Here is a 51,589-nt window from a genome sequence, read left to right as displayed (position 1 = left end):
GCAGTTCCAGCTCTGCTCGAGCAGATTCCTCCTCCTGGTGCAGGGCTAGGCGCGCTGCGCCTAGCGTCGCGCAGCGGCAAGCCGCTGCCTCGGCGGACCGCTGCGCGGCCGCTGTAGGGATACGTTGAATCTATGAGGCAGCGCGATCGACAGGTTGAATTTCGTTTTGAGAAGGATGATGCTGCGCCGGCTGAATTTGCGGCGTTTGCGGCTTTGTATTGGGCATTCGATTCTGTCAATGCTTCTGAGCTTCCCGAGTGGAGATGGAAGGTTTCGGAGCTTCTCGTGCCTGAGTTCGGGGGAGCTCACGCATCAGTAGTGGCTGCTGCGGGAGGATCCCTCGAGGTGCATGGCTTTGCGTGCTTTGCCTGCGGGGCTGTTCCATACAGGCCAGTGAGCAGATCAGGGCTTGATAGTTTTCTCCGGACAGCCCCTTCGTATCTCGAGAATCCCCCGGCGCACTCGTTCCGGTTTGATAAGTGCTTGCGCTGCTCTGACTTGCTAGCTGGTCAGCTTGAGCGGGCACGGTATCCGCATTCGTGGAGGGCGCGAGCAAAGGCCCAAGCGCTCAGCCGGCACCAGGAGGAGGAATCTGCTCGAGCAGAGCTGGAACTGCGGCGACGTGCGGTAGTTCGGGAACGCTGTGGGTTGGACGAATGGACGAAGTACCCCTCTTCCGCTGAGGAGCTGTTGCAGTTAAGTGTGGTGCTCCGGCAGAGATCAGAGCTTGGTGTAGGTCCGTTCGATGCGGTGAGTACGCCGTTAGCTGCGGGCGTTGAAGGTTCACTCGGGGTATTGCAGGCTCTTCTTGCAGCGGACCTGTTGAGGATCTCCCCCGACACTCCTCTTGAATCGCTGGATTGGGCTGATGGGAGCAGTGACTTCCCTGCAACGTTCAGTCCGCTTCGGGCGGCGTTTCAGGTCCCCGGGCGCGGGCAAATTCACGAGCGGGTCGACGTGTGGCTCGATGAGTTGCCGTCTGTGGAGCTGCAGAGCTTGCCTCGGCGATACATCGAGCAGCTGCCTGAGCTGATTGTGCGAGTGATCTTGGGTGAGGTGCATCGGTACTTGGAGTTCAAACTGAGTGAAGTGTCCCTGCCTTCGCCGACGCAGGAGCAGTGGTCGTACTTCTCGACGTCGGTTTCCTCGAGGATCGGGCCGCTCAGCCTGGGGAGGTTGTATTCGGTGGTGTGGTCGTCAGTTCGCGCTGGCACGCATGCCAAGCAGCAGTATCGGCAGCGACCTGCGACAAGCACACAGACAGTGATCAATGCGATTACTCGAGGTATCGATGCGGCTTTAGAGCACGATCGCTACCTCGAACCGTTCCAGCTGGATCTCCGTGTGCCGTTGGGGCAGGTGTCGAGCCTGTTGCTACGCAAGGTTCTCGGAGTCGACCCTGCGTCGACGTCGATTGACGAGATGCTTGAGCTCCTAAACATCCAGCTCGAGCAGGTGCCGACACCGACTTGGGGTCGTGACTTTGCTTGGTTTGATGAGAATCGCGAGCTGTGGCAGCCCTTAGAAGTGCTGTCCGCGCTTTACACGGTCGCTGAGTCCGCAGACACTGCAGAGGTGGCGAGGACTGCGTCGATTGCGGCAAGTTTGGATCGACGCCTCAGTATGGCTGGACTGGATGATCAATCGCGTGCCATCGCAGTTATGCACGCGCTCGTGCTGGGTGATGTGGGAGCAATGCACGGGTCTGCGGTGCTTGCACGGGTTCGGGAGCTTGTTGGAGAAGAGGAACTGGGCGAGCCTGGAGCGGCCCTATTCTGACGGTCCGAGTGCCTACCCGCTTGGTTTCAGCGGTGCTCGTGGCGGGTAGTGAATTAGTCGCGGCCCCTCTGCTCTTCGGCCTGATGTGACGAAGGGCCGGAACCTTTAGAGTTGGTTCCGGCTCTCGCTGTGTTCTAGATGGTGGTCAGACGCACACCATGACTTCGCAATACTCCACCGTCTCAGTTGCTTCTGAGAGGGCATCGGGATCTACTGCCTCAGTTGTCCAGCGGTACTCTTCCTTAACTCCGTCTTGGCTGTCGATCTGCTGACCTGACTCGTCAAGCGCTATTGCCTTAGGAACGGAATCAACCCAAGCACCTTCGGGGAACTCTGAGGAGAACACTTGCGCGTACTCGGCATCCATTGTCTCCAGGGTTGAGTCAAAGCAGAACTGTTCGCCGGGCTCGGCAACTCGAACAGGCGTCATCTCGTCAGCGGTCTCATCGTAGGTGTAGACACGAATCTGTTCGTCGTGGCTAGTCATCTGCGGAGCCGATGCGGGACCAGCGAGGAGCGCGAATGCAGGCGCGTTCTCACTGGACGTAGAGGAGGCGTCTACCTCTGCAACTACCTGTGTGCAGTTGTCCGTCATCCACTGTTCGGGGGAGATCTCCTGCGGTGCGGAGTCGTCGGCTGGTGTTGATGCGTCCGGGTCACCTCCTCCGGAGCATGCGGAGAGAGCCACGAGCATCGAGGCTGCCGCGAGGATGGTGAACGATTTGAGGGCGGAACGGCGCATGGGGCCTCCTGTGCATTTGTGTGGCAACTGGTTGGACATTTGATTGCTACAGGCTAGCCGGGGCGGGCTGGAAGGACTCTGGTCGTTCCTGCTTAGACGAACCACGGTGATCGAATGAGGTGCATCACTGCAGCAGCCAAGGATCCAATGGTCCATTCATCGTCCAGTCTGGGTCACGTGTGAAGCGTCTGCAGGAGTCGCATCAGTCCCAGGGGGACTGATGCGACCTCGATCAGTTCTTCTGGATGAGAGCGACCGCTTCCTTAGGTTCGGCGATAAGTGTTGCCGAATACTCGGTGATGATGCGATGGCAGCCGCTCGAGGTGGCGGAGGTGATGGGGCCGGGAACTGCGCCGAGGGCACGCCCGAGGATGCTGGCATGGGCAGCTGTATTGATCGCTCCGCTGCGTTGGCCGGCCTCGGGGATGATTGTTCCGGTGCTGAGTGCTGCCAGGAGCCGATTGCGCTGCAGGAAGCGCCAGCGGTGGGGAGTGGTTCCGACTGGGCTTTCGGAGAGGATTACGCCATGTTCAGCGGCATTCTCGTAGAGGCCTTCGTGCGCTGCGGGGTACGAGCGATCGAGGCCGCCTGCGCTGATCGTTACGGTGTTTGCTCGAGTGCAGATGGCTGTACGGATTGCTTGTGCCTCGATGCCGAAGGATCCGCCGGTGACGATCGCGGCGGAGTCGTTGGCGAGAGCCTTCACGATCTCTGCTGTGGTCTCGGTGCCGTAGCTGGACGCAGCGCGTGCTCCGGCGATAGTGGCCGAGTGCTGGAGCGATTCCAGTATCGAGGCGTCTCCTCGTGCCCAGAGTCCTGCGGGTGTTGCTGGGCCGAGGTCATTGAGGCTTGACGGCCAGTGAGGATGTCCGGGGAAGATCAACTCGAAGCCCAGGGATTGCGACTGGTCGATGATCCTGGATACGTGGTCGTAGTCGTACTTGTGTTGCCAGTACTCGAGGCTGTTCTGTAGCTGTTCGGGCTGGTAGCCGAGTGCTGTTTCCCATGCGGAGACTGGGACGTGCTCGGCGATCATGTCGATCGTGCGTTCGGCGCCGAGCTCTTCGCGCAGGTGCCCGGCGAGCATGTCTCCGGGTTCGGTGATGCTCAGCCAAGTGGTGAGGGCGCGGGCATGGGCGGAGTGGCACTGTGTTGTGCTGGTTGCTGCAAGTGTCATGGTGTTCCTCCAATAGAAACGAATCGATCTGACATCTATAAACTAGCATAGTTGGGCCGGTAGTTTCAAGCATTGCCTTCCTGTTGTGTATTGATCTGGCCTCTATAAAGGAATAGGCTGTTTGGAACTTGTCAGAGTGTTTTAAGGAGGCTGGATCGTGGTTCAGTGGAGCAAGGATCTCGGCGATCTGCAGCCTGGGGATCTGCCGGAGCGGATGACGTATCGAGACATCGCAGAGCTATTGGGTGTGAAGGTGCAGACGCTGCATCAGTACCGGTACAAGGACTCTTCGTTCCCGAAGAAGATCGCGGAGGTTCGTTCTGGAATCTTCGACGGGGAGGATGTTCGAACCTGGTTGAAGGATCGAAGCCGGGGCCGGCCGCAGTACAGCTCGAGCGAGGAGGAGTTGCTGGTGCCAGGCAAGGAGCTCTTTACCTTCGATGATCTCGCGCAGTTGATTGGTGTGTCTGCGTCGTCGCTGCGAACGTACAAGTACGACTACGACCGGGATGTGTTCCCGAAGCCGGCAGTGAACGCTGATACCGGGCGCCCCTACAGTCCGCAGCAGTTCGATCGAGAAGATGTGCTGCAGTATGCGCGGTTTCAGCTTGAGCGTCTGGAGGGGCGTGGCAGGATTCCGAATGAGTTGTTGACCCGCTTTGTGAATCAGTAGGACTGATCATGGCTGCTGGTCACGTTCTTCGCGGCGATCGTTTGCGACGGCTGTTCATGCTGAGCATGGGTGAGCAATTGGGGAATCCGCGTACCTCGGCGATCGCGCGTGAGCTGGGCGTGAGTGCCGGCACGGTGCGGCGCTGGATCCGGGACGGGATCCCGAAGAAGCGTGAGTCGGATGTTGCCGTATTGGTGCGGCCGTCGACGGAGCTGCTGGCGCAGGAGCGCAAGGAGCTCGAGGATGCGCAGCGTGTTGCGAAGAGCCTGGATGCGCTGGACGCTGGCGCTGGTGTGCCGATGTGGGCGGCACGGTCGTGGCTCGTTCCTCATCGCTTGGTGCTGTTTCGGCACGATGCGTATGGGGTGATTGTGCCGAGGGTGTCTGTTGCAGAGTCGTCGGCGAAGGCCAGGAAGCACCAGCTGCAGGGGCTGGCGAGATCGGCGAACTATGCGCGGGTGGTGCGAGCTGAGTGGGTGTTCCCGTCGAAGTACCATGCTCAGGTTGCGAGGTTGCAGCTGCTCGAGGAGTTGCTGCCCTATCGTGTGCAGTTGCGCGAGGGGATCCTCGATCGAGGAGCAACGCAGGCGTGGCTGAGCGAGGCTCGTACGCCGAGGCTGCCATGGATGCGGTTCTATCGCGTCCCTCGAGCTGGTCGTGGAACGATCGGCGAACTTGCCAGATCGTCGTCGTCGTTGACGGCTGCGGAGAAGCGGGTGCTGCGCAACCATGACCGGCGAGCTGCTCGGGCGAGACAGCTCGAGCTGGACCCAGCTGTGGTGATGGTGGGCCGCTAAGCGGTGGCTAGTAGTCCAGCAGCGTTACTCGTGCTCTAGGTCACGGTCTTCGACGATGCGCCGAAACTGACGAGTCTGGCGGGCACGTGCGGCCTCCGCTTCGGCTGCGCGCTGATGCCGTTCCTGAGCCTGTGCGAATGCTCGCACGAGTCGCTGACGTTCGGGCAGATCCTTCGGTGGAAAGAACCGGCCGATGATGGGTGAAGCAGCAAACCATACGGCGAAGCCTGCCGCGATACCGATGAGCAGAGCGGGAATGAAGGGAATGATGATGGCCAGTCCCAAGCTGACGATGAGCACCGAAAGGAGTGCGCACATCAGCACGCTGACACCGTATGTGACTGTTTCTTCCTGGCGCATGGGCCAGGGGTAGCTACCTGGGCCTGTGCGGTCGTGGAGTGGCAGGCAGTCCTCCTCGTCGAAGAACTCGGCCGCGAGAGGACCGTACACTTCACCGATGAGTGGCAGCAGGCGCTCGTGTTCGGCAGCGCTTGGCTGCCGTTGGTAGAGGCGGACCTGGTGGGCAACGTGCAGCTGCCGTTCCCTTGCTGTGGGTGTGTTGCTCATGGTCGGTATCCTCTCTGCGACCAGTGACACTCGAGGCGCCTGGTTAGTACGGTGACGGATCCCCGAAGGAGAGATCGTCGATCGTGTCGAAGTTCCAGCCGTTGGTGTAGCGGCGGGCGAAGTGCGGTCGGAGGAACGCTTGGACACCCGATTCGCCATTTTCTGCGAAGGCGTCGAAGAGCTGCTGGTATTCCTCGCCGCTGAGCGGCACCGATGTGGTGCGTGAGCGCTTGTAGCTGCCGCCAGGGCCCTCAGGGGGTCCTTGGTAGCCGTGCACCTTGATTGTTGCGCCGGTGTTCGCGTAGGGGGCGTTGCGCTTGGGAGAGCGCTTCACAGCGGCTTTGCGGCCCTCTTTGGTGAGGGTGCGTTTTACAGATCGGCGAAGGCGTTTGTGGTTCGTGCCTTCGGGCATGCGACCGTTCTTGACCCATCGCTGTACGGTTCGCTGCGACACTCCGAACCATTGCGCGGCCTTTCGGGTATCGACGGCTTCTTTGCCTCGGTAGGTGTGGCTGAACTTGTAGGAGAGCATGTCGCGCACGTTGTCTGTGCCAGTTCGGTCGGGATGTGGGGCTGCTCGATCGGTGAATTGTTCGAACAGTATCCTGTTGCGTTCGCTCGACTCCTGTTGGATGTCGTCGTCATCGTCGTAGATGCTCACGGGTTAGTCCTTCTCGATTCCGAACTTGCCGTCGTAGGTGCCGCCGTGGAAGTAGGGCAGCTGCTCTGCCATCGGGGCGACGCCTTCGTGCTTGTACTTGCCGAGTCCTTTGCCGAGGTCGTCGATGGTGCCGGGCCATGCGGCCAGGGCATCGCTGTTGTTGCTGGTGTACAGCAGCGTGTCTTTGTGCACGGCGATGGGCCAGGTGTTGGTGGCGTTGCCGATCTTGACGATGCGGCGGATCATGTTTGCTCGTGCTCTGGCCTGGATGGCGTGGCGTCTCTCGGGGGCGAATCCTCGTCGACCGGAGTGGTAGTCGACGGAGCCGATCGACCCGATGGCGCGAACGTAGATGGACTTGATGATGCTGCGCGCGGCCTGGTCGTCGACGTCGGGGGTGTCGAGCTCGGTGCGGGCGGTATCGATGTACTTGGCCCAGGAGTCGAGGCTGCGGTGTGAGGTTTCCCAGATGTAGGCCTCGTGGACGATGAGGTCGAGGCCGATCTCGTTGGCGATCTCGAGTGTGGGTGCGCTGACCCAGGCGTCGCGGCCGAGGCGTTCGTCGTTGTGGTGTCCGAATGGACTGGGCATGCGTGGGTCGAGGTCCTCGCGCTGGGGCAGCTGCACGCGGTAGTAGCCCTGCTTGTTCTTGACGAACTCGTGGCCACTCGCGAAGTGGGTCGGCTCCCCCAGTCCGAAGTATGTGCCGGAGACGCCGGCAAGGTAGGAGCCGTTGCGATCGTAGGCGTGGACGAGCTCGTGGCGGGTTTCATCGTCGGTGGGCTTGCGGGTCCAGTTGAAGTCGTCCTCGAGGGCCGGCACGGTGGCGGGCAGCACGGGATCGGTCGTGGCGGTCATGAACGATTCGCGCAGATCTCGGTCCTTGACGTGCACGGTCGCTTCCATCAGCTGGAAGCCGGTCGTTTTCGCGGAGACCGCGAAGGGCACGTTTCGGTCGGCGAGCTTTTGGAACCTGGCTGCGACGGTCGCCGGGGAAGGGTTGTCAGCGAAGATTCCGTCGGTGTCGTCGCGGCGCAGCGCGATGAGGGCGAGTTTCACGCCGTAGTGCTTGGCTCCCTTGGCCCAGATGCGGGTCGTGGCGTGGATCCATGGCTCGTCGGTGCGGAACTCCCATCCGTCGCGCAGTGCATTCTTCAGCGTCCAGTGGTTCTCGGTTTCGGCCTTCAGGAACTCGTCTTGCTTCCGGGCGAGCTTGGGGAGCTGGTCGACAGGAATGTTGAGGCGTAGGGCTGCGTCGTCGGTGATGAAGATCGTCGGGGTTTCCGACTTCCAGGAGCCGCTGCGGGCGCCGAGGTTGAGATCCTGGGCGAGCTTGGCGATGGTGCCGAAGTGTTCCATGGCGGGAACGTCGACGCAGGTGCCGTTGGGCAGCCACAGACCGCGAGTATCGAGGACGGCGACTGCTGCCCGGTATTCGTGGTCGCGTCGCGGCCTGGCCGGCGGCTCGGCAGGCGCTTGGCTGGCACCAGCGACCGTGGCAGCGGGCGCCGGAGCCGCAGCTGTGTTGGTTCGGGCGGCTGGCTGCTCGTCGACGTCGGGGGCGCGCTGGATGCGCTCTTCGAACTCGAGCTGCGCCGGGGTGTCTGTGTCGGGGCTGTCGGGTGTGGTGAATGGATCCTCGTCGACCGGGGCTGCCGGCGGTGTGGGAGGTGTGGGTGTCGGTTCGATGGTGCCTGTGTCCTTGGGCTGGCCGGGCTCGTCGCCGATGAGCACGTCGATGTGGAGGTCCCACACGCGCTGCTGGACGCCGCCGATGCGGCGACGGCTGGTGGACTTGCCGCCATCGCGCTCGGTCCAGCCGTGGGCGACCAGGCTGGACCCGACGCTGGTCGTCGTCTCCGACAGCGTCTCGCCGGCACGGTTGGCGGCTTCGCTGGCAACGTCGAACGCTGTGGTCGGGAACAGATACAGGCGCTCTCCCTCGATGACACCGATACGGGTGCGGGCCTGCTGCTCCCAGTTGTCGTGCCCTTCGAACGTGCCGCGCAGTCGCCAGCCGAGGGCTCCTTGTGCGAACTCTGGTGCTTGGCCGTCACGGTCGGAGATGTAGGCGCGGCCATTGAGGAGCGCTTCACGCAGGTACTGCAGGAAGTTCGCGGCCGGGTCGCCGCCGGTGGATTCCTGCTGCCCGTATGCCTCGGTGAGGCCCTCGATAAACCAGGCCTCGAACTTGGTTGCTTCGTCACGGCTGATGGCGCCGGCACCGACGAGCATGCGCAGCATGAGTCGGATGCCGAAGTGCCGCTTCACTGCGTCGTTCATATAGCGGCCGATGGCGCCGCTGTCGGTGTTCAGCAGCTCGAGGCGCTGCAGCCACTCGGTGCGCATGGCCTGCTGTGCTGGGTTCTCGGGGTCTGCTTCTTCCTGCAGCGCGTCCCAGTGGCGGGCGAGGTACATGATCAGGTTGGCGCCGAGCTGGGCTCGTGCGTCACGTGCCTGCTTGGTTTCCAGCTTCGGGTAGAGATCTCCGATGTTGTCGATGTCTCCGGGGTTGAGTGGGATGACCAGCAGGCGTGAGAGGTTCGATCCGTCTGCGGAGAGCTCGCCGGTGGTGATGGGTGAGAACTCGATGCTGCCGTTCTCGTTCTGTGAGAATCCGCCTTCGCGCTTCATGCGCAGGCGGCCGCCGGCCTCGCCGGCTTCGAAGGCGCGGGCGAAGTCGCCGAGCTTCTTGCGGATCTTCTCGGGGACGCCGTCGGGGGCGAAGTCGTCGATGATTGCGGGCACGTTGCCGAACATGCTGCTGACCTGCATGAGGCCGTGGAAGGTGGATCCTGAGTCGGAGCCGGAGAGCATGGCTTTGCGGCGTCCGTGGAAGTGCGCCAGGGGTGCGAAGTACTGGCAGACGAGGCCGGCGGTTCCAGTCTTCGCAGCAGCTCGCGCACCCATGAGGTGCGTGGCGAGGGCGCTCTTGCCGAACGGCGAGTGCCACACCGTGCCCAGCAGCGGCGCGAGCACCTTCGCGGGCAGGTGCTGCTGCAGCGGCACGGTCCCCGCGAGCCACGCCTGGCGCAGCACCTTCGCGTCATCGACGGGGTCGGGCAGGTCGTAGACGGAGAACGGGCCAGAGGGTGTGAAGCGCACAGGCACGTCTAGGCGGCCGTTGGGACCGATCGCGCCGGAGCGGTGCACGAAGAATCGTCCGAGATCGTGCTCGCGCCACCCTGGGGCGACGTAGACCGTCTTAGCGGTGTCCGAGGAGACGGGCCTGGCGTTGAAGATCGCATCCCATGCCTGGGCAATCGCGGAGGGCTTGGAGCTGACGAGCATGCCCGACCATGGCAGCGACTGGGTCCAGGTCTTCTTCTGCACCATTTCCGCATCGATCGTCATCGTCGACTGCTCGAGCTCGTGGTTGCCGTGGCTGTTGACGATGGGACGGCCGCGGTCGTCGCGCTTCCACCGGAACCAGCGGATCACGTAGGAGTCGCGGGGGCGCGCCAGTTCGCTGTCCTGGCCGTCGTCGATCGTGCGCTCCTCGATCACGTGGGCCCAGCCGCGGATCACGGTTTGGTAGACGGTCTTGTCGTTGGATCGCGTCACGCGGACGGTTTCGCCCTTCCGCACTCGGTAGACCGGGGCGGTGTTCTCGACGTCGTCGTCGTCGCCCCAGCTGCCGTCGAAGTCATCGCCTCCGGAGCCATCGAAGCCGCCGTCGCTGCCGATGAGCTCCTTTGCCGGCACAGCGGCTGGTTCCTCGAGGTGCTCCTCGATCGCGGGCAGCCCCACGGCGACATGGGCAGCATTTCTGGCCTTCAGGGCTGTCGTTGCCAGCGCCACGGCTGCAGCAGCCGTCTGCTGGCCGGCCGAAGAGAGTTGCAGCTGCAAGATCTCCTGCTGCGCGGCCTGCACCTTCTCCCACAGCCGCTGCGTCTCCCCTGCCCACAAGTTCGCCTGCTCGACGTGCTGCTGCTCGAGCTGCGCCTCCGCCTCAGCTGCAGCATCGGCAAGCTGCGCACCCGCTACCTCTGCCGCTCCCACCGCGATCGCGGCTCGGAGATCCTCGGCAGTCACGGGCACCAGGTCGTCGGCGCCCATGCCGGCATCGAGGTGATCGGTCAGGTCAGCCTTGGCATCCTCGACTGCCGGCAACAGCAGCGCCACCTGCGCGGCAGGCTCGAGTGCCTGGAGCTGGTCGTGGATCGACAGTGCCCACTTCGCGCCTGAAGCGTCGCGGTCGACGACGACGCGGACGTCGGCGCCGGCGAAGACCTCGGTCAGGTGCTCCGGCCAGGAGCCGGCACCCTGCGCGTTCGTCGTCGCAACCAGGCCGGCGGCCTCTGCCGAATCGGCGTCCTTCTCGCCCTCGACGATCCAAACCGGCTGCCCTGCCGCGATCGCGCTCTTCACTGCCGGCTGGTTGTACAGCACAGGCGTGAATCCCTTGGGCTTGGTGCGCACGGGCCGTCCTGTCGCCGGGGATACGAACGACTGCACGAACCGCTTGCGCCGCTCCCCATCGATTACAGCCTCGAGGCGGATCACCTGCTGCACCACAGTGCCGGAGTCGTCGGTGTACTCGTACCGGGTGACTTCCTGCCAAGCGTTCTTAGGGATCTCGGGCTCGGCTTCGACCTTGGATACCAACCGCTCGGGCAGCTTCGCTCGAGGAGTCTTCTTGGTCCGCGTCTTTGCGGGCCGTTGCGTCTTCCAGTCGGTACGGTCGGTGCGCTCCAGCGGCTTGTCGAACATGGTGTCCACGGTCAGACCGAGCGCGTCCATCACATCCGCTGCGCTGATGGTGTTCTTGCAGGCCTGGCAGTGTACGAGCGTCTTCTCTTCGTGCGGCTTGTACGTGACGTGCAGAGAGGGCGTGCGGTCGTCATGGACCGGGCACAGCGCCATCACATCGTGCTCACGCAGCTTCTTCACCGGACCGCGCGCAGCAAGCGCATCCACGATCACATCAAAGGATCGAGGACGCGCAGAGAGCGAACTGGCGAGGGTCATTTCTCCGAGGCCTTTCGCGAACGCCACGGCGACACTCGCATGAATGCGAGAGCCTGAGTCAGGCTATGCGCTAGCATTAGGAGTGTCCTTTCGTAGGTACGTGTAGGGAGACCTTCACGGAATCCCGATTTGGCAACTGCTCGGCAGCAGATGAACTAAACACTTCAGCCAGAACTACTGGCACTTCAAAGCTCTTCGAGTTGGCGCTCGAGGAGCTTTGATCGTTTTCTACGACACCATCAAGTCGAGCTCCTCGTCTCCTCGTCCATCTGTGGCTTGTCGAGATCTTGCTTTGGCGACGTCGTCCATCACCCAGGCGGGCAGGTCGAGTCCTTCGACCTCGCCGAGTCTCTTGATGACCCAGGTGCCGATGTCCAAGCCCTCTGCGAGTGCGGCTTCCTTGATTGAGTCGTACATGTCCACAGGGAATCGCACCGTCTGAGGGTGACGTGCGCCCTTGGCCTGACGCCCTGGTTTCTTTGACATAGCTCCAAGGTAGAGCAGGCCTGAATCTGAATCTGGCAGCGACACGCAGAAAGTTGAGCTCGTTGCCGACGCCGTTCGTCGGCTCGTCCTCAGTTTGTGCAGCGAAGGTCTTCATATCTGTGTCAGTACCCCTGCGGGGTCGGTTTTGGGACAAATCGATCGAGAAGAAGTTTTGGGGCGCACTTCTCCAGCTGTGACACCTCTCGCGCACGTGTGCATACGCGTAGATGTTGCGTATTTAGGTGTCACGGTGTCACAGAGGGCCGACTGCCCAGTGTTTGTAAGGGAAGTGCTGTGACACCTGGGGGTGTCACAGCACTTTTGCCACGACATGCTCCTTCAGGTGCCTACTCCCCTGTGTTTGCAAGGGGTGTGAGGGTTTGGTGGGCAGGATTTTCGGTTTTGCTGTGACACCTGCCTTGGGTGTCACAGTCTGTTGTTGCCACTTTTGAGCACCCGCAATCAACATCTTTATACAATCCGCAGATCGAATCTTTACATATGTGAGGTCATGCGCCTTTTTTTGCCGATGCGGGCTTGGCGCCGCCGCCATGCTTTGGGTAGCGCAGCTCGCCTCGTTGCAACCCCTGGGTGGGCTGCGCTATCTCTTCCAGCTCCTGGAACTCCTCGGAGTCGAGGAGGGCGAGCACTGTGAACGCTGTGAGGAGGTTTGTCGAGCCGACTCCTCGTTCGAGGTTCCTGAGCGTTGTTTCGGAGATGTCGGCGAGCTCGGCCAGGTCCTTGCTCTTCATGGTGGGGTCGTTTTCCCGTGCAGTGAAGATCCATTGGCCGATCGCTTCGGCGATTCTCTTGGATCTGATCAGTGCCTCGTCGAGCTCCTCGGTGTTGTTCTCTGTGTTGTTCATGACGCCGAGTGTGCCGCACGCTTCCATCGAATGGAAGTTTTCTGCCATCCCGTGGAGGCGTGGCCGATACTTGCTCGACCTGCGCGTCAAGGCGCAGGGAATCGTGGCAAGGCGCTGCGTGATGAAAGGAAAAGGGTCATGAAGTACGCGATTGTGGAGCAGCAGGACATGGCGGGCCGGCCTCTCCTGGTGATTGGAAGGGTGAACCCAACGACGGGTGTGTTGCAGGATGAGCAGGTGATGACCGAGCCGGTGCTGCTGGCGGTGGCTCGCTTCGTCGCGAAGTTCTGCGACGGCATGTTGGAGCGGAGCACGCTATCGGCTGCGGGTCAGGCGCGGCTGGAGCTCGTGGTCCGGTCGGAGACAGTGCCTGTGGTGTTGGAGGACGAGTTGCCGGAGATGCCGTGGTCGGAGATCCAGGAGTGGGAGACCGAGCTGCGGGGGCATGGGGATGATGGCGAGCAGGTTGCTCGGCATCAGGTGGTGCGGGCTGAGTTGATACGTCGGTTGCGTGCGCAGCATCGCCGCAACCAGCGTTGAGCGGGAAGGCTCAGTCGGTCGTTGAGCCGCTGTGCAGGTCGGGGATGTCGATCGCGTTGAGTTCGTGCCAGGTGTCGACTCGGACAGGGGCGGCTGGGGTCTTGTCGGGTTCGCAGCGGTGGCAGGTGGCACCTTCGATGAAGGTGCCACACTCCCCGCACACCGTCGGCGGGATCAGGAAGTCGCTGAGGCTGTCTTCGATGTCCATGTCGCCGCCTTTCGGTGTTGCTGCAATGAGCAAGAAGGGTCTAGCAGAAATATTAGCTAGATGTTTCGGCTTTGCGCTTGTGGTCGGTGATCTGGTCGTACCGAATGCGGTGTGTGCCGAGTCCATTCTTTACCGTCACGGTGGTCTTGTTGGCGCGCACGACGTAGTACCAGGATCGGTGGCCGGTGCTGACGAGGTCATCGGGGGCGATGTTCTTGCGGTTGTAGTCGACGGCTTGCCCGGTGTCGATGAGGTGCTGGCGCTGCTGGGTCCAGTACTGGATACGGTCGCGTAGGCGTGCGATCTCTGCGGTGCTGCGCGGTGTTGCGCGCTCGCCAGCGTAGTTCGTCTCCCAGGCGCGCAGCGACTCGGAGAGGCGGTGGAGCCGGCGGCTGATGGCAGGGGCGCTATCGGGGGTCGTTTCGTTGGTGGCGCGCTTCGCGGCTTCGTCGGCCGCTTTCGCTTCGTCGAAGGTGGCGAACGCCTTGTCGTAGGTTCCGCTGATGCGGGCGCGAGTTCGGCGGTCGCGGCCTTCGCTGTGGTGTCCGACGAGGATGGGCTGGCCGAATGGGATGTGGCTGGAGGCTTCCTGTGCCTGTGCGTGGAGCTGCTCGGCCCGCGCGTGCAGCTGTTCGCTCTTGCCTGCAAGATGCTGGGCTCGCGTCTCAGCCCGCTCGAGTCGGTCCTGTTCGACGTCTGCGGTCGATCGCGGTGTGGTATCGAGCTCGACAGTCACCGTGAAGCCGGCCTGTTGCAGTGCCTCGACCGTGGTGTCGATGATGTGCGTTTTTGGGTACTGATCGCGACTGCGTGGGATGTACCAGGAGCTGATGCTCCTTCCCCAGCGCCAGCGGTTGCTCTTCAGGATCTCGGCGGTGCCGTCTCCGCGGCTGGTGCCGGCGATAAGCGTGCCTTCTTCGGATGTGTGTGTGATGGCGAGCGTGGACATGAATCCTCCAACTAGAATCGATCTGACATGTATAAAGATACAGGAATGGTGAGGCGAAGTCCACCGCGTTGGTGCTTGGTCTTGGTGTGCACGTCGGCGACAAGTTGTCAGCGGTTCTGGGTAGCCTCAAAGAGGAGGAAGGAAGCTGATGGTTGCAGGTTCGATGGTGGCGAGGGCACGCGCGCTCAGTGAACGAGCCCATGCTGGTCAGGTCGACAAGGCCGGCCGCCCGTATATTGCTCATCCGGCCAGGGTCGCCGCAGCTGTGGCTGCGCAGCGGGGCGAGAGGGACCCAGCGGTTGCCGTGGCCTGGCTGCACGATGTCGTTGAGGACACTGGTTGCACGCTCGAGGAGATTGAGCAGCAGTTCGGCGCTGGTGTTGCTGCAGCGGTCGGTGCGGTGACGCGTCGTGCCGGTGAGCTGCCGGAGGAGTACTACCACCGGGTGGCGAGCAACGAAGTGGCCCGCGTCGTGAAGCTGGCCGACATCGCCGATAACACCGACCCGCTGCGTTTGGCGCAGCTGTCTGTCGATGAAGCCACGCGGTTGCGGGGCAAGTACGCGTATGCGCGGGCGCAGCTCGATGTGCAGAGCGAGCACTGATCCGCGAGGGCCAAAGCGGTGCAATAACGCCGCTCACCTCAAAGCGCTGCCAATTGAGGCGCTGAAGCCTGAGGCGTGCCCGAACGTGCCGGATGTGGCGTGGTCTGAGCAGGATATGGATCTTGATGCGCTGTGGCGCGAGTATGCCGATCGGAAGGAGATCGTCGCCGCTGGCCTGGCTGTGTTGCAGGCGCATGCCGATGTCGAGCCTGAGGTCACGACTGCCATGCAGCAGGCGGTGGAAGGCACTGGGAACAAGCTTGCTGGACTGGAGTTTCGCTTGAAGTCGCCAGCTTCGCTGGTGCGGAAGATCTCGGCACGACTGACCGAGGCCGACCGCACACAGGTGGAGCCGTCCGCGGAGGCAGAGGCTGGTCGCCTTTCGGATGTCTTGCGTTTCACTGTGGAGACCCCGGACCAGGACTCGATCACCGGCGCGCTGCGTTCCACGGTGGAGCGGTTGCATGCCGCGGGCCTGAAGGTGACCGAGATTGACAACAAGTACGCGTCAGGAAATTCGTATAAAGCTGTGCACCTGAGCGTTCGCACGAACGAGGGTGTTTTGGCCGAGGTGCAGTTGCATTCGTCCGCGGGCTTGTTGATCAAGGAAGAGAGCCACATGCACTACGAGCTCGCGCGTGATGTCAATCGTTCACTGATGGAACGACAGGCCAGTAGCGTCAAGTCGAAGAGCTTGTATGAAAACCTCCCGGCACCTCGAGGGCTGAACTCAATCGAGGAAGTAGGCGGAGTGCCGGTCAGGAAATCTTAAACTTAAGACGTTCTAGCGTGTCAGGAAAAGTGGAGTTACAATAGGAGTGTAGACCGAGCGAGTGGAGGTGGATCGTGCAGTTCTTCAAGGTTACGTATGACTGGCATGTAGGCGTGGCGTTGGTCGCGGTCGACCTCGAGGCCGAGCAGTTCTTCCGCTATGTCGCGTCCACTGGTTTGTGGCACCTCGAGCAAGAGCTCTCGAACGGGTACCTGTTCGGTGATGGCGGTGCACAGTTCTCGGAGATCTCTCCGGCTGCTGCGGCGGCGATGATGCCTCAGCTGCCGAAGTATGATCTGCGTTCTCCTCGCAAGCGCCATGTCCTGCAGGGGTACGAGCTGCAGATGCAGCAATCCCCAGACCAGGTTCGTACCTCCGCTGAGGTGGGTTTGACGATGCAGCAGATCTCGTCGCGGCCGACGAAGGCTCCTGGCATGGCGAAACTGATCAGGGGTAGTGGGAAGTATCGAGTGATCGCCCTGTATGACGGTTCACGTGACGCGAAGAAGCGCCAGAGGGCAGCCGAAGCACTCTCGACGTCAGCTGCGGCCACGCTCTCGTCAGGAAAAGTCGAAGTCGAGACAAAGGTTGAGCAGAAGCTTCTACGGGGCGCTGTGAAGTACGCGGTGGTTGGTCGCCGGCAGCGAGGTCGTGCAGCCGAACGAACCGTTTCAGGCTAGCGGCCCTGGACCCATTCCATCAGTCGCTCCCACCAGTGTGCATTCCGTGTTTGTGTCGCGGGGGCTGCTTGTCGTTTGGAAGACTCCGTGGGGGCGGTGAGCTCGGATAGCTCGGATAGCTCGGTGTCGGTGTCGGCAGTGGCTGTGGTGGGGTCGAGCGCCGGCGTTGGGATCGGCCGTTTGTTCTCTACGCTGACCGGGCGAGTGTGTGGCGCAGGGATAGGGCGCGCTGTTGGCGGTCGACGCTTGCGTTCGTCTTCTGCTGCAGCCAGATCAGCCTTGAGTGCCCAAACTCGTTTGTCCTGCATGCTTTTTGATTTGTGAGAGTAGATCGTTGTGAGTGTTAGGGTGCGTTGGCCGGTCACGATTTCGTTGAGGATCCGCGCCAGTGATCCGCGGGTGTAGACCAGGCGTCGAGTCTTCTTGTCGAACCGGGCAATGGCGCCGGTTGCGTATAGGCGCGCGGTGCGCTCTTGGGAGGGATGCAGCCAGGGCTGTTGCAACTCTCGGAGGTCGTTCATGTTTCGAACCGCCACGTACAGACCGCCCTTTCCATAGACTTCGCGGTCGAATACTCGCTTGAGTGGCGTTTTCCGCTGTTCGGGTTGCGGAAAGGGAAACAGCCAGAGTGTGTGTGCTCCTCCTGTGGTTGCGCGTGCTGCAGTTCTGCCGGAGAAGTCGGTGTCCCAGCGCTGGTACTCCAGGGCAAGGTTGGGTCCTGGGAGGAATACGTCGGCATGCGTGGTCGAATCCTCGATTACTGCTTCGAGACCGATGCTTGTGGCAATCTTGTGTAGCCTGCCTTTGATCCAGAGGTGTTCCTGCCCTTCTGGGCCTCCGCCATTGGCAAGTGTCGCCGGATCCTGATCGATCTCGCCTCGTCCAACAGGTATGTTGACGAGGTTATGCGAGCACGACTCCCTGTGGGCAGCGAAGAAGCGTAGCCCGCTTCCACTCATCCTCTTGGCGATTAGCCTTGTTTCGCACGACGGCACAAGACACTGCACGTGCAGTGCTCGGTTGCGATATACCAACTCCCAGTCGGATTGGTTGTGAACACAGACTTCGAACGGTGAGCCCTCTGGTGGGTTCGTGACGATGCCGCGCACTTTCGCTTGTTTGAAGCGATGCTCTGAGTGTGAACTTCCTCGTTCCATGCTTGGAAGAGTATCGCTCTGTGCCGTTTGCAGCGCCTGCGGAGCGAGCTCAGTCCAGGTGCTCACGCAGCGCCGGCGCTGCGGCCAGCAGCTCCACTGCCTTGGTCATCTTGTATCGATCCTCCAGGATCGTCAGGAGGTCGGCCGCAGAGAGCTTCGGGCCGCGTCGTCCGCTGCGGTCGCAGATCGCCATCACCGCCCGACACGACTGCGTGAGATGTGCGCGCACGGTGTCGTAGACGAAGTCGCGGGCTGGGACTGCCCGGATCTGTGCGGGCAGCTTCGAAGCGGGAAAGTGCTTGAGGTTCTCGGTGACGATCACCTCGGCGCTGCACATGACCGCTGCGGCCAGGACATGCTCGTCATCAGGATCTGGCAGGCCATAGGTGCCGTCGAGCGGCTCCCAGTCCGTGACCAGAGCGTCATCGAAGACGGTAGACATCTGCCCGATGAGCCGCTTAGCGGTCCGTTCTGCCTCATCTGTGGCAGTTCCGCGCCTCACCAGCTTCTCGGCCTCGTGAAAGACGAGCTCGTCGAGGATCGCAGTGCTCCACTTCGGGGAATACGTATTCTCTGCGGCCAGCGACAGCAGGAAGTCGCGCTGCAAGCTGGGCCAGAGCACGCTGGTATCGAGGACGGCGGAGAACACCACGCCAGCCTATGTCAGCCGGCCTTCGATGCTCGGCGCTTGGCCCCCACCGCTTTGCGGGCGCGGCGTAGGTCGGCCAGGGTCTCGTCGATGTCGCTGGATTCGTCGACGTCTGCCGAGAGCATGGCTATGGCCGCGTACTGCGCCCGTCGCCGACTGTCTCGGTAGTCGATCACATCGGTCAGGGCAATTCGGCGGTGCGTACCCGAGCGCGTGTAGGGAAGCTGCCCATCGTCGAGGGCCTTGATGAGCGTGGGTCGGCTGATGCCCAGGAGATCAGCGGCCTGTTGAGTGGTCAGGGCCTTCGTAGTCGGCGAAACAGTTACGGACAGGCCCTTGCGCATAGCGTCCACGACGTGCCGCAGCACCTCATAGACCTCCTGCGGGAGCTCGACAGGGTCGTCTCCTGCTCCACCAACCAGGTAGTGCCGCGGCCGCGGGTTCAGAACGTCCTCAGCGGTGAGCATGTCGTAGACGCGGGAGAGCTGCTGCTCGTCGCCGGCGGAATGGGTCGACGGGGCGAGGATCTCGTTCACGGACATAACTGACTCCTTATTCGCAGCAATCGCAAAACGTTTGCGTTTACTGCGAATAGTCTAGCTGTGGTGCTCTGTGCTCACAAGCAGCAGAACCTGTGCGCGGGACTGGTCACAGGGCGATCGCGGCGATGACGGCGAGGATCAGGCCGGCTGCGAGGTAGGGACCGAGGCGTGTACTGGTGTCAGGCTTGCGCTGGATGCGACGTTTAAGCAGCAGTGGCAGCAGCAGGAGCGCTGGCGCGGCCATGGCGATCGCTGCGGGAATAAGGCCGAGTGTGGCGGCGGCCGCAGTGAGGATGATGGAGAGTTTCAGGTCTCCGCCACCGTAGCCGCCGGTGAACCAGAGGGCACCGTGGAGGATGGCGGAGACTGCTGCACCGGCCAGAGCGGCTGTGAGCAGGTTCCCGTCGAAGGGAGCGACGACGAGGACGTAGGCGGCGGTTCCTGCTGCCAAGGGCGCTGTGAGCGCGTTGGGGATCAGTCCTGTGCGGGCGTCAATGACAGCCGCGGCGATGGTGACGGGGACAATCAGCCAGGCAAGCAGGAGTGCTGGCTGCAGCTGCAGCGTGATCGCGGTGAGTGCGGCCGCGGCGCCGGCGGATGCGGCGGCGGCGGCGAACAGGAGTCGATGCGCGGCGGTGGCGTCCTCGTCGTTGGCTCGTCCTGGAGGGCGCTCCCGCCGACCAGAGTTCGTCAGCGAGGGTTCGGCGGTCGTCGTCATGCTGTCAGCTGTCGTTGTGTGAGCTCGTCGATGAGGTCGATGGTCTCCTGGTCGACGGGTTCGCCGGCTTCGTCGATGTTGTCGAGGTGGCTGTAGAACTGCTTGAGCATCTGTTGGGTGCCTTCGCGGTTGCCGGCCATGTGTTCGGCGCGGAGCGAGTCTCGCCAATGGATCTCGCGAGCGGGGTCGACGGTGCGTCCGATGCTGCCGGCATGGCGGGCGGTGGCGGTGTCTCCAGTTTCGAAGGCGCGTCGGGCGACTTCTGCGGCCACGTCGCTGATGCTCGCGAGCATTTCTTCTCGCATGAGTTCTGACCATCCCCATTTGCGGTTCGCGACACCACTGATGGGTTGTCCGGTGACGAGCTTGAGGGCTGATTTGAGCTGCCCCGTCGTGGCGGTTTCGAGGTCGCCGACTATGTCGAGCCAGTCCTGCCAGTCGGTGCGGACGCCGTGGGTTTCGTACCGGTTCTTGGGCAGGTAGAACGTGCCGTTGTCGTCGGTGCCGAGGAGGCGTCGGGTGCGTGAGATGAGTGAGTTGCGGCGTGGGGTGGCGCCGGATGCGTTGTGGGCTTCTCCGGGCCAGAGCGCTTCGTGAACGCCGGCGGCATCGAGGCCGGGCTTCAACGTCAGCAGTGCAGCGACTTCGACGTAGGGGCGGATGTTCGGGGTGGGCTTCTCGCCGCGCCAGTCGATCATCTCGACGGTGCCGAGCAGTTTGATGTAGGGGCCGTCGTGCTCGACGGCGGTGACGGTTTCCTCGACTGCATCACGGGTGTCATCATCGGCTGTCTCTGTGGTGCTCTGGTCTGTGGCGTTGCTGAGTGCTGCGCTGACGGAGGCGATCTCCACATCAGTGAGCGTGGGTTCTTCGTGTTCGCTCGTTTGCGCCCAGGCGGGGCCTGCGACGGGGTCGTGTGTGGACTGCTCGAGCAGTTCCATGATCGCTTCGTATTCGTCGTCGGAGACGATCTGGGGCTCGATCGGTAGCTCGAGCGGTGCGAGCATCGCGGATTGGGCGGATTCGATTTCCAGCGCCCACTCCCCTGCGACTTGGTCACGGGATACTGCGGCGATCCCTACGCGCGGGATGCGGCTGACCAGGTCGCTGAGGCGATCGCGTTGCTCGTGCTCGAGGTCCTGGCCCAGCAGGATGATCTCTGGTGGCCATTCTTCGGCGGTTGTTCCGGCTGTGCGGGCGTGGCCGAGGGAGGTGTATCCCTCTTCGTTGAAGACGCGTTCGGTCTCAGTGGCGAGGTTCTGCAGCTCGGTCAGCAGTACCTCGAGGTCGTCGACGTGTCGGATGCGGTTGGTGCCGAGTGCTGCTGGAAGGCCGGGTGCAAAGCCGACGAGTGTGACGCGCAGGTTCTCGCCCCAACGTGTGGTCGCGAGTTCGGCAGCGAGGGCTGTCATCGCACGGTTGGCGAGTTCTTCGTCACCGCGCAGGTGTAGAGCCCCGAGGTATTCGAGGTCGACCAGGATGTGTGCGCCTGAGCTGTCGCGGCCGAGAGAGACGAGGGCTGGGAATGGAGCGGATGGGGTGTGCTCGAGCTGGGGGACGTCGGTGATGGAGATCACCCATGCGGTGCGGTCATCGGCTGCGCACACGAATGGGGCGGGCAGTTCTGCTGCGTCGTGGAGATACAGGCTGATCTCGTCGTCGGCGAGACGGACAGCGTAGAGCTGCGGCAGGGGTGTGCTGGTGCGTTGCGCGTGTGCTGCTAGGTGGCGCAGCGCCTGGTCCAGGTGCAGCATCGTGAGGGGCTCTTCGACCGCACGCAGCTCGAGTTCGATGGTGCTCATCGTCTCGTCGGGCAGCGCGATGCGCTCTCCCTGACGTCGTCGACGTCGCTGGACCAAGCGGCGGCCGCCGAGTACGGAGAGGATGCCGCCGGCGAGTACGAGGCCGATGCCGCCGGTGGTGGTGGCGATCCCGGCCCAGTCGATGTCGCTGCCGGACTCATCCTCGGCAGTTGTTGAGTCGTCGGTGTCGGATGCTTCAGCGATGGGTGTGGGTGCAGGCGCCGTCGCTGTGGGGGCGATCTCGACACCTGACGCTGTCGTCTGCTCGTCGACGGCGTCAGCGGGGGCTGCCTGCTCGTGTGCGGGCTCCTGTGCCGCTTCCGACGGTTCCTGTTCCACGGCCTCGTGCTCTGGCGTCGGAGCTTCTGTAGGAGCTTCGCTGCTGCTGTTGTCTCCCGGCATGTAGACGATTTGGCCGGGATGGATGAGATCGGGGTCGGAGATCTCTCCCATCACCGGCTGGTCTTGGCCCTGTGTCGCATCGAACAGTTCCGTGAATCGCTGCCCGTCACCAAGCTCCGTCTCCGCGATCCCCCAGAGCGAGTCTCCTGCTTCGACGACGACCTCGGCGTGTTCAGGCTCCTGTGTCTGGGTCTCGTCGCTGAGGTTCTGCTGCTGTAGCGGTGCTGGTGCGGCCTTGTGCATCGTCTGGCTGATGCTGGCGGATGCTGCCTGCGGGTAGGTTTCCTGGGCTTCCGCTGCGGTGGCGCTACCTGCGATGCCGCCTGCTGCGCTGAACATGATCAGCACTGCTGCGATCAGAGGACGGATTGCGGCCTGCTGCGGGAGCAGAATTGTGATGCGAGGCGCTTCGATCGAACGCAGCTGCGCTGGTAGCTCGACGAGGAACGCGATCGCGAACGTGGCCCATGCGATCCAGCCGATGATGGGCAGTACATGCCCGATGAAGAACGACCCATCGAGATCTGGCATGGTCGCGGCCTGCATCAGTTGGTCGACCGATGGGATCGGGTTGCCGGCCAGCAGCGCAAGCAGGTACGGGACGCCGCCCAGGATTGCTGTCAGGACTGCAAGTGCGGAGATGCCTCGGAGGAATCGCATGGTTGTTCCTTACCTAATGCTCAGTGTGGGAGCGAGGTCGGTGATGATGTGGGTGTTCATGATCCCGGCACAGGGACGTTGACGGACTGAAGTTCGCCGACTTCGATGGTGCGTCCGTCGCCAGTGAGTGCGAAGCGGATCTGGCCGCTCTCTCCCCCACCGTTCCAGTCGACGACCCAGAACGACGTCGGTGTGATCGTGAACGTGCCGGTCTGCGTGTAGACGTATCCGCAGTTCGGCGAGACATCGTTGATGGTTGCGTTGGACGGGGGCTCGGTGCCGGCGCCACAGTTGACGGTGTCACCGTTGCCCATGTCCCATTCGATCAACGACGTTGTGGCTCGAGCGGTGACGGTCACGCCACCAAGCGTTGCGGTCTCCGTGTACGGGCCATAGGACAGCGCGGAGGGATCGTCGGCCCACATCCACATTTGGAAGCCCACGGAGGTCCACGCGTCAGCGACACCTGCCGGCGGCGCGATACCAGGGCTGGCTGGGCGTAGCTGGAATGTGGAGATCAGTTGCCGGGCGGCCTGCTCGGGGCTGTACCAAGAGATCCCCGGCGGCGGCTCGTCGGACCAGAACTGGTACGTGTCGCCATAGATTGGTGCCTCGTCGGCGGGAATGATCGTTGCGTCGCAGTCGTACCAAGCGCCGGACTGGCTTGCCCCGGCTGGGCGAGGGCGCTGCGGATCAGAGACACTGACATAGCACTGCTTCTCGGTGTTCCACCAGTCCTCAGAACCGTTCGTGCATGGGATCTTGTCTTCGACGCGATCACTCTCACAGGTCTTCGGTCCAACCGTGAACGGGATGTCGCCGGGGATGTTCCCGCTGTCACCAGGAGTGCCAGGGTCATTCACTTCGCACACCAGCTTGCCGTCGCCGTCGTAGGAGCACTCTCCGTATCCTGCGTGTGCGGTTTGTGCGATTGTTCCGAGGAGGAGCACTGCCGCAAATGTTGCTAGCGCGCGTGTGAACGTCTTGGTCAGCATGTCCCCTCCATTTCGTAGGACGAAAGAATCTTCCAGATACCAGTGTCTCCCTGATATGCAAGGTCGTAGAGGTACGGACGCTTGCCATCGTTGGGCCACTCCAAGGGATCCTGGTCGGGTCCCTGGAAGATGTACTCGCTTAGATCAACGCAGCCGGAGACAGTCGCGAGTCCGAACTCAGAGTTCCCTTTGCTAGAGGACACGGTGACCGCATCGTTTGGGGTGAACGTGATCTTGCCCTCGATGGTCACATCAAACTCGATGATGTTGTCGAGTTGTCCCTGCCACTCGATGAGCGCCTCGTCGCCGAGGTACTGTCTGAGCGCCTGAGAGTCCCTTGCTTGTTCGATCGGTACATGAGCTTCGTTGAATGCGACCGCAGCCTCTTTGGCGTCTTCGGCAGCTTGCTCTTCGCTTTCGGGGCTCTCGAACGTGGGAGGCGTGAGCGGGTCGCGTTCGGTCTCGCTGGGGGTCGCCGTGGCGCTTTCGCTTGGCGGTGTCGTCTCTGAGGGGCTCTGCGTGGGGTCTGTGTCTCCGCTGCAGGCGGCGAGGAGTGGCAGCGCGAGTGCGAGCGCGCTGGCTGTGATCCAGCGGGTGCTGGTGCGTGTGCGTCGGTTCATGATTGGGCTGCTCCTTATTCGCCGGTGATGAGCTCTGCAGCACTGGTGGCGCTGGCTGGGAGTTCGTTGATGCCGATGAGGCTGACGAACGTCGTGTCGATGGGGTTGTTGACGGTGACTGTGATGGTTCCGCCCGCGACGGTGACGGTGCCGTCGACGCCGGATTGTGTGAGGTAGCTTTCGGCTGCTGCTTGGGCTTGGCCGGGAGCGAAGCTGTAGTCGGTGGGGTCGGTGAGCTGGCCGCCGAGTGCGGAGGTTCCAGCGCGTGCTGCTCCTGCTGCTATTTGGGCTGCTTCACTTTTGGCTTGGGTTTGTGCTGCGGCGTCGAAGACGAGGCCAGCGGTGACGATCAGCGGCACGATGAGGAGGACGGCCCAGACGCTGGCTTCGCCGTTTTGATCGGTGCGAAGTTTGCGAAGAAAGTCGTAAACGCGGGGTGTTCGCATAGTGTTTCAGCGCTCCGAGTAGGGGTTGATGGGGCTGGTTCCTGTGGCGTTGAGGGTGTAGTTGCCGGGGAGTCCTGGGACTGAGATGTCGCTGAGGGAGACGACGCAGGTGATGTCGACTGTGACAGTGCCGACTTGTCCGAGCTGGTTTTCGACTGCGCTGGTATCGAGGTTGATGGTGAGCTGCTGGCAGTTGATTCCGTTGCTGGTGAGTGAGTCGCGCACTGCTTGTTCTGCTGCGTTGTCGGCGCTGGCTTGGTCTCCTTGCAGCGTTGCAGCGCGTGCTCCGTTGCCGGCGGCTGATTCGGTGCTGTTGCCGGCCATTTGGATGCGGCCGAGGCCGACGATGAGCAGTAGCACCATGAGGAATACCGGTGCGAGGATGACGATCTCGACGGTGGCGGATCCGTTGTCGTCGCGGCGGAGGCGGGTGAGGGTGCGCAGCATTAGTCGGCCCACCGTTCGCGGGGTCCGGTGACGACTGATGTGATGGTCCAGTCGATGCCGGGGACGATGGTGGGGACTTCCCCGGTGACGGTGACCGTCACCGTTGTGGGGCTTTGCGTGACGGTTGCTGCGCCGTTCTCGATTGCTGTGACATCGTCCAGTAGGTCATTGGCGGCGGTGAGGCCGTCATTGTGTTCTGCTCCATAGAGTCGCTGTTCCTGGTAGGCGGTATCGGCGACGGAGTGCGCTGTGGTGCGGGCGTTGAAGTACGTCGCGCCTTGCACGATGGCAAGGATCAGCAGCAGCAGCAGCGGGGTTATGAGCAGCGTTTCAATCGTTGCTGAGCCGCGTTCGTCCTTGGCGAGGCGGGAGGTTCCGCGTCGCCAAGGACGAGTGTTGCGCGTGCTCATATTGAGTCCTAGCCGGGCAGTTGGTCGAGCTGACCGTTAACGAATGCCGTGATGGCGGCGATAACTGCGACGGCGAGGATGACCATGCCGACGATGACGAAGACCTTCTCGACGACGTCGCCGCGATCGTCGTGGGCGAGGCTTGTCAGGCGGTTCTTGAGTTGCTTGTACTTGCGGCTGAGAGTAGACATTGGGTTTCCCTACTGTTCGATTCCTGAGTGTGGATTGCGTGATTGCGAGCGGACTTCGCCAACGACAACTCGTTGGGCGCTCTGCCGGAGGCTGCCTCCGAGGATTTCCAGATGCGTGGCTTCACCCTGCGTTCCGGCGGTGAACTCGGGATTGCTGTAGCCGGGCAACTGGCTCATGAGAGTGTTTCCTCGTTCATCACTGTTGGAAGTGGACATTGGGTTCCTTTCGCGGGAGTGCCTGCAATCGAGTATCCCTGCAGTTTCATGATTTTTCACTGTGTTGTGGAATTGTTTTCGGTCGGTGTGGTCGAGGTTGCATGTTCGCTTATAGATCAGGGGGTGGTGGGAAGCCAGCGTCTTTTCGGGTGTCGTCGCTGGCGGCTTCGGCGACGATGTGTTCTCGCAAGTACTCGCGCATGTACGGCAGCGTGATGGTGACCTTCCCGTGGCCAGCGGCTCTGATGGCGCCGGCGTCGAGAAGGCGTTGTCGGTACATGGATGCATATCCAGAGTCGACGTTGCCGAGGCGGCGTCTTACGTCTTCGATTCTGCTTGGGCCGTCGTCGCTGGCCATTGCGGCAAGAAAGCTCCGATCAGTTGGGGATAGTCCTGACAGTGACGGTTCGATGATGAAGCCACCGATTGTGCGTCGTGCCCTGCGGTATGCGAACTGAGCATCCTCGAGCGAGATATCTGGGCTGTCGGGATTCCTCCGCCAGGCGATGTCGCCGATCTGCTGCACGAGGAATGGGTAGCCCTGGGAGGCGCGCACCATGTAGTCGAGCACTGCTGGGCTGACCGTGCGTCCGTGCTGTGTGATTGGTTCTTGAAACGCTTGGGCAGTCTGGTCGGGTGTGAGCATGGGGATGTCTACGTGGGCGCAGCGTCTGAGGAACGTTGCCGATCGTGAGGTTAGGAGATCTCGGATCTCGCCTTGCACTCCGGCGCCGATGAAGGCGACCTCGAAGTCAGATCGCACCAGGTGTTGATACTCCGCAGCGAAGGTTTCGAGAGTGCGGAGTGCGCCGGCGTTCACCTCGTCGACGGAGAAGAGTATGCCGCCTGGAGTGCTGCGAGCACCTAAGAGGCTGCTGATCTCCTCGCACATTGATCGAAACGATGGGTCTTCGATTCGTCCGTCCGGGTATTCGACGGTGATGCTGCCAATGCCCGCCATTGAGATTGAGGTGACGCGGAATGGGTTGTCAGGGTCGAGTTCGCTCAGTATCCGAGGGAGGTGCACCCCCGTGATGCGTTCGAACAGCTCAGGTGTTGCAGTCTCGGAGACGACGACCCAGCCTCGTTCGCGTGCAAGATCCTCGGCATGGTTGAGCATCACGGTCTTTCCCACGCCGCGAAGTCCCGTGAGCAAGATCCCCCGCTCTTGCGGCCATTGGCCGAGCTCTAAACCGTCTTCCACGCTGGCGAGCGCCGTGTCGCGGCCAGCGAGGAAAGGAGGGTTCTTACCGAACCCGGGGCGGAATGGGCTGTCCAAGATGACCTCCAGGGGGTTTATACTCTTTATAGAGTACCACTCTTTTATAGTATTTATAGAGTTGTTTTGAAGTGGATTCCGGCCTTATGTCGTTATGTGCTGGAGAGCATGTTGAGTAGTAGCGGGGCGATGAGCATCCCTACAAATACGACTGCGGTGAGCGCTGTGGGGACTGAGAAGCTCTCTGAGCGCTTGTGTTCTGCTTCTTGGTACTCGGACAGCATCTGGAGGCGTAGAGCGCGGCCCCGCGCCATGAGGGGCTCGTAGACGCTGGTTCCACGTTCGCCTGCGGTGCGGACGATGTTGCCAACCTCCCCTAGTTCGTTCACGTCGATCTCTGTGGCGAACTCTTCGAGGGATTGCCAGGGTTGGACTCCCTCTAGGCGGGATGCGGCGAGGCGTTGCTGGATTCGTGTGAAGATCCAGGAGTTGCCGATTCGAGCTGCGTCTTCGAGTGCCAGGGCTGGGGGGATGCTGCGGCGGATCTCTGTGGCGACGAGCTCGAGATAGACCGCTGCAGCTCGTGTGAACTCTGCGCGGGCTTCTTTCGCTTTCGTTCGTGCGTCGAGGTCGGGCACGAACCAGCCGACGATGAACAGTGGCACGGCGGCTAGCGCTGGAAGCGTGAATGGCAGCATGCCGGCGAACTGGGTGATTGCGCCAAGTAGCACGGGCGCTAGGGCAAGACCGATCGCGCAGAGCGCCTTTTGGTAGTACAGCTGCGTAGTGGTGATGCCGATGATGGAGAGGTCGCGGGCTTGGACGATGCCGAGGTCAGGCAGCCGTCGAGTTCGGTGCATGGTCCACAGACCGACACGGCCCTTCCAGTCATCGGTTGCGGCTGCGGAGCTGATGGTGTCGCCTGAGCTGACGCGCTCGATTGCTGCCGAGAGCCTGGGGCGTGTGGGAACGAGTGCGATGACGATGAGGGCGACGCCTGCAGCGAGGAGGATCCCGGGCAGGAGTTGTGTGAAGGTGTGGAGAATCATGCTTCGCCTGTTCTGCGAATAAGGAATCGGGGCAGCGGCCTGGGCTTCGCGAGTTGGTACTGCCAGCCGAGGAGTGCTGCGAAGGCACCGAGGAACGCGGCGATGATGAGCTGGCCCACAGGTGTTCGGTAGGCGTCGAAGAATGTGCCGGAGATGGGGCTGGAGAGCGCGGCGAGCAGCACGAAACCGATGGTGACGAGCGCTACGATCCGGGTTGCTTGGCGGGGTTTGGCTCGGTCGGCTTCGATTTGTCGGCGCGCTTTGATCTCGTCGTGGATACTTTCTGCTGCGTCTCCGAGTGCGCGGGAGAGGCCTGCTCCTCGCTGTCGGGATGCGAGCTTGAGGTGCGCGACGATGACATCCGCGCTGGCGTCGTTGATGTCGTCTGCAAAGGCTTGGAGCGCATCGTCGGTAGGGATGCGTGACTGGATCCTGGCGATGAGCAGCTGCACGGGTTCGCGGATGCTCTCGGGTGCGCTTCGTGCGGAGTGGATGATGGCTTGCTCGAGGTTCGCGTCACCAGCAACGCTGCCGGCAAGGCTTCGTGTCCAGATCTCGAGTCCTTCGAGCTGGCCGATGACACGTTTGGCGCCCTGTCCGCCGAGCAGTACTGGGAGAAAGATTGCTGCAGCCGGCACGGCAAGTAGCAGGATGAGCCAGCCTGAGATGACGTACAGCGCGAGCCCGCCGATGAGGCCGAGGATGATGTTGCGCCGCTGTACTTTGTCAAGATTCTGTATCCAGGAGCGACCGGGGTTGTTCTTGGTGCGGGTTGCTCGTCCTGCTTCACGGCCGACGCCTTTGAGTCCGAGGTACAGGGAGATCAACCCGAGGCCGGCGAGCAGGATGGCGACGGCACCGATCAGGGGCATCATGCGACTTCACCACCGGGGTGGAGAAGCTGCCTGTCGAAACCGTGCTCCTCGAGTTTCCTAAGCAGCTCATCACTTGGCAGCGTCACGGGGACGAGTTGCTCTTGGGCAGGGTCGTAGCGGAATATCGGGGCAACTGTGGGTCGATTCTCAGCGGACTGCACTTGGGCGATCTCAGTGACCACTCGGCGCTGGCTACCGTCAGCTGCGCGGATGCGCCCGAGGTGCAGGATGAGGTCCACGTCCTGCATGATGCGCCGCTTTGCATAGGCCTCGTTCACGTCAGCGTTGTCGAGAAACAGCGTGACGAGACGCTCAATGGTGTCTGCTGCACTATTCGCGTGCACAGTGGAGAATGACCCCGCTCCAGCCTGCATTGCTTGGAACATGGCCCGGACTTCGCCACCGCGCAGCTCGCCGACGATTATCCGTTGGGTGTTGAGTCGAAGACTGTCAGCGAGGAGTTCGAGAAGAGTGACTTCGCCCCGTGTTCCGGTGATGGAATCGGGATCCTTGTATCCGGGCACGCCTTGCATGGCGACAACCATGTGGTGTCGCTCGGGCATGCGGTCGAGGTAGAGCTCGCGTTCGTTCTCGATGGTGGCGATAGGTTCTGTGGGATCGATGGCAGAGGCGAGTGCGCGAAGCATCGTGGTCTTTCCTGCGCCAGGCTCTCCAGCGGCCATGATCGAGCATTTTCCTGCGACAGCGGCTGTTAGAAGGGCAGCAGCTGGGTGGTTGATTGATTGCCTGGCGACCATGTCGTTGAGGCTCGTTTCGATAACGCGGTGCAGGCGAATCACCACGCTAATGCGAGGTACCACAGGGGGCAGCAAGCCGATGATTCTGGCGGCGCCAGCCAAGGAATCCCGCGGGGTTATATCGAGGTTGATGCGGGAGTTGATTTTGTCAAAGGGCCTAGCCTCATCCCCTCTGTTCGTTGCCAACATGCGGACCATGTCAGCCACCTCGTCATCGCTGTTAGCGATAGGAGATATCTGCTCCCAGCTGCCGTCGGTGTACTGCACGCGGACGTTATCGAACCCGTTGATGTGGATGTTCTCAATGAGGAGATTGTCGACGAGAGGTTGAAGGCGTCCTAGGCCAAACATTGTGCTGAGCACGGCCTCGACGTGCGCGGCGTGCTCGGCAGGACTCAGCAACGCGCGTTCGCCGGAGACGCGCGTTTCTCGGGAGACGTGTTGATCTAGCGCGTCGATCGCGGCTCGACGGGCGATGCTGTGGCGGGTGGTGTCCGCGAAGCTCTCGCCTCGGTCGTACCGGGCAGTCTGCTCCTCGGTAATCGCAGTGGAAACGATGCTCGTGTGATCCTTGACCAGCTCCCAGTTCACGTCGGCTGAGAGCGGTGCGGGTTGCACTGCCGCCGCGGCCGGAGGCATCGCGACGCTTTCGTATGTTGGTTGTTCTCGCTCCTGTTCGCGAACGGTTTTCCGGCTGGGAGCGCTGCCTGCATCTCGCAGCAGCTTGTCGATGTTTCTAGGGCGTGGTCCTGTTTGTGTCTCGTCTGTCGATGGTGCCTGCTGGCTAAAAATTGGCAGCGATTGCAGGTCGTCTTCGTGGTTGGTCACTGTGCACCGCCTTCGTCAGAGGTCACTGATAGCCGAGCGCGGCGGTTTGCGGCGGCGTCGATGATGCTGCGGGAGAGAGCTTCGGCTGCGCGCCCGAGCGATCGTGCTTTGCCTGTTTTTCCTAGTGAGTAGGTTGCCGCCCCAGATCTGTCGTCTGGCAGGCGCGTTAGTACGGGTGAGCCGATTTGGCGTGCAATGGCTCGGTCGCTTTCGTCGCCGTCGCCGACGGTCACGATCTTGATCGTGTCTAGGACCCCGAGCTGTTCTAGCTCTGTTCGAAGGGCACGAATGTACATGAAGGCTGAGTACACGCTTGGTAGTTGCGGCTGTACTAGGACGATGATCTGGTCGGCCGCAGCGAGTAGCGGCATGCGAGGGTCGTTGTGACGGAGGCGTCCGAGATCCATCAGGATGTCGGTTCCGGCTCTCTGGAGCTCGTAGAACGCGCCAGGGAGGTTCTTCCAAAGTGCGATGGCACTTTGCCCTGCGGCGAGGGAAGTGAATCCTGGGGTGACTTTCGGGTAGGACTCCTCGGTCAGTGGCAGGGACTGCTCCAGGAGTGTGGAGGCGTGGATATCCCCGGGGCGTTCGAGCAAGCCGGCGAGGCCTGAGGAATGTGGAAGCTGGCCACGGAAGTACCCGACCATGACGTCTGTTGTTTTCGAGGTGTCAGCTTCGATCAGCAGTGCTGGTTCTGGCCAGTGCAGCGCTGCGGCGAGTGCCGTTGTGGTGACGCCAGGTGCGCCGGTGGCGGATGCGAAGGCGACGACACTCATGCGGTCTCCCCTGCCCCCAGGAGCACGAGTGCTACATCGCCGCTGGCAGCCATGGAAGCGACAGTGCGCGCTTCGTCAGGTTCGATGGTGAGGTCGACGATCGTAAGGCCAGTGGTTTCGTCCGTTCGGATAGAGAAGACGGTGGCGTCGATGGAGATTGGTGTGCTCCCTGATTCGGCGCTGTTGCTGGCAGTCGATACGACGGAGACGGTGTCACCGGCGGCGATGTTCGTCGACGGCATTTGTGCTGCCGTCAGCGGTAGTCCAACGATCGCTGCTGCCTCGTCGGTGGCGAGTGTGCCGGTGTTCTTGTCGGTCAGAGGTGTGCCGCTGGTCAGATCGGTGAGTGCGGTGCGTCCAGCGACGGTGTTCGCGTCGGCAACCGCGATGTAGTTGCCCGCGTCAGCGTCGTTCACCTCGAGCGTGCCGAGGTGGTCGGTCGAGATCTCTGCCCCGCGAGGGACATCCTGTGTGATCGTCACAACAGCAGTGGTCGTCGACTGTGTATTGAGTACGTACCAGCCAGCCAGCGCGCCGACGACGATCAAAGCGATGGCAGCTGCGATCAGCATGGGGTTGATCTTTGCCGCTACAGGGCTGTGCTGTTGCCGCTTCGGCGCTCGGCCCTTGCCGCGAACACGCTTCTCGGGGGTCGTTGCAGCGCTGGTGGTGGTCATGTCGTTAACTCCTGGGGTCGAGGTGGGCGCGGAGTGCGACGAGCAGCAACTGGTTGCGGTCGCTGGCACCGCTGGTCTCTACGAGGTTGTTGAGTGCGTCGACGTTGCGCTGGTAGGTGCGCCACAGGCGACTTTCCGTTGGCTCGTCGTAGATGGCCCTGGGGCCTCGCTGCGCTGAATAGACGAACAGCCCGTCACTTGCTGCGCTGTCTGCCTGGATCTGCGCTCGCTTGTGGTTGTCTTCGACGATCAGATCGGCGAGGTGTGCGTGCTGGGCTGCTACGGCTTCCAGGACGATCGTGATGAAGGGCTTGCCGGTGTCTTCCCGGATGTCTTCGAGTCGCTCGAGAAGGCTCACGGGCAGCCGGAGATTCACGGGCGCTGTGGCTCCTGTGGACTGTGTCTTTTTGGGGCGCCCACGTCGACGACGAGGTGCGGGCTGCGTGGCGGGAGCGTCGGCGGTGTCGCTGGGTTCCCCTGCCGGAACAGGACCGGTAGTCGGTTCCGGAGCTGCGTTCTCAAATTGTTCTGCGCTCTGATCGGTTGCTGTCGGGGCGAGCAGTTCCGAAAGATCTGTCGGGTTGTACTGATCGGCCACTGAGCTGCGCTTGCGACGGCTGCTTTTCGCGTTCATGCTTGTGCCTCCTTCTGTGCCAGCTGCTCTTCGTTCGCTTGGATGACCGTGAGCACCTCGCGTGAGAGATGGTGGTAGTCGGCAGCGACTCCGGCGGCTGATGGAGGATTTGTGCCTAGTTCTCGGGCGATCTTTCCTTGCGACTTTCCGATGCGAGCGACGCTGTGTGCGTCGCGGACAATCGTGTCGAAGGCGACACCCTCCCCGAGCAACTCCGTGATGCCTTCTGCGATCTCGGCTTGTGCCCGGGTTGCCTGCTGTCGCATGCGAAAGCGGACAACGCCGAGAGGGCTGATGAGGGGGTTCCTGGACCGGACGGCTCGGATCTCTCCCGCCATTGTTTCGACGCCGTCGAGCGAGTCCTCGTCTGCCTCGACGGGGATGATGACGTAGCGAGCGGCTACGAGGGCGGAGGTTTGCAGCATGCCGGGCGAGGGTGGAGTGTCGAGCAGCACGATGTCGTAGCGGTGGGATATCTGGGCGAGCGATGTAGCCAGCTTCGTGGTCACGTCTCCCCCATCCATGGCTGCCCGCTGCAATTCGCGCTGCAGATCCTTGGATCGAATTCCCCCAGCTACGACATCGAGCCGTTCACGGACATTTTTGGCGGGGTGCAGTTCGTCTCCGCTGGTAACCGACCGCAGCAGACCCTCGCCAGCGTCGTCGATGTCGCTGTCGCGGTATCCCAGAATGTTGCGCAGGTTCCCCTGAGGGTCCAGGTCGACGGCGAGAACTTTGTAACCGCCGGCTGCGAGCTCAGCGGCGAGGTTGGCTGTGATGGAAGTCTTTCCGACTCCACCCTTGACGTTGGCGACGGCGATAACGCGTCTATTTCGTTCCAGAACCTCTGTCATCTCGTACTCCTCAGGTTGGGCAGGTGAACGTGCATCCTGAAAATATCAAAGCTATAAGGCATAAGCAAGGGAGCAAGACGCAACAGAAAAGTTAAAAGAATTGGACAAAAGGCAAAAGTAAGTAGATAAGAGAAATAGACAATGAAGAAGGCAGAAAGAAAAGCATAAGCATTACGCATAGAAAAGAAGAGTCAGCATGACTATAAAGCTTGACATATCAGCTATGTGCCGGCGCTAAGTCATAAAGCACGAGATACAAGAGCTGTCAAATAGAGCATACGCAGATAGCAGATAGCAGATAGCAGAAATACATCCGCTGTAGCTAATGGCAGAACAGCAGGTCCAAGCACGGCGAGATGGTCATCAGAGCTCGAAGCCTGCTGTGGCGAGCGCGATGGCGAGTGTCTTGCGGAGGCGGAGGGATCGCTTGCGCAGGGCTTCTCTGGTGGTGCCGAGTTGCTCGACGAGTTCCGCGCGCTCTGATTTGTCGCCAAGCTCGTAGTTGGCCAAGATGCGCACTTCATCGGGAGTCAGCGTGTGGGAGTCGAGTGCCCAGGACAGTACTTTGACGATCGAGTGGAATGGCGAGGGGTCGTCATGGGGGTCGTCGGTTGTGGCGGTAGCTGCGTTGACCATTGATTCGAGCTCGGACTCTTCGTAGCCGGAGGTGGTGTCAACGGAGCTTGTTTTGCCATTGATGATGCTTAGGGCTTTCAGCCCGAGTACGGCTGCCACTGAAGTGCGTGATGCGTCGACTCGGTAGGTGGCGATGGATGTGTACATGGCGGAGATCGCGATGTCGACGGCATCCGTGTAGGACTCTGCGCGTAGACCGCTTGCTCTGCGGGCGTTGGCGATGGCCTTTGGAAGCATGGCTTGGAGCAGGACCCTTGTTGCAAAGGCCTGCCCGTCCTGTGCGAGTTGTAGAAGCTCGAGGAATAGGGCGTCTCTCTCCCGTCCTCTCGTGGCATCAATCTTCGCCAGCACTTGTGCACCAGTGAGTGGGCCGCCCCGGAGTCGGAGTGGTCGGGCTGCACAGGTGTTGGCCCATTCGTCATTTAGTGCGTTTGTGGTCGGGTGGTTGATTCTTTGCATTGAGTGCTCCTCAGTCGTGAAATCACGATCCTCAGGAGCTCTTGCACGAACTCTTGCAATAGCGAATCGGAGCCGAAGTAAGTTCTTTGCAACTCGATGACGCAAGGGAAAATGGCCGGTCAGAGGGCAATCTGGGCATCAACGTGGGGTGAGCAAAACTTTTCCGAAGAGATTTGTCCCATTTCGGCCTTTGGTGGCGTACTGAGCCTTGTAGATCGGTTTGTTGCGAGAAGGGGAGAACGATGGGCTCGACGGAAGAAGCTGCTGAAGAGTTTGACTATGCCGGTGGTGCCGCGGTGCTGGCGGTCCGAGAGGGTCCCTTGGTGGACCTGTTGCCGGCGTTTGCCGAGAACCCATTTGATCGGCATGTGCAGGATCTGCTGCAGTCATTGCTGAAGTCGCAGCAGTTGCGTAGAGCTACCGCGTTCGTTGAGCGGTATCGCCCCGTCACGGCCTCAAATATCGAGGTTCCCTGATGGGGTTCCTTTCTCGCCGATCTCGTTCGGGCCGTTCAGGGTCCGAACCTCAAGCAGGTGTGGCCGCCGATGAACGTGCTCACTCAGGTGGCGGCCACACCACCTCTCTGGAGTCATATCCCAAGGGCACGGCTCTGCGTTCCGTTGCGGTGCATGCTGCATTGTGGGGCGTCGTTGGGCTGGCGGCCCTTGGAGGTGTTGGCTTCATCGCTCAACTTGCGACGGGCTCGGATGAGGTTGTTGTTGCGGCTTCGCCGACGTCGGGTGTGGACCCGATGGAGCAGCGCGTGAGTGCCTACGCGCTGTCGTACACGACAGCCTGGCTTTCGGCGTCGAAGGACGACGCTGGCAGGCTGAGCTCCTTTGTGTCGCTGCAGTCGACGAACGGTCTGAGCGCAGAACCGTGGGCGTATCGAGATCCTGTGGTGGATCACGTTGAGCTCGTCGAGGATGGCCTCTACTCAGCGGAGGTTCTGGCGTGGGTCGAAGAATCAATCCCGGCCGAAGAAGGCTCTGAGGAGGAGGCCGAGAGTGGCTGGGTGTTGCGGGGCTTCCGTAGCGCGATCCAGGAGGTCGACGGTGTTCTGACAGCTGTGGGGTTCCCGGCGCCTGCGGAGCTTGTGACTGATCAGGTATCCATTGAGCTCGACTATCCGGAACAGTTGCGCTTGGATTCCACTGCCGGCGTTGCGGTACACGACTTTCTGATGGCGTACGTCACTGGCACCGGTGACATCAGCCGGTTCATCGCACCAGATACACAGATTGTTGCGATCTCACCTTCGCCATACGACAGCATCAGCATCCGGTTGATCTATGCCTCTGCGGTAGCTGCGGATGCGCCGGGCGAGGCTGAATCCGTTGAGGTCTTCGTCGACGTCGTATTCACGGCCTCGGATGGGCGGTCAGTCCCTGCCACGTACTTGCTGACGTTGTCGTCACGCGCCGAGCGGTGGGAGATCTCCGCAATCCACACGGCGCCGTTGATTAGTGACGGCAGCGAGACTCACGAGCTTCCGACACAATCTTCCCCCAGTTCGCCAGCACCTGTTGACGAACCTTCCGATACGCCCACCCCTAGTCCCTGAAAGGAATCATCATGGGATTTTTCGATTGGATCATCCAGCTCACCGACCAGGCGCAGGCGGCGCTGAATGCAGTAGTCATTTTCGCTGCGTGCATTATGGTGCTGTTCGTTTGGCTGAAGTCAAAGGCGATCGCGGCGACACTGATTGCTGCGATCGTCGCCGGGGTTGTGATCTGGCTCGTCTCATTCGGAGGCATCCAGTTCATCGCCGACCTTGCGAACAACACGCTGTAAGCGGCGGCGAAACTCACTATGTCCGACCGTGCCTCCGCCGACGATGTCGAGCTGATTCGCTATTACACGGCGGCTCGGCGCATTCCGCTGACCTTCGGGCGCCTCTCTGACGGGATGAAGATCCCTGGGGGGCCGTACTCGGGGATGCAGGTTGCGGCAGGTGCAATTGCCTTGGTCGTCACTCCAGTGCTCATTGCGGTCACGCTGGGGGATGTTCCCGCGGTCCTCAAGCTTGTGTTGACGATCTTGGGAGGCTGGGGCGCGGCCTACGTCACGGGGTATTTGCCGTCGACGTTCCGCAATCCACTTATGGTTGCCTCCGACGCGTTGCGGGCGGTGACTCAGTCCGGTGCGGGTAGCTATAAGGGTCGCCGGTGGGTGGCTCCGCGTCGACAGCAGGTGCCTGCAACATGGCAGGGGAGCGCTGCTTCGGTGATCGAGCGCAGGCAGGTGGAGCAGCCCCCGGTTGAGGTTCAAAGGCCTGTTGCCACCGGTGTCGATGTGCAGGTCGTGATTCCTCCAGAAGGTGAACGCCCACGGCCACTTCTGCAGGCGCAGGAGGACGAGCAGGGTGTTCCTGTGCTGACTGGGCTGGAGCGTCTACGCTCGCTCGCCAACGAGAAGAAAGGCTCACCCGAATGAGACTTCCCGCAGTGTTCTATGCCGATCACTTGCAGTGGACCCGAACGGGATCCGTGTGGGCGACCTGGCGGCTGGAGCCGTTGGACTTTGGATACCCGACGACGTCGACGAAGAGATTGGGCCGAGCCCACCACCAAGCTCTGCTGCAAGCGTTGAAGGGAGAGTCCATGCTGATCTCCTCGATCGCTACGACGTCTCCTGCTGCGGTAGTGCAGCGGATGATCGAGGGGGTGGATCTGCAAGCGAACCCTATGTGGCTTGACACTGCCGAGCTCACGCTTGGAGCGCTCGAGAGTATCCATCTTGGAGAGCGCACGTTCTGGTTGGCTGCACCGTTGAGGGCAGGTGGCGTCGGGCAGGGGCTGCGGATGTCGATGCGCGCAAGTCAGATCCAGTTCCGTGAAGAGCTGGCTCTGCCGCGTTGGCGGCCGTCGCAGGAGGACATGCGGGGAGCGTTCGAGGCGGCGGCCGCTCTCGAGGAAGCACTGCCTGCAGCGTTTAGCCCTCGTCGAGCGTCCGTAGCGGAGCAACTGTGGGTGCAACGGCACGCTCAACTGCGAGGTGTGGTTGATGACACTTTGGCTGCGCCGGAAGTTGTCTCCAGTGGATTTGAAGCCTCCGAGATCGCTGCGGGCCCTGGCGTGACTGCGCCTGTGGTCGACGAGGGCGGCGTCTCTGAACTGAAGTCTGTGCGGGAGCGTTCGGCACTGTTGGACCGAAGGTTCGTGAAGATCATGACCCCGGACCAGGAGGTGCCTTCCTATCAAGTGGCGCAGCCGCTTTCGCGCACGCCCAAGGCTGGGTGGACCTTTCCTGGCAACGAATACCTCATGTGGGTGGACTCGATGCCGTTTGACGTCGATTACGTTGTTCGTCTCACAGTGTCAGCTGCCTCTGCTGCGAAGCGAAAAAACGCGAAGCGGGAGAACGAGTTGCGTGACCAGGTCTTTCAGTACAGTGGCGGCGATCAGGGCATTACCGGCGCTGTGAATGAGCTCACGATGATCAGCCAAGATCTTGCCGACTACCAGGCGGCGTTGGACGTTTCAGCACGAGAGGTCTCGGTACAGCCAACGATCGTTTTCTATACATCTGGACAAACTGCCGAGATGGCGAAGAAGCGCGCTCAGACCTTGGCGAGTGAACTGAAGCGATATGAGTTCCATTTGGATACCCCGCTCGGGGGCCAAGAGTCTCTGTGGTGGGCAGGAATTCCAGGTGTGCCGGCGTCTCGGATCGTACGCGAGTACGAGCAGCTCTCCACGGGGCGGCAGTTCGCAACAGCTCTTCCTTTGGTTGGTTCGAAGCTGGGCGATCCAACGGGATTCCTCATTGGCCACGCGCGGTCGACGGGCCGCAATACACCGGTGTTGCAGGATCCAACACGGACGGTCGAAGGCAACCGTTCGGGGTCGTTTGGCATCATCGGTGAGCTCGGCAGTGGCAAGACGTTCACGTTGATGAGCATCTGTGGCTATATGTACGCTCGCGGCGCCAACTTGGTTGTCATCGACCCGACAGTGAAGCGCGAGTACGCGACGTTCATTCGATCTCTGACGGACGATCCCATCGTCGTTGATGTGCTGGAGCCGCAAGTGAGCTTGGACCCGCTGCGGGTATTCCCAGCCGAAGTGGCATCCCGTGTGACTCAGACTCTCATCGCTACGTTGCTTGGCATCGGCTTGCGTCATAAGGACGCTCCAACATTGTCCAGATACCTGTCGCAGTCATTTCTGCAGCGTGAGGGGATTTCGAGCCTGGAGCAGCTGCGACAGGCACTCGCAAGTGCTGAGGGAGACGAGGCAGCCGTGCGGATTGCGGCACTGCTGGACATGATCGCAGACAAGGACATCGGCAAGGTCCTGTTCGATGATTCCTTGCCGGCGGTCGATCTGCAGCGCCGGGCAGTGGTGTTCTGCACATCGGGGCTCGAACTGCCTTCGGACCAGGATCTTTCCAACGAGCGCATGTTCGAACAGATGTCGATCGAGAAGACCGTGGGATACGCGCTGTATGCGCAGATCGCACAGATCGCGCGCGAGCTGTGTTTTGAAGACAGGTCGCGGATGAGCTTGTTCGCTACTGATGAGGTGAAGCGACTCACTTCCAGCCCGAAGGGGGTGCAAGTTGTTGAGGAGTTCGTGCTCGATGGGCGAAAGCACAACGCCATCATCGGGATGGCTGGGCAGGACGTCAGTCACCTTGGCAATGAAACGATTCGAGGCTTCCTCCCAGTTCGTTACGTGATGAGACAACCGGAAGCGCAGTTGGCTCGTTCAGCAGCGCAGTGGGTCGGGCTCGACGCTGAAGATCCCGAGGTGGTCAGCATGATCCAATACCAACTCTCGCCAACAGATCCCAAGACAAAGAAGCCGATCGCTGGGCGAGAAGGAGAAGCGATCTTCCGCGATGCGATGAACCCACCGCGGATTGGACTGATTAAAGTTGCAGCCCCGGCCAGTCCGGAGATCCTGCAGGCGATGGACACACGCCCGAGCCAGGAACGGACACGAGCATGAACGTGTTGCTCTCGCCCGCTACAGAGATGTGGACCGCCGCGCGCCGGTTCTACTTCTGGTGTCACCGACATCCGGTTGCTGGTGGCAGTTTTCTGGTGGTCGTCTTCGTTTGGGCTCTGATGCTGATTGCAGCAGCCCCGGCCTATGCCGAAGCCGCTGCTAACGCTGTCTCACTCACGGATTCACACGGTGTGCCGATTGATGCGTACCAACTGTTAGCGATCGAGCTGCATCGGACGCCGATCTTGAACACACTCGCCCCGAATGAGTGGTTGTGGACCGAATTCTGGAAGCTGTCGGTGGAGGCGTCGCGGTCGTTCATCGAAATGATGGCGTTTGTGCTTGCATTCGAATGGATTGATTGGGTTGCACTCCCCGTGCAGGCCGTTGCAGCTGCCTTGCACGAAGTCATCGGAAACGCTGGCTGGATACCGTTTGCGCTCTCATTGACAGCGTTCGTGGCGGGAATAGCAATTTGGTCGGGTCGCACCGGAAGCGGCGTCCTGGAGATACTGTCGGCGGCGTTCGCTGTCGCTCTCTTGGGGGGTGCGCTGGCCGACCCGACGCAGTTCCTGGTGCGTGAGGGTGGCGGGTTCGACACGATGCAACGCTGGGGACAGGAGCTGTCGGAGGCCATCGTGGGTGGCCGGGAAGCCCAGTTCGGCGATGCGATCACCCAACCCCTTGTCGACATTCTCGTTCGCATGCCGTACCAAATGGTTAGCTTCGATCGGATGATCGATGGCTCCTGTGAAGATACCTTCACTGACATCATGATGTCTCCCAAGGTGACTGAGGACAACTTTGTGTGGCAGGAGGTTGCGAAATGTAATCCGGCAGCCGGGGCGTATGTAGAGAGCGGGAGCCCTCGAGTTCTCTGGTTGTTGCTGGTTGCCGGCACCGGCCGACTAGCAGTACTTGTGCTGATTGGCGTTCTATCGCTGATCTTCTTTGTTTTGGTGGTATTCGCGCTCTGGCACTCGGTCATGCTCGTTGTCGGACTGTTCAAGGCTCTGCTGCCGGGGAACCGACGGATGGCGTGGAAGGCCGGGCTGGGGATGATGGTCAGCTTGCTCAGCATGCTGGTCGTGCTAGTTCTGATGGGGTCGCTACTTCGTGTGGTGGTTGACTTCATCAACCAAGCTCTCGAGGTCGCTTCCTTTGAGCTCATCATGTTGGCGCTGACGTCACTCCTAGGCGTTCTGGTTGTGGTCACGATCATCGCGGTCCACCGGATGTTGATGGCAGCGAAGGCCTCGGGTAGCTGGCTCGGAAGGCTCGGTGTGGCAATGCCGGAGGTGCCGCAGTCGAATGTTGGTGCTCGAGCCGCGGCTATGGCACACACCGGCATGCAGCTGGCGAACACTGCGGCCAACGTTCACCAATCAAAGAAAATGCAAGACCTGAGCGGCGGAGAAAAGGCCGCTTCTCAGGTCACTTCGGGAGAGTCTGGAGGAGGATCACCGAAGCCAGCTACCGGGGCGACCCCGCCGCCACTCGAAGCCAAATTTGAGTCAATGCCAGAGTCGTCGAAACCGTCACCGGCGCCGACTGGCCCGGGGTCATCTGCGACAACTCCGGAAGATTCGGCGTCGACGCCCACCCGGTCAAATAGAGCGAGGTCGGCGTTGAAGTCTGGTGCGAAGATTGCGCTGTCAGCTGCAGCATCCGGCGGCACGGCTGCTGTGGTTACTGCGGCGGGTGAGCTTGGTGCTGGAGCTACGGGAGCTTGGAGCGACCGCGCGGCAGCGGCGGCTAGTGCTGAGAGTCCACCGCGGCGAATCGCTGTGGACTCGACGGGGCAGGGGCTGGTGCTTTCTCCGCAATCTTCACCGCCGCTGAGCGAGGGGCAGGTCCCCGCGACATCCCCGCAGGTACTCGAGCTCAGGAAGCAACTCGAGTCAGTACGGTCGTCGACGAGTGGCTCCGAGTAGGGGCTAGCAGTGAGGCAGAAGGTATGGGTGGTTGCTGTGATCGCCGCGGTGTTGGTCCTGGCGATTCCCGTCGCAGCCATGGGCGTAATCGGCACAGCGGTGGTGCTCTTTGCCAGTGGCGAAGGGAGCGAGCAATCGGGGGTGTGCGCTCCTATTGAGTCGACAGCGATGACAGCAATTCCAGGGCCGGGGTCGACGGAGATTTCATTGCAGGAGGAACAGGTCGCAAACGCTGCAGTGATCGTGCACGTGGGATCTGAGGCAAAGATTTCCCAGGCTGGAGTGCTGATCGCGTTGATGGTGGCGCTGCGCGAATCGACACTGCGCAATCTTGCAAACCCGACGGTGCCAGAATCGCTCGAGTATCCGCATGAGGGTGAGGGAAGCGATCTCGACAGTGTCAACGTGTTCCAGCAACGGCCGTCTGCGGGCTGGGGCAGCGTTGAAGAATTGATGACTCCCCGGTACGCGGCTGAAGCGTTCTTCGGCGGCGATGACGGTCCTAACCAGGGAAGTCCGCCTGGTCTGCTGGACACTGCCGGGTGGGAACAGATGGAGCTGGGAGAGGCGGGCCAGGCTGTTCAGGATTCTGCCCATCCTGAGGCCTACGACCAGTGGCGGCCGACCGCTCAGCATCTTTTGCAAGAGCTCGGTGGATCCTGCAGCACCGGAGTCTCAGCTGACGGGTGGACGAACCCAGCCCCAGGGCAGATCACCGGCACGTTTGGTCCACGGGGAATCATCTGCACGGGCGGGATCTGCACTCCCGCTTTTCACGATGCCGTAGATATCGCCAACGCCGCCGGCACCCCGGTCGCCGCAGCAGCAGCCGGAACGGTCTCGGCCGTCTATACCGAATCTATGGGCGGCAACATCGTCGAGATTGATCACGGCGGGGGCGTGACCACCCTCTATGCGCACCTACTCGAGGGGTCGTTCGCTGTTGCACAAGGTGAAGAAGTAGCAGCTGGGCAGACTATTGCGCTGATGGGATCAACAGGATCCGCCTCCACTGGTCCGCACCTGCACTTCGGATTGAGGATTGACGGCACGGCAGTCGACCCTATGACATTCATGGAAGAACAGGGCGTCACGCTCGGCACGAACTAACCACAAGTGGTGCGGGCCAGAAGCTGATCGCGGGTGTGATCTCTAGGCCCGCATCGTTGTGTCTAGAGCGATGATACGTGCTTTGCAAGGTGCTTCGCTCGCTTCCGCTTTCACTTCGTACGCAGAGCGAGCGTACCACCGCTGTCAAGTACGGAGCAAGAGGTAATGGCAGAAGTATTCGCCAGGAGCCGTCAGCAGATGGCGTAGCCACTTGCAGTCACCAGAAGGTGGCACCAACAGCAAGCAGCAGCTGGGGGAAGAAGAAGGTGTTGGCAGGAGCCGCATCGGTCCCCAAAGAATCTTTCAACAATTTTGTCCCAGAAATGGGTCTGCGCACGTACTGAGAGAAGTATGAGGAAAGGAATGACCATGCGTAGATCCCATCGAGGCGGTTCCCAATGAGCAGCACAACACTTGCCCAGAAACACGACAGCCGGCAAGAGCATCTTTGGTTGCATGTCAGCGGCCGTCTTCGCTGCAGTAGCCACGTTGATGACACCGCTCGACAGCGGCTCGTTCGAGGCCGTGTTCGAGGCTGGGTTCCGGGAGAGGGCGGCCATTGGTGGCAGTTGGCAGAGCAAGACGTCATCGATTGGTCAAATGGGACCGATGAGGTGCCCGCGTGCGACGTCTGTGGTTCGCGAGGCCGCTACGGGGGCCGCGCATCGATGACTCCTGTGAGGGTCTGACATGACGAAGCGGAGCGATACTGAAGCAGAGCAGGTGCTGTTGGATAGGCTGCCGCCTCGGCGCCGCAGCTGGGTGCTTTCCTGTTTTTTGGTCGTGGCAGTGGCCGCGATCATGTGGGCACTCCTGAAGCTCACCGGTCAAGAGGCGCTGAGTTGGGTACTGGTGGTCGTCACCGTGGCTATGGTCGCAGGGGCCATGGTGTTCGGGCTGCGTGCCGATCGGCGTGCAGAGATCCTCGACGCGTTCATCGAGTCCACTTGGCGGCGACTTGGGTGGAAGGCCCCCCACCGCAGCATGGTGAAGCACACCAGTTGGACCGGCGGTTGGGTTGGTTTCCCCAGCAAGCTGCAGCTGCGGTATGCGTCGTCGATCGACGACGCGGATCCGGGGTTCTCCGCGATGGTGTTGGAGAACGCTGAACGCAGATTCGGTCAGACCTATCGAGTCGTTCCCCGTTCCGCATCGCTTTGGCGTCCGAAGAGAGCTGGTCATCTCATGCTCGCGCAGCGCGACCAGGAAGACTCAACTCGAGACGAGTGGGAAGACAAGACCGAGCGATTCGTGCATCAGTTGCTCGGTGCTTCGGCGAAGGTTGCAACCACCATGAAGGATGGCACGCCAGCGACGATCGAAGTAGAGCACTCCATGGGTGCGAAGGTCGCCCCATCTGGCTACCGTCAGAGGCTCGAACGAACGATCTTCGCTATGGTGCCCGGGCGCTGGCGAGCGCACTGGGATCTCTCGGCTGAACGAGTACGGTTCGAGCTGCGTCCGGATCTGCCGTCAATGGTGCCGCACGAACCGCAGCCTCTGCCGGACGCAGTCGACACCTACGGTCGGTACCGAAACTTCACGGTCGCTGTCGGCGTCGACGAGGATGGCCGGCACGTCTATTGGGAACCGATCATCAACGCGCACGGACTAGTTACCGGAGGAACCGGAAAAGGGAAAGCGCTGGCACTGTCAACGAACATCCCCACCCCTACGGGCTCGGCACGAATGGGAGATCTCCGTGTCGGTAGCAAGGTGCTCGGCCGCGATGGACGCCCATGCACTGTTACTGCTGTGTTTGACGTAGCATCTCCGACTCTGTATCGGGTAACGCTCTCCGACGGGCAGCAGGTAATAGCCGACGGCAATCATCAATGGGTCGTCTCTCGATTCCATCATCGGAGGATCCCAGCCAACGAGAAGCGCAAGCGTTCGATAGCTACAGCGACTGCGCGCGAAGAACACTCTCAGTGGCTGCTGGCCATAGCCAGCCAGTACGAGCCAGACGAATTCTCGACGTGGGCCCAACTCGGTTCGCTAGTGCTGCCCCTCGGAGCGTGGAAGGACGAAACCGCCCTTAGGTCAGCTTTGAAGATGGTGGACATCGTCGGCAGGAAAATGCCTGCTCACGGAGGTTTCCAAGTAGTGCCCACGGGCGCAGCGCTCCGGGGCTTGGCCGCGAGACTCCAGCAGATGAATGAGAACGTTCGGACGTTGGAGATCGGCGAGGAAGTCCTGTCGACAGAGGAAATGCTTGCGGTGGGCATCCGCGGCCAAGGAGGCCGAGCGGAGTTCTCAATCAAGACCCCAACTGCCTGGCAGCTCCCAGAAGCAGAGCTCCGTATCGATCCCTATGTGCTGGGTGTCTGGCTCGGTGACGGAACGTGCAGGAAGTCAATCGTGACGACGTCGGAATCAGATCTCCCTTCCTTGCTGCAGGAATTTGAAGGAGGAGGCTTCGTTGAGCATTCACGAGCTGCACCCACTGCTCCGACAACGATTGAGATGGGATTTGTCGAGGCATCAACCGGTCAAAGCCTGCATGCGTGCCTGAAGCAGGCAGGCTTGCAGGCAGATGGAGCGAAGCTCGACAAGCGTGTTCCCCCGGAGTATTTACGATCGTCTCGAGAACAACGACTGGCCGTGTTGCAGGGGCTCATGGATGCCGACGGGGGTATCACGGAGGCTGGGCAGTGTGAGCTAACACTGTGCAAATCGGATCTCGCCGCCGATGCTCTGGAGCTAATACGGTCGCTCGGGATCAAAGCGACCGTGAAGATCTCCCCGGCTCAACTGACAGAAGCAGACCCAGATCGACCAGGCGAGAAGCGCCGCAGGGTGACGGGCAATAGACACCGCATCAAGTTCACCACGGATATTCCTGTGTTCCGTCTCGCACGAAAGTCCGTACGGCTGCCATCGTCATTGCGACCGACGCAAACGATGCTGTACATCAAAGACATTGAGCAGCTCGCGCGAGAAGATGCAGCATACGAGCCTGCTCGTTGCATCACAGTGAACAGTGATGACTCGACCTATTTGGTTGAGGGGTCGATACCCACTCATAACACTGCGTTGCTGCACACGTTGACGACAGCGCTATGCCGCGCGGATTTCCGGGTGTGGATTCTCGATGGCAAGCGCATCGAGTTCCTCGGGTTCAGAGACTGGCCCAACGTTGAGCTCGTCGCGTCCAGGATCGAGCACCAGGTTCGGATGTTGCTGGCGGCGCATGACGAGATGGAACGCAGGTATGCGCTGATTGAAGAAGGGAAAGCGCGACTCAGTGATTTTGAGCCGCTGTTTGTCATCATCGATGAATACGCGACCTTCAAAGAGAACGCCACACAGTGGTACTCCGAGGTTCGAGAGAAATCTGACCCGACGAAGCCAGCGGTGTTCGCTCGCATGGCCAACATTGCCCGGCTCGGGCGAAAAGCTGCGATCCACATGGTGGTGGGCTTGCAGCGACCGGACGTCGAGTTCCTAGGCGGCGAAATGAGGGACAATTTCGGTTGGCGGTTCTCGCTAGGGCGTCTGAGTCCTCAGGGCGCGAACATGATGTGGGAGTCCTACGTCATCGGTGTCACCTTGCCAACAAAGACCCGCGGTAGAGGCATCACGCTCGATGCGCGGGGCGAACCAGTGGAAGCCCTCGCTTTGTACACACCAGACCCGGGTGAGCCGCTGAGCGATTCGCAGCAGGAACAGATCGATGCGCTGCACCCAGCAAAAGTGACATGGCCACGAAAGACTTTCGCGGATCCTGACCCAAATCTGGATGACGACGACGGCGAGTCCGTCCCGGTGTACTCCGACTACGCGCAGTTGCGACTGGTCTCGTTCGAGACCGTGCAAGCGCAGCGGTCGGTGCAGATGGTGGAGGAGGAAGCTGAGCTCATCGTGTCACGAGCGGCCGCTGAGAATCAGGATGAAGCGACTGCAGAGGTCGACGACGAAGATCTGTTTGCCGAGTATGGTCCCGTCGACGAACAGCGACCGAGCGAGCTGCAACCGGGCCAGTTGGTGTTGGTCGACCCCGACTTGGATATGTGGGGGGTCGTCTCGCACGAGCCGGAACCAGACATGACGGACTCCGAACTGCTGCTCATCGAGTACCTCGATTTTGAGACCGGCGAAGAAGGTGGGATCTCCGTCGCGCTGTCCGAGCGAGTCCAGTACCGAGTCCCGAAGGAGGAATCATGAGCATCACCGTCTATTCCAAGCCAGCGTGTGTGCAGTGCACAGCCACCTGCAGAGCGCTCGATGACGCTGGTCTTGAGTACACACTGCTCGACGTCACCGCTGACAGCGTTGCGTTGGACACCGTTCGAAGCCTTGGGTACATGCAGGCGCCGGTCGTGGTGTCTGACGTGGGCCACTGGTCAGGGTTTCGGCCCGACCTCATCACTGAGCTGGGGAAGGCAGCATGAACAAGTCCTCGGATCACGACACGCTGGTACTGCTCTTCATCGGCGGTGTAGTCCTGATGGCGCTGGCTTCCTCTGGTGCCTTTGCACTGTTCTCGGAGATGGGCCGTAGCTGGATGCTTGAGCACCAGATACTCGTCACAGACTCAGTGCTGGTCCCGGTCGGTGGGGGTGCGGGTCTGGATCTTCTGCGGGTGGTGCTCATCGCTGCGTGCGTGCTGTTGGCCCTGGTTGCGGGTGTCGCGGTCGCTCGATCGCGAAAGCAGAAGCAGGAAGCGAGTCGACGATGAGAATCTGTCCAGCGGATCACGCTCACGGCGTGAATCTCACCTGCTACATCACTCACCGTTGCGGCTGTGATGAGTGTGTGCGTGCAGCTGCGCTCTATCGCCGTAAGCGGGCGCTGCGATTGGCAGATCCAGCCGCTCCACCGGCCTTCGTGCCGACGGAGGATGTCGCCTTGCATGTGGCCCGGCTGATGGATGCCGGCAGCACCATCGCCGGCATTGCTGCTGCAGCGGGTGTGCCTCGGTCGCTGCTCGAGCGCATTCGTGACAATCGGGCGTGGGGCAAGCGAGGCACCCGGTTCGCTGCGGCTTCCCGCATTTTGGCGCTGGTCCCGGATGATTCTCCAGCAGTGACTGAGGCGCAACTGGTGCCTTCGTTGGGCTTGCACCGACGAGTGCAGGCGTTGATGGTTGACGGGTGGCCGCTTCGCGCGATCGCTAAGGCTGCAGAGATGGAATACAGCTCATTGCGGGCCTCGCTCTACCGACCTCGAGTACGACTTGGCACAGTGCACAGGATCGATGCCATCTACCGGCACCCGCGCAAGATGCTGGCTGAGCAAGCTGGACCGGTGAGTGACACCGAGAGGCGGCGCACCAGCAGGGCGGCGCAGCGTCGCGGATATCTGCCCGCACTGGCATGGAACGATATCGACGCGGACGCAGGACCAATGGTTACGTCGGCGGACCTCGACGACGTCGACGACGTCGCTGTGGAGCTTGCAGCGCGAGGCCACACGATACCGCTGAGAAGCAAGGAGCGGGCCGCGCTGAGGCGGAGTCGCGCTCAGCTCACCGGACGTTGGGCAGCTTGATGCGTGGCCGGAGGAAGGTAGTCGCGGTTGGTGCATTCTTTACGACGGTGGCTTTAGCCGCGGTCGGCGTTGTTGTTTGGGGCGGTGAGCTCGACCGTGACCTCTCGGTATCCGTGGCAGCGCCTGATCCGATACAGAACGAGTCCGCGCAGATTGCGCTCGCCGAGCTCGCGCAGCTGGAGGAGGCGGAGTCAGAAGCGGCGATCGCTGACTATCGACGCGACTACTTCGGGGGTGGCTGGGCAACAGTCGGTGGTTGCTCGATCCGAAACCTTGTGCTCGAGCGAGATCTCGTCGACGTGCAATGGCTCGGTGCTGACTGCGTCGTCGCAGGCGGCACGCTTCATGATCCATACACGGGCAAGCAGCTGGAGTTTCAGCATGACGCCGTGGCAGAGGACACAAACCCGGGCAGCCAAGGCGTACAGATCGACCACGTCGTTAGCCTGCGCGCAGCATGGTTTGGTGGGGCGTACCTCTGGACTGCAGAAGAGAGGGAAACGTTCGCGAACGATCTAGATAACCTCGTTGCCGTCGACGGCCCTGCAAACAACAGCAAGAACGCTCTAGGGCCGTCTGACTGGTTCGTGCCAGAGAATGCTGCACATCGTTGCAGCTTCGCTACGCAGTATGTGCAGGTTAATGCCAACTGGCAGCTATCGATTTCTAATGCGGATCGAGCCGCGCTGCGCGCGCAACTGGAGCGGTGCGTATGAGCTCCGGCCGCATTGAGCTAACACGATTGTATCAATAATTGATACAATCGTGTTATGGCACTTAAAGATGTTCGCATGCTTGGCGAGATCGCTGAGTATCAATGGGGCATGGTCACTACTGCGCAGGCTGCAGAGATTGGTGTGTCTAGGCTCAAGATGTCTCAGCTGAAGGGGGCAGGTGTGCTTGAGCGAGTCGACCAGGGTGTGTATCGCATTGTTGGGTCCGCTCCGGAGCCGCACGAGGAGATCCTTGCTGCTTGGCTGGCAGTCAGTGGGGGAGACTTTGGGACACTCCAGTCTGATCCGGATGTTGTTGTTGCCGGTGTAGCGGCGTCGCAGATTCATGGGATGGGGGAGCTTGTTCTGTCCAGAATTGACCTGATTTCCGCGAGTGGAAAGCGCAGCAACCGCGCGAACGTTCGGATGCGGCGCGCGCCGAAGATCTCGGATTATTATGTGGGCGAATCTGGTGTTCCTACTATGACTCCGGCGCAAACGATCGCTGATCTCATTCTTGAAGTAGGGGATCTCTCCCTCGTGGGCGATACGCTGCAGGATGGTCGACGGCTCGGCATCGTCGACGAGTATGAACTGCTCGAGCACCTGGACCGTGTCGCTCCTGGTGTGAGGGCGAAAAGTGGGCGGGAGCTGCTCGAGCAGCTTGAGCTGTCTCGACTCGTCGCATGACCGAATCGGAGAATCTGTACAAGGACTGGCGCGGCCTAGAATCAGCCATTCAGCAGGGTGCGCGCCAGGCGGCCGCGGCCGCCGGCTCAAGTTCATCGGCATCGGTGAGTGATCGCAGAAGTCATGCGATTTACGATCGATTTCTTTCGCGAGTCTTTTCCGATGGAGCCGAATCCGGGTGGTTGCTCAAGGGAGGTATGGCGATGCTGGCTAGGGTTCCTGATGCGCGACGAACCAAGGATCTTGACCTTACGGTTTCGGGGCTCGAGCTCGATGAAGCGGTGCGGGACTTGGAGCAGCGAGCTGCGCGCGAGTTCGGTGACCATCTTCAGTTCACGATCGTTAAGCAGCGTCAGAACAGCGCGGCAGAACAGCAGCCGTATCGGGACGCCCGGCAGGTGCATTTCGTTGCGAGAGTCGGGGCGCGCAAAGTCGCGGATATCAAGGTCGACGTCGTGGTGGCGCCAGCTCCCATCGGTGAGGTCGAAGTGGTCGAACCAAGCGAGCGGCTCGCTCTTAGCCGAGCGCTGCCGGATTCGCCGTACCGGCTGTACCCTCTGGTTGACCAGCTTGCGGACAAAGTGTGCGCGACGATGAGCACCTATGGTGCAGCCAATCTTCGATCGACGAGAGTCAAGGACCTCGTTGATCTAGTGATTGCAGCGTCAACGCAAACGGTAAATCAACGCCAGCTGCAGCTCGCGATCGCCACCGAGCGTGTGCGCCGTCGGCTGCCAGATGACGCAGTGTTTGAGATTCCTGAGCATTGGGAGCAGCCTTATGAGCGGCTAGCGGGTGCCACTGCCGCGGTGAATGAGTACGCCACAATGAAGTCCGCTCGTGCGCTGGTCGATGAGTTCCTCGCTCCGGCACTCGGCCAGGATCGGGTGGCGCCGGATCTGGAGTGGCAACCGAGACTTGTGGCTGACGCCCCGGAAGGCACTGGCTGGGTCCGGCCGCATATGCGGGCTTCGGGACCTGTGCGGGGATATCAGCGCGGGGACAGTCTTTAGGCTCGGTGGAGCTATCGCGGGCCTAGCGGCGCGTGGGTTCTTCAGTGAGTGCGCGCGCCGCTAGATCTGCGCAGGGGAGAGATGTCCCGAGGCATGGGCCACTGTGGCGCGCTCGATCCAAAGTTCAGTGGCTGTGGTGAGTAGTACGGATCGTCCGTGAATCGAGTTCTGATCTCTCGTGTGGATTGCGGCGATCTCTGTTGCGGCAGTGTTTTTGGCGAGAGTGGGCATGTATCGCCCGTAGTAGAGATGGCTGCCGTCGTCGAGTGCTTCGGTGATGAGTCCCTGGCGCCGGTGAAGGAGCGACAGAATCTGTGGCTCTATCGGAAGCTCGGGATCGATCCAGTGCCGCCAGACCTGGCCATCAGTGGATATTAGTAGGGCGTGCAAACTGTACTCCTTGGGGTGAGGGTTGTGCGCGTGCGAAGACGATGGTGAGTGTTGTGTTTGGTGCTGCGGCGACCTCAAGCGTGTTGATCCAGTCGCGGTTGCTGAGGCGAATTTCGGCGGTGGAGTCGTCGATGAGGGCGACTCTCTCGTGCCAGGTGCCGGCGAGGTCTATGATTCCGACCATCCGTAGGACGGGGTCGATTCTGCCGTTTCGCAGTGGGCTCTGGAGACGGATGCGGAGATCCGTAGCAGTGATCTGGGAGTCTCCGAAGTGGTTGCGCGTCCACCAAGTGTCGACCTGTGCTTGGTCGAACACAGGGCTCTTTCCGTGCTGGAGCTGCGCGAGTGCCCCGGTGGCGTATGCGGTTGGGTCGAGCCCATTGGGCGTGACGACCCCGAGGTAATAGCGGGTCACGATGTTCCTCCGCGATCGATCTGACATTGCGTTGTGCGGGGAGGAGAGACGCTCGGAGTGCAAGGCCATGATTGTCAGATCGATAACCGGAGGAAACGATGTTTCCGAGCACTCCGAGCGCGCCACCGATTCTAGCCGGTGCGCCTGGCTCTCTGAATAAGGGTATGAATGCGCTGTCGCTCGACGCCAAGATGCCGGGCAATGGTTGCAGGACGGACACCAGCGTCGACGACAGCGAGCAGCAAGCGGTTGCGCTCGAGCGCTGCAGTTTTTGCGCTCTGCTCGACCGCGACGGACGCGGCATGTGCGGCTGCGAGTTGGTCGAGCGGTGCGTTCGCGAGCGCGTCGTGGGGGCTGGTTTTTTTGGGCATTTTTCTCCGG

Annotated in this window: 53 protein-coding genes; 22 read left to right on the top strand and 31 right to left on the bottom strand. The window is 61.4% G+C overall.

What is annotated here, in order from left to right:
- The first annotated feature begins 648 nt into the window (after positions 1-648).
- Positions 649-1,779, top strand: a complete 1,131-nt coding sequence (locus CZ674_RS04955; RefSeq protein ID WP_086991429.1) for a hypothetical protein — start codon at positions 649-651, stop codon at positions 1,777-1,779.
- A 145-nt stretch (positions 1,780-1,924) separates the two neighbouring features.
- Here the strand turns inward: CZ674_RS04955 and CZ674_RS04950 are convergent, their stop codons facing one another.
- Together CZ674_RS04950 and CZ674_RS04945 are read right to left on the bottom strand one after the other, a co-directional pair.
- Positions 1,925-2,521, bottom strand: a complete 597-nt coding sequence (locus CZ674_RS04950) for a hypothetical protein (protein WP_086991428.1) — start codon at positions 2,519-2,521, stop codon at positions 1,925-1,927.
- Between the two features lie 232 nt (positions 2,522-2,753).
- Positions 2,754-3,698: a DNA-processing protein DprA gene (locus CZ674_RS04945; protein WP_086991427.1), complete on the bottom strand. Its 945-nt coding sequence runs from the start codon at positions 3,696-3,698 to the stop codon at positions 2,754-2,756.
- A 157-nt stretch (positions 3,699-3,855) separates the two neighbouring features.
- Between CZ674_RS04945 and CZ674_RS04940 the strand changes: the two genes are divergently transcribed.
- The gene (locus tag CZ674_RS04940; protein WP_086991426.1) at positions 3,856-4,371 is read left to right on the top strand and encodes a helix-turn-helix domain-containing protein; all 516 of its coding nucleotides are present in this window, start codon (positions 3,856-3,858) and stop codon (positions 4,369-4,371) included.
- An 8-nt stretch (positions 4,372-4,379) separates the two neighbouring features.
- The gene (locus CZ674_RS04935; RefSeq protein ID WP_086991425.1) at positions 4,380-5,168 is read left to right on the top strand and encodes a hypothetical protein; all 789 of its coding nucleotides are present in this window, start codon (positions 4,380-4,382) and stop codon (positions 5,166-5,168) included.
- A 24-nt stretch (positions 5,169-5,192) separates the two neighbouring features.
- Here CZ674_RS04935 and CZ674_RS04930 read toward each other — a convergent pair whose 3' ends face one another.
- The 5 genes from CZ674_RS04930 to CZ674_RS04910 form a co-directional block, all read right to left on the bottom strand.
- Positions 5,193-5,735 carry a hypothetical protein gene (locus CZ674_RS04930; RefSeq protein ID WP_086991424.1) on the bottom strand — a complete coding sequence of 181 codons (543 nt, stop codon included), beginning with the start codon at positions 5,733-5,735 and terminating at the stop codon, positions 5,193-5,195.
- Positions 5,736-5,778: 43 nt separating this feature from the next.
- Positions 5,779-6,396, bottom strand: a complete 618-nt coding sequence (locus CZ674_RS04925; RefSeq protein ID WP_086991423.1) for a MerR family transcriptional regulator — start codon at positions 6,394-6,396, stop codon at positions 5,779-5,781.
- A 3-nt stretch (positions 6,397-6,399) separates the two neighbouring features.
- Positions 6,400-11,367 (bottom strand): hypothetical protein, encoded by a 4,968-nt coding sequence (locus CZ674_RS04920; protein WP_143244648.1) that lies wholly within the window; start codon positions 11,365-11,367, stop codon positions 6,400-6,402.
- A gap of 228 nt (positions 11,368-11,595) precedes the next feature.
- Positions 11,596-11,853, bottom strand: a complete 258-nt coding sequence (locus CZ674_RS04915; protein WP_143244647.1) for a hypothetical protein — start codon at positions 11,851-11,853, stop codon at positions 11,596-11,598.
- Positions 11,854-12,362: 509 nt separating this feature from the next.
- Entirely contained in the window at positions 12,363-12,719 is a 357-nt protein-coding gene (locus CZ674_RS04910) for a hypothetical protein (protein ID WP_143244646.1), read from the bottom strand.
- Between the two features lie 138 nt (positions 12,720-12,857).
- On the opposite strand from CZ674_RS04910, the gene CZ674_RS04905 reads away from it, so the two are divergent.
- The gene (locus CZ674_RS04905; protein ID WP_086991419.1) at positions 12,858-13,259 is read left to right on the top strand and encodes a hypothetical protein; all 402 of its coding nucleotides are present in this window, start codon (positions 12,858-12,860) and stop codon (positions 13,257-13,259) included.
- A 10-nt stretch (positions 13,260-13,269) separates the two neighbouring features.
- Here CZ674_RS04905 and CZ674_RS04900 read toward each other — a convergent pair whose 3' ends face one another.
- Positions 13,270-13,467 carry a hypothetical protein gene (locus CZ674_RS04900; protein ID WP_086991418.1) on the bottom strand — a complete coding sequence of 66 codons (198 nt, stop codon included), beginning with the start codon at positions 13,465-13,467 and terminating at the stop codon, positions 13,270-13,272.
- Between the two features lie 52 nt (positions 13,468-13,519).
- Complete coding sequence (locus tag CZ674_RS04895; RefSeq protein WP_086991417.1) at positions 13,520-14,416, bottom strand: DUF3560 domain-containing protein; 897 nt, start codon at positions 14,414-14,416, stop codon at positions 13,520-13,522.
- 148 nt (positions 14,417-14,564) lie between these two features.
- Here CZ674_RS04895 and CZ674_RS04890 point away from each other — a divergent pair, with 148 nt between their 5' ends.
- From CZ674_RS04890 to CZ674_RS04880, 3 genes are all read left to right on the top strand, one after another.
- The gene (locus CZ674_RS04890; RefSeq protein WP_086991416.1) at positions 14,565-15,020 is read left to right on the top strand and encodes an HD domain-containing protein; all 456 of its coding nucleotides are present in this window, start codon (positions 14,565-14,567) and stop codon (positions 15,018-15,020) included.
- Between the two features lie 115 nt (positions 15,021-15,135).
- Positions 15,136-15,792, top strand: coding sequence for a hypothetical protein (locus tag CZ674_RS04885; protein ID WP_234988432.1), 657 nt, complete (start codon positions 15,136-15,138; stop codon positions 15,790-15,792).
- Between the two features lie 74 nt (positions 15,793-15,866).
- Positions 15,867-16,472 (top strand): hypothetical protein, encoded by a 606-nt coding sequence (locus tag CZ674_RS04880; RefSeq protein WP_086991414.1) that lies wholly within the window; start codon positions 15,867-15,869, stop codon positions 16,470-16,472.
- On the opposite strand, the gene CZ674_RS13980 is transcribed toward CZ674_RS04880, so the two are convergent.
- The 21 genes from CZ674_RS13980 to CZ674_RS04790 all read right to left on the bottom strand — a co-directional run bounded on the left by CZ674_RS13980 (position 16,469) and on the right by CZ674_RS04790 (position 34,384).
- The gene (locus CZ674_RS13980; protein WP_143244644.1) at positions 16,469-17,629 is read right to left on the bottom strand and encodes a hypothetical protein; all 1,161 of its coding nucleotides are present in this window, start codon (positions 17,627-17,629) and stop codon (positions 16,469-16,471) included. The two genes, CZ674_RS04880 and CZ674_RS13980, sit on opposite strands and share 4 nt — an antisense overlap.
- Before the next feature lie 49 nt (positions 17,630-17,678).
- Positions 17,679-18,278: a PIN domain-containing protein gene (locus CZ674_RS04875; protein WP_086991431.1), complete on the bottom strand. Its 600-nt coding sequence runs from the start codon at positions 18,276-18,278 to the stop codon at positions 17,679-17,681.
- A 14-nt stretch (positions 18,279-18,292) separates the two neighbouring features.
- Positions 18,293-18,820, bottom strand: a complete 528-nt coding sequence (locus CZ674_RS04870; RefSeq protein ID WP_086991413.1) for a helix-turn-helix domain-containing protein — start codon at positions 18,818-18,820, stop codon at positions 18,293-18,295.
- 106 nt (positions 18,821-18,926) lie between these two features.
- Positions 18,927-19,538: an A24 family peptidase gene (locus tag CZ674_RS04865; protein ID WP_159456904.1), complete on the bottom strand. Its 612-nt coding sequence runs from the start codon at positions 19,536-19,538 to the stop codon at positions 18,927-18,929.
- On the bottom strand, positions 19,535-22,402 hold the full coding sequence (locus tag CZ674_RS14140) for a LysM peptidoglycan-binding domain-containing protein (RefSeq protein ID WP_159456903.1): 2,868 nt from the start codon (positions 22,400-22,402) through the stop codon (positions 19,535-19,537). The genes CZ674_RS04865 and CZ674_RS14140 overlap by 4 nt, the downstream gene beginning before the upstream one ends.
- 56 nt (positions 22,403-22,458) lie before the next feature.
- Positions 22,459-23,397 (bottom strand): hypothetical protein, encoded by a 939-nt coding sequence (locus CZ674_RS14365; protein ID WP_234988430.1) that lies wholly within the window; start codon positions 23,395-23,397, stop codon positions 22,459-22,461.
- Positions 23,391-24,017, bottom strand: coding sequence for a hypothetical protein (locus CZ674_RS04855; RefSeq protein WP_086991411.1), 627 nt, complete (start codon positions 24,015-24,017; stop codon positions 23,391-23,393). The genes CZ674_RS14365 and CZ674_RS04855 overlap by 7 nt, the downstream gene beginning before the upstream one ends.
- A gap of 14 nt (positions 24,018-24,031) precedes the next feature.
- On the bottom strand, positions 24,032-24,463 hold the full coding sequence (locus tag CZ674_RS04850; RefSeq protein WP_086991410.1) for a pilus assembly protein TadG-related protein: 432 nt from the start codon (positions 24,461-24,463) through the stop codon (positions 24,032-24,034).
- Between the two features lie 6 nt (positions 24,464-24,469).
- Complete coding sequence (locus CZ674_RS04845; RefSeq protein WP_086991409.1) at positions 24,470-24,910, bottom strand: TadE/TadG family type IV pilus assembly protein; 441 nt, start codon at positions 24,908-24,910, stop codon at positions 24,470-24,472.
- A complete protein-coding gene (locus CZ674_RS04840; protein WP_086991408.1) occupies positions 24,910-25,320 on the bottom strand; it encodes a TadE/TadG family type IV pilus assembly protein in 411 nt (136 codons plus the stop codon). Before CZ674_RS04840 ends, CZ674_RS04845 begins: the two co-directional genes overlap by 1 nt.
- A gap of 8 nt (positions 25,321-25,328) precedes the next feature.
- Positions 25,329-25,511 (bottom strand): hypothetical protein, encoded by a 183-nt coding sequence (locus tag CZ674_RS04835; protein ID WP_086991407.1) that lies wholly within the window; start codon positions 25,509-25,511, stop codon positions 25,329-25,331.
- A gap of 9 nt (positions 25,512-25,520) precedes the next feature.
- Positions 25,521-25,727 (bottom strand): hypothetical protein, encoded by a 207-nt coding sequence (locus tag CZ674_RS13975; protein WP_143244643.1) that lies wholly within the window; start codon positions 25,725-25,727, stop codon positions 25,521-25,523.
- Positions 25,728-25,836: 109 nt separating this feature from the next.
- The gene (locus CZ674_RS04830; protein WP_086991406.1) at positions 25,837-27,006 is read right to left on the bottom strand and encodes an AAA family ATPase; all 1,170 of its coding nucleotides are present in this window, start codon (positions 27,004-27,006) and stop codon (positions 25,837-25,839) included.
- Between the two features lie 92 nt (positions 27,007-27,098).
- Positions 27,099-27,995, bottom strand: a complete 897-nt coding sequence (locus CZ674_RS04825; RefSeq protein ID WP_086991405.1) for a hypothetical protein — start codon at positions 27,993-27,995, stop codon at positions 27,099-27,101.
- Positions 27,992-28,870, bottom strand: a complete 879-nt coding sequence (locus tag CZ674_RS04820) for a type II secretion system F family protein (RefSeq protein WP_086991404.1) — start codon at positions 28,868-28,870, stop codon at positions 27,992-27,994. The genes CZ674_RS04825 and CZ674_RS04820 overlap by 4 nt, the downstream gene beginning before the upstream one ends.
- On the bottom strand, positions 28,867-30,456 hold the full coding sequence (locus tag CZ674_RS04815) for a CpaF family protein (protein WP_143244641.1): 1,590 nt from the start codon (positions 30,454-30,456) through the stop codon (positions 28,867-28,869). The genes CZ674_RS04820 and CZ674_RS04815 overlap by 4 nt, the downstream gene beginning before the upstream one ends.
- Positions 30,453-31,232, bottom strand: coding sequence for a P-loop NTPase family protein (locus tag CZ674_RS04810; protein ID WP_086991402.1), 780 nt, complete (start codon positions 31,230-31,232; stop codon positions 30,453-30,455). The genes CZ674_RS04815 and CZ674_RS04810 overlap by 4 nt, the downstream gene beginning before the upstream one ends.
- Complete coding sequence (locus tag CZ674_RS04805) at positions 31,229-31,909, bottom strand: SAF domain-containing protein (protein ID WP_086991401.1); 681 nt, start codon at positions 31,907-31,909, stop codon at positions 31,229-31,231. The genes CZ674_RS04810 and CZ674_RS04805 overlap by 4 nt, the downstream gene beginning before the upstream one ends.
- Before the next feature lie 4 nt (positions 31,910-31,913).
- Positions 31,914-32,285: a hypothetical protein gene (locus CZ674_RS04800; RefSeq protein ID WP_086991400.1), complete on the bottom strand. Its 372-nt coding sequence runs from the start codon at positions 32,283-32,285 to the stop codon at positions 31,914-31,916.
- A gap of 254 nt (positions 32,286-32,539) precedes the next feature.
- A complete protein-coding gene (locus tag CZ674_RS04795) occupies positions 32,540-33,397 on the bottom strand; it encodes a ParA family protein (protein ID WP_086991399.1) in 858 nt (285 codons plus the stop codon).
- A 363-nt stretch (positions 33,398-33,760) separates the two neighbouring features.
- Positions 33,761-34,384 (bottom strand): hypothetical protein, encoded by a 624-nt coding sequence (locus CZ674_RS04790; RefSeq protein WP_143244640.1) that lies wholly within the window; start codon positions 34,382-34,384, stop codon positions 33,761-33,763.
- Positions 34,385-34,734: 350 nt separating this feature from the next.
- Here CZ674_RS04790 and CZ674_RS04785 point away from each other — a divergent pair, with 350 nt between their 5' ends.
- The 14 genes from CZ674_RS04785 (at position 34,735) to CZ674_RS04720 (ending at position 50,403) form a co-directional block, all read left to right on the top strand.
- Positions 34,735-34,968 (top strand): hypothetical protein, encoded by a 234-nt coding sequence (locus CZ674_RS04785; RefSeq protein WP_086991397.1) that lies wholly within the window; start codon positions 34,735-34,737, stop codon positions 34,966-34,968.
- Positions 34,969-35,027: 59 nt separating this feature from the next.
- Entirely contained in the window at positions 35,028-36,056 is a 1,029-nt protein-coding gene (locus tag CZ674_RS04780) for a conjugal transfer protein (RefSeq protein WP_159456902.1), read from the top strand.
- An 11-nt stretch (positions 36,057-36,067) separates the two neighbouring features.
- Entirely contained in the window at positions 36,068-36,289 is a 222-nt protein-coding gene (locus tag CZ674_RS04775; protein WP_086991395.1) for a hypothetical protein, read from the top strand.
- Between the two features lie 18 nt (positions 36,290-36,307).
- Positions 36,308-36,931, top strand: a complete 624-nt coding sequence (locus CZ674_RS04770; RefSeq protein ID WP_086991394.1) for a hypothetical protein — start codon at positions 36,308-36,310, stop codon at positions 36,929-36,931.
- 167 nt (positions 36,932-37,098) lie between these two features.
- A complete protein-coding gene (locus tag CZ674_RS04765; RefSeq protein WP_159456901.1) occupies positions 37,099-39,450 on the top strand; it encodes an ATP-binding protein in 2,352 nt (783 codons plus the stop codon).
- Complete coding sequence (locus CZ674_RS04760) at positions 39,447-41,384, top strand: hypothetical protein (RefSeq protein WP_086991392.1); 1,938 nt, start codon at positions 39,447-39,449, stop codon at positions 41,382-41,384. The genes CZ674_RS04765 and CZ674_RS04760 overlap by 4 nt, the downstream gene beginning before the upstream one ends.
- A gap of 27 nt (positions 41,385-41,411) precedes the next feature.
- Positions 41,412-42,494: a M23 family metallopeptidase gene (locus CZ674_RS04755; RefSeq protein WP_086991391.1), complete on the top strand. Its 1,083-nt coding sequence runs from the start codon at positions 41,412-41,414 to the stop codon at positions 42,492-42,494.
- Positions 42,495-43,184: 690 nt separating this feature from the next.
- Positions 43,185-46,661, top strand: coding sequence for an LAGLIDADG family homing endonuclease (locus CZ674_RS04745; protein ID WP_086991389.1), 3,477 nt, complete (start codon positions 43,185-43,187; stop codon positions 46,659-46,661).
- On the top strand, positions 46,658-46,888 hold the full coding sequence (nrdH, locus tag CZ674_RS04740) for a glutaredoxin-like protein NrdH (protein WP_086991388.1): 231 nt from the start codon (positions 46,658-46,660) through the stop codon (positions 46,886-46,888). Before CZ674_RS04745 ends, nrdH begins: the two co-directional genes overlap by 4 nt.
- Positions 46,885-47,175, top strand: coding sequence for a hypothetical protein (locus CZ674_RS04735; RefSeq protein WP_086991387.1), 291 nt, complete (start codon positions 46,885-46,887; stop codon positions 47,173-47,175). Before nrdH ends, CZ674_RS04735 begins: the two co-directional genes overlap by 4 nt.
- 29 nt (positions 47,176-47,204) lie before the next feature.
- Positions 47,205-47,987, top strand: a complete 783-nt coding sequence (locus CZ674_RS14135; protein ID WP_159456899.1) for a hypothetical protein — start codon at positions 47,205-47,207, stop codon at positions 47,985-47,987.
- Positions 47,987-48,703 carry an HNH endonuclease family protein gene (locus tag CZ674_RS04730; protein ID WP_234988435.1) on the top strand — a complete coding sequence of 239 codons (717 nt, stop codon included), beginning with the start codon at positions 47,987-47,989 and terminating at the stop codon, positions 48,701-48,703. Before CZ674_RS14135 ends, CZ674_RS04730 begins: the two co-directional genes overlap by 1 nt.
- 54 nt (positions 48,704-48,757) lie before the next feature.
- Complete coding sequence (locus CZ674_RS04725; RefSeq protein WP_086991385.1) at positions 48,758-49,390, top strand: type IV toxin-antitoxin system AbiEi family antitoxin domain-containing protein; 633 nt, start codon at positions 48,758-48,760, stop codon at positions 49,388-49,390.
- Positions 49,387-50,403 carry a nucleotidyl transferase AbiEii/AbiGii toxin family protein gene (locus tag CZ674_RS04720; protein WP_086991384.1) on the top strand — a complete coding sequence of 339 codons (1,017 nt, stop codon included), beginning with the start codon at positions 49,387-49,389 and terminating at the stop codon, positions 50,401-50,403. Before CZ674_RS04725 ends, CZ674_RS04720 begins: the two co-directional genes overlap by 4 nt.
- A gap of 364 nt (positions 50,404-50,767) precedes the next feature.
- On the opposite strand, the gene CZ674_RS04710 is transcribed toward CZ674_RS04720, so the two are convergent.
- The gene (locus CZ674_RS04710; RefSeq protein WP_143244639.1) at positions 50,768-51,208 is read right to left on the bottom strand and encodes a hypothetical protein; all 441 of its coding nucleotides are present in this window, start codon (positions 51,206-51,208) and stop codon (positions 50,768-50,770) included.
- A gap of 164 nt (positions 51,209-51,372) precedes the next feature.
- Here CZ674_RS04710 and CZ674_RS14360 point away from each other — a divergent pair.
- Positions 51,373-51,589: hypothetical protein (locus CZ674_RS14360; protein WP_234988428.1), on the top strand; the 217-nt coding region annotated here is incomplete at its 3' end.

This window comes from Agrococcus casei LMG 22410, assembly GCF_900163565.1.
In the GTDB taxonomy this organism is placed as follows: Bacteria; Actinomycetota; Actinomycetes; order Actinomycetales; family Microbacteriaceae; genus Agrococcus; species Agrococcus casei.
Note: the sequence above shows the minus strand (reverse complement) of the source record. Positions and strands in the feature narration are given on the sequence as shown.

Excerpts from the sequence above, each read along its gene's own strand:
- CZ674_RS04950 (WP_086991428.1), bottom strand. The coding sequence starts at position 2,521 with ATGCGCCGTTCCGCCCTCAAATCGTTCACCATCCTCGCGGCAGCCTCG.
- CZ674_RS04945 (WP_086991427.1), bottom strand. The coding sequence starts at position 3,698 with ATGACACTTGCAGCAACCAGCACAACACAGTGCCACTCCGCCCATGCC.
- CZ674_RS04935 (WP_086991425.1), top strand. The coding sequence starts at position 4,380 with ATGGCTGCTGGTCACGTTCTTCGCGGCGATCGTTTGCGACGGCTGTTC.
- CZ674_RS04930 (WP_086991424.1), bottom strand. The coding sequence starts at position 5,735 with ATGAGCAACACACCCACAGCAAGGGAACGGCAGCTGCACGTTGCCCAC.
- CZ674_RS04920 (WP_143244648.1), bottom strand. The coding sequence starts at position 11,367 with ATGACCCTCGCCAGTTCGCTCTCTGCGCGTCCTCGATCCTTTGATGTG.
- CZ674_RS04915 (WP_143244647.1), bottom strand. The coding sequence starts at position 11,853 with ATGTCAAAGAAACCAGGGCGTCAGGCCAAGGGCGCACGTCACCCTCAG.
- CZ674_RS04910 (WP_143244646.1), bottom strand. The coding sequence starts at position 12,719 with ATGAACAACACAGAGAACAACACCGAGGAGCTCGACGAGGCACTGATC.
- CZ674_RS04905 (WP_086991419.1), top strand. The coding sequence starts at position 12,858 with ATGAAGTACGCGATTGTGGAGCAGCAGGACATGGCGGGCCGGCCTCTC.
- CZ674_RS04900 (WP_086991418.1), bottom strand. The coding sequence starts at position 13,467 with ATGGACATCGAAGACAGCCTCAGCGACTTCCTGATCCCGCCGACGGTG.
- CZ674_RS04895 (WP_086991417.1), bottom strand. The coding sequence starts at position 14,416 with ATGTCCACGCTCGCCATCACACACACATCCGAAGAAGGCACGCTTATC.
- CZ674_RS04890 (WP_086991416.1), top strand. The coding sequence starts at position 14,565 with ATGGTTGCAGGTTCGATGGTGGCGAGGGCACGCGCGCTCAGTGAACGA.
- CZ674_RS04885 (WP_234988432.1), top strand. The coding sequence starts at position 15,136 with ATGGATCTTGATGCGCTGTGGCGCGAGTATGCCGATCGGAAGGAGATC.
- CZ674_RS13980 (WP_143244644.1), bottom strand. The coding sequence starts at position 17,629 with ATGGAACGAGGAAGTTCACACTCAGAGCATCGCTTCAAACAAGCGAAA.
- CZ674_RS04870 (WP_086991413.1), bottom strand. The coding sequence starts at position 18,820 with ATGTCCGTGAACGAGATCCTCGCCCCGTCGACCCATTCCGCCGGCGAC.
- CZ674_RS04865 (WP_159456904.1), bottom strand. The coding sequence starts at position 19,538 with ATGACGACGACCGCCGAACCCTCGCTGACGAACTCTGGTCGGCGGGAG.
- CZ674_RS14140 (WP_159456903.1), bottom strand. The coding sequence starts at position 22,402 with ATGCGATTCCTCCGAGGCATCTCCGCACTTGCAGTCCTGACAGCAATC.
- CZ674_RS14365 (WP_234988430.1), bottom strand. The coding sequence starts at position 23,397 with ATGCTGACCAAGACGTTCACACGCGCGCTAGCAACATTTGCGGCAGTG.
- CZ674_RS04855 (WP_086991411.1), bottom strand. The coding sequence starts at position 24,017 with ATGAACCGACGCACACGCACCAGCACCCGCTGGATCACAGCCAGCGCG.
- CZ674_RS04850 (WP_086991410.1), bottom strand. The coding sequence starts at position 24,463 with ATGCGAACACCCCGCGTTTACGACTTTCTTCGCAAACTTCGCACCGAT.
- CZ674_RS04845 (WP_086991409.1), bottom strand. The coding sequence starts at position 24,910 with ATGCTGCGCACCCTCACCCGCCTCCGCCGCGACGACAACGGATCCGCC.
- CZ674_RS04840 (WP_086991408.1), bottom strand. The coding sequence starts at position 25,320 with ATGAGCACGCGCAACACTCGTCCTTGGCGACGCGGAACCTCCCGCCTC.
- CZ674_RS04835 (WP_086991407.1), bottom strand. The coding sequence starts at position 25,511 with ATGTCTACTCTCAGCCGCAAGTACAAGCAACTCAAGAACCGCCTGACA.
- CZ674_RS13975 (WP_143244643.1), bottom strand. The coding sequence starts at position 25,727 with ATGTCCACTTCCAACAGTGATGAACGAGGAAACACTCTCATGAGCCAG.
- CZ674_RS04825 (WP_086991405.1), bottom strand. The coding sequence starts at position 27,995 with ATGATTCTCCACACCTTCACACAACTCCTGCCCGGGATCCTCCTCGCT.
- CZ674_RS04820 (WP_086991404.1), bottom strand. The coding sequence starts at position 28,870 with ATGATGCCCCTGATCGGTGCCGTCGCCATCCTGCTCGCCGGCCTCGGG.
- CZ674_RS04810 (WP_086991402.1), bottom strand. The coding sequence starts at position 31,232 with ATGAGTGTCGTCGCCTTCGCATCCGCCACCGGCGCACCTGGCGTCACC.
- CZ674_RS04805 (WP_086991401.1), bottom strand. The coding sequence starts at position 31,909 with ATGACCACCACCAGCGCTGCAACGACCCCCGAGAAGCGTGTTCGCGGC.
- CZ674_RS04795 (WP_086991399.1), bottom strand. The coding sequence starts at position 33,397 with ATGACAGAGGTTCTGGAACGAAATAGACGCGTTATCGCCGTCGCCAAC.
- CZ674_RS04785 (WP_086991397.1), top strand. The coding sequence starts at position 34,735 with ATGGGCTCGACGGAAGAAGCTGCTGAAGAGTTTGACTATGCCGGTGGT.
- CZ674_RS04775 (WP_086991395.1), top strand. The coding sequence starts at position 36,068 with ATGGGATTTTTCGATTGGATCATCCAGCTCACCGACCAGGCGCAGGCG.
- CZ674_RS04770 (WP_086991394.1), top strand. The coding sequence starts at position 36,308 with ATGTCCGACCGTGCCTCCGCCGACGATGTCGAGCTGATTCGCTATTAC.
- CZ674_RS04765 (WP_159456901.1), top strand. The coding sequence starts at position 37,099 with ATGCTGATCTCCTCGATCGCTACGACGTCTCCTGCTGCGGTAGTGCAG.
- CZ674_RS04760 (WP_086991392.1), top strand. The coding sequence starts at position 39,447 with ATGAACGTGTTGCTCTCGCCCGCTACAGAGATGTGGACCGCCGCGCGC.
- CZ674_RS04745 (WP_086991389.1), top strand. The coding sequence starts at position 43,185 with ATGACGAAGCGGAGCGATACTGAAGCAGAGCAGGTGCTGTTGGATAGG.
- nrdH (WP_086991388.1), top strand. The coding sequence starts at position 46,658 with ATGAGCATCACCGTCTATTCCAAGCCAGCGTGTGTGCAGTGCACAGCC.
- CZ674_RS04735 (WP_086991387.1), top strand. The coding sequence starts at position 46,885 with ATGAACAAGTCCTCGGATCACGACACGCTGGTACTGCTCTTCATCGGC.
- CZ674_RS04730 (WP_234988435.1), top strand. The coding sequence starts at position 47,987 with ATGCGTGGCCGGAGGAAGGTAGTCGCGGTTGGTGCATTCTTTACGACG.
- CZ674_RS04725 (WP_086991385.1), top strand. The coding sequence starts at position 48,758 with ATGGCACTTAAAGATGTTCGCATGCTTGGCGAGATCGCTGAGTATCAA.
- CZ674_RS04720 (WP_086991384.1), top strand. The coding sequence starts at position 49,387 with ATGACCGAATCGGAGAATCTGTACAAGGACTGGCGCGGCCTAGAATCA.